The 54,881-nt window shown below is 60.3% G+C and carries 59 protein-coding genes, 1 tRNA gene and 1 pseudogene (1 of these 61 running past the window's edge); 42 read left to right on the forward strand and 19 right to left on the reverse strand.

Annotated elements, in window-relative coordinates; translation table 11 throughout:
- The 4 genes and pseudogenes from L6D74_RS26525 to L6D74_RS26535 all read left to right on the forward strand — a co-directional run.
- Positions 1–246, forward strand: a 246-nt coding sequence (locus tag L6D74_RS26525; RefSeq protein WP_236191073.1) for a DUF6124 family protein, incomplete at its 5' end; no start/stop codon positions are given.
- A gap of 134 nt (positions 247–380) precedes the next feature.
- On the forward strand, positions 381–608 hold the full coding sequence (locus tag L6D74_RS26530) for a hypothetical protein (RefSeq protein ID WP_236191075.1): 228 nt from the start codon (positions 381–383) through the stop codon (positions 606–608).
- A 147-nt stretch (positions 609–755) separates the two neighbouring features.
- Positions 756–1,037: pseudogene (locus L6D74_RS30245) on the forward strand (PAS domain-containing protein); the annotation flags it as partial.
- Positions 1,038–1,280: 243 nt separating this feature from the next.
- The gene (locus L6D74_RS26535) at positions 1,281–2,345 is read left to right on the forward strand and encodes a methyl-accepting chemotaxis protein (RefSeq protein WP_373874492.1); all 1,065 of its coding nucleotides are present in this window, start codon (positions 1,281–1,283) and stop codon (positions 2,343–2,345) included.
- On the opposite strand, the gene L6D74_RS26540 is transcribed toward L6D74_RS26535, so the two are convergent.
- The 5 genes from L6D74_RS26540 to norR form a co-directional block, all read right to left on the reverse strand.
- Positions 2,342–3,091, reverse strand: coding sequence for a YkgJ family cysteine cluster protein (locus L6D74_RS26540; RefSeq protein ID WP_236191078.1), 750 nt, complete (start codon positions 3,089–3,091; stop codon positions 2,342–2,344). The two genes, L6D74_RS26535 and L6D74_RS26540, sit on opposite strands and share 4 nt — an antisense overlap.
- A gap of 87 nt (positions 3,092–3,178) precedes the next feature.
- Positions 3,179–3,496: a hypothetical protein gene (locus L6D74_RS26545; protein ID WP_011335850.1), complete on the reverse strand. Its 318-nt coding sequence runs from the start codon at positions 3,494–3,496 to the stop codon at positions 3,179–3,181.
- Between the two features lie 61 nt (positions 3,497–3,557).
- Complete coding sequence (locus L6D74_RS26550; RefSeq protein WP_236191105.1) at positions 3,558–4,016, reverse strand: GNAT family N-acetyltransferase; 459 nt, start codon at positions 4,014–4,016, stop codon at positions 3,558–3,560.
- A 27-nt stretch (positions 4,017–4,043) separates the two neighbouring features.
- Entirely contained in the window at positions 4,044–4,946 is a 903-nt protein-coding gene (locus tag L6D74_RS26555; protein ID WP_011335848.1) for a chemotaxis protein CheV, read from the reverse strand.
- Between the two features lie 147 nt (positions 4,947–5,093).
- Positions 5,094–6,650, reverse strand: coding sequence for a nitric oxide reductase transcriptional regulator NorR (gene norR, locus L6D74_RS26560; RefSeq protein ID WP_236191079.1), 1,557 nt, complete (start codon positions 6,648–6,650; stop codon positions 5,094–5,096).
- A gap of 163 nt (positions 6,651–6,813) precedes the next feature.
- Between norR and hmpA the strand changes: the two genes are divergently transcribed.
- The 9 genes from hmpA to L6D74_RS26605 all read left to right on the forward strand — a co-directional run bounded on the left by hmpA (position 6,814) and on the right by L6D74_RS26605 (position 15,687).
- A complete protein-coding gene (gene hmpA / locus L6D74_RS26565) occupies positions 6,814–7,995 on the forward strand; it encodes an NO-inducible flavohemoprotein (RefSeq protein ID WP_236191080.1) in 1,182 nt (393 codons plus the stop codon).
- A 210-nt stretch (positions 7,996–8,205) separates the two neighbouring features.
- On the forward strand, positions 8,206–8,766 hold the full coding sequence (locus L6D74_RS26570) for an ester cyclase (RefSeq protein ID WP_236191081.1): 561 nt from the start codon (positions 8,206–8,208) through the stop codon (positions 8,764–8,766).
- 25 nt (positions 8,767–8,791) lie between these two features.
- The gene (locus L6D74_RS26575; RefSeq protein ID WP_007956723.1) at positions 8,792–9,301 is read left to right on the forward strand and encodes a disulfide bond formation protein B; all 510 of its coding nucleotides are present in this window, start codon (positions 8,792–8,794) and stop codon (positions 9,299–9,301) included.
- A gap of 825 nt (positions 9,302–10,126) precedes the next feature.
- Complete coding sequence (gene cyoA / locus L6D74_RS26580; RefSeq protein WP_011335843.1) at positions 10,127–11,068, forward strand: ubiquinol oxidase subunit II; 942 nt, start codon at positions 10,127–10,129, stop codon at positions 11,066–11,068.
- A gap of 3 nt (positions 11,069–11,071) precedes the next feature.
- Positions 11,072–13,102, forward strand: a complete 2,031-nt coding sequence (gene cyoB, locus L6D74_RS26585) for a cytochrome o ubiquinol oxidase subunit I (RefSeq protein WP_236191082.1) — start codon at positions 11,072–11,074, stop codon at positions 13,100–13,102.
- A 3-nt stretch (positions 13,103–13,105) separates the two neighbouring features.
- Complete coding sequence (locus L6D74_RS26590) at positions 13,106–13,732, forward strand: cytochrome o ubiquinol oxidase subunit III (RefSeq protein WP_007956720.1); 627 nt, start codon at positions 13,106–13,108, stop codon at positions 13,730–13,732.
- Positions 13,732–14,067: a cytochrome o ubiquinol oxidase subunit IV gene (gene cyoD, locus L6D74_RS26595; protein ID WP_007956718.1), complete on the forward strand. Its 336-nt coding sequence runs from the start codon at positions 13,732–13,734 to the stop codon at positions 14,065–14,067. The genes L6D74_RS26590 and cyoD overlap by 1 nt, the downstream gene beginning before the upstream one ends.
- A gap of 10 nt (positions 14,068–14,077) precedes the next feature.
- A complete protein-coding gene (gene cyoE / locus L6D74_RS26600; RefSeq protein ID WP_039765651.1) occupies positions 14,078–14,965 on the forward strand; it encodes a heme o synthase in 888 nt (295 codons plus the stop codon).
- Positions 14,966–15,195: 230 nt separating this feature from the next.
- Positions 15,196–15,687, forward strand: a complete 492-nt coding sequence (locus L6D74_RS26605) for a RidA family protein (RefSeq protein ID WP_064599271.1) — start codon at positions 15,196–15,198, stop codon at positions 15,685–15,687.
- Between the two features lie 70 nt (positions 15,688–15,757).
- On the opposite strand, the gene L6D74_RS26610 is transcribed toward L6D74_RS26605, so the two are convergent.
- From L6D74_RS26610 to L6D74_RS26625, 4 genes are all read right to left on the reverse strand, one after another.
- Positions 15,758–16,462, reverse strand: coding sequence for a hypothetical protein (locus L6D74_RS26610; RefSeq protein WP_039765656.1), 705 nt, complete (start codon positions 16,460–16,462; stop codon positions 15,758–15,760).
- A gap of 173 nt (positions 16,463–16,635) precedes the next feature.
- Positions 16,636–17,160 (reverse strand): hypothetical protein, encoded by a 525-nt coding sequence (locus L6D74_RS26615; protein ID WP_236191083.1) that lies wholly within the window; start codon positions 17,158–17,160, stop codon positions 16,636–16,638.
- Positions 17,161–17,223: 63 nt separating this feature from the next.
- Complete coding sequence (locus L6D74_RS26620) at positions 17,224–17,628, reverse strand: GNAT family N-acetyltransferase (protein WP_236191084.1); 405 nt, start codon at positions 17,626–17,628, stop codon at positions 17,224–17,226.
- A 45-nt stretch (positions 17,629–17,673) separates the two neighbouring features.
- A complete protein-coding gene (locus L6D74_RS26625; protein ID WP_064599264.1) occupies positions 17,674–18,579 on the reverse strand; it encodes a LysR family transcriptional regulator in 906 nt (301 codons plus the stop codon).
- Positions 18,580–18,681: 102 nt separating this feature from the next.
- Between L6D74_RS26625 and L6D74_RS26630 the strand changes: the two genes are divergently transcribed.
- Complete coding sequence (locus L6D74_RS26630; protein WP_236191085.1) at positions 18,682–19,854, forward strand: aspartate aminotransferase family protein; 1,173 nt, start codon at positions 18,682–18,684, stop codon at positions 19,852–19,854.
- A gap of 53 nt (positions 19,855–19,907) precedes the next feature.
- Here L6D74_RS26630 and L6D74_RS26635 read toward each other — a convergent pair whose 3' ends face one another.
- The 3 genes from L6D74_RS26635 to L6D74_RS26645 form a co-directional block, all read right to left on the reverse strand.
- Positions 19,908–21,827, reverse strand: coding sequence for an alkaline phosphatase D family protein (locus tag L6D74_RS26635; RefSeq protein ID WP_236191087.1), 1,920 nt, complete (start codon positions 21,825–21,827; stop codon positions 19,908–19,910).
- A gap of 71 nt (positions 21,828–21,898) precedes the next feature.
- Positions 21,899–22,645 (reverse strand): hypothetical protein, encoded by a 747-nt coding sequence (locus tag L6D74_RS26640; RefSeq protein ID WP_236191088.1) that lies wholly within the window; start codon positions 22,643–22,645, stop codon positions 21,899–21,901.
- 120 nt (positions 22,646–22,765) lie between these two features.
- Complete coding sequence (locus tag L6D74_RS26645; RefSeq protein WP_236191089.1) at positions 22,766–23,119, reverse strand: hypothetical protein; 354 nt, start codon at positions 23,117–23,119, stop codon at positions 22,766–22,768.
- A gap of 119 nt (positions 23,120–23,238) precedes the next feature.
- On the opposite strand from L6D74_RS26645, the gene L6D74_RS26650 reads away from it, so the two are divergent.
- Positions 23,239–23,985, forward strand: coding sequence for a hypothetical protein (locus L6D74_RS26650; protein WP_064599255.1), 747 nt, complete (start codon positions 23,239–23,241; stop codon positions 23,983–23,985).
- 24 nt (positions 23,986–24,009) lie between these two features.
- On the opposite strand, the gene L6D74_RS26655 is transcribed toward L6D74_RS26650, so the two are convergent.
- The 3 genes from L6D74_RS26655 to L6D74_RS26665 form a co-directional block, all read right to left on the reverse strand.
- Positions 24,010–24,375 carry a hypothetical protein gene (locus L6D74_RS26655; protein WP_236191090.1) on the reverse strand — a complete coding sequence of 122 codons (366 nt, stop codon included), beginning with the start codon at positions 24,373–24,375 and terminating at the stop codon, positions 24,010–24,012.
- Positions 24,376–24,485: 110 nt separating this feature from the next.
- Positions 24,486–24,815 carry a hypothetical protein gene (locus tag L6D74_RS26660; RefSeq protein WP_236191091.1) on the reverse strand — a complete coding sequence of 110 codons (330 nt, stop codon included), beginning with the start codon at positions 24,813–24,815 and terminating at the stop codon, positions 24,486–24,488.
- A 93-nt stretch (positions 24,816–24,908) separates the two neighbouring features.
- Positions 24,909–24,993, reverse strand: a tRNA-Leu gene (locus L6D74_RS26665).
- 108 nt (positions 24,994–25,101) lie between these two features.
- On the opposite strand from L6D74_RS26665, the gene queA reads away from it, so the two are divergent.
- The 6 genes from queA to L6D74_RS26695 all read left to right on the forward strand — a co-directional run bounded on the left by queA (position 25,102) and on the right by L6D74_RS26695 (position 31,186).
- A complete protein-coding gene (gene queA, locus L6D74_RS26670; RefSeq protein WP_236191092.1) occupies positions 25,102–26,151 on the forward strand; it encodes a tRNA preQ1(34) S-adenosylmethionine ribosyltransferase-isomerase QueA in 1,050 nt (349 codons plus the stop codon).
- Between the two features lie 14 nt (positions 26,152–26,165).
- Positions 26,166–27,281 carry a tRNA guanosine(34) transglycosylase Tgt gene (gene tgt / locus L6D74_RS26675; protein ID WP_161794909.1) on the forward strand — a complete coding sequence of 372 codons (1,116 nt, stop codon included), beginning with the start codon at positions 26,166–26,168 and terminating at the stop codon, positions 27,279–27,281.
- 43 nt (positions 27,282–27,324) lie between these two features.
- Positions 27,325–27,660 carry a preprotein translocase subunit YajC gene (yajC, locus tag L6D74_RS26680; RefSeq protein ID WP_007956696.1) on the forward strand — a complete coding sequence of 112 codons (336 nt, stop codon included), beginning with the start codon at positions 27,325–27,327 and terminating at the stop codon, positions 27,658–27,660.
- Between the two features lie 64 nt (positions 27,661–27,724).
- Positions 27,725–29,593, forward strand: a complete 1,869-nt coding sequence (secD, locus tag L6D74_RS26685; protein WP_039765691.1) for a protein translocase subunit SecD — start codon at positions 27,725–27,727, stop codon at positions 29,591–29,593.
- 9 nt (positions 29,594–29,602) lie between these two features.
- Positions 29,603–30,517, forward strand: coding sequence for a protein translocase subunit SecF (gene secF, locus L6D74_RS26690; RefSeq protein WP_007956694.1), 915 nt, complete (start codon positions 29,603–29,605; stop codon positions 30,515–30,517).
- A 120-nt stretch (positions 30,518–30,637) separates the two neighbouring features.
- Entirely contained in the window at positions 30,638–31,186 is a 549-nt protein-coding gene (locus tag L6D74_RS26695; protein WP_007956693.1) for a glycine zipper 2TM domain-containing protein, read from the forward strand.
- Positions 31,187–31,283: 97 nt separating this feature from the next.
- On the opposite strand, the gene suhB is transcribed toward L6D74_RS26695, so the two are convergent.
- Positions 31,284–32,102 (reverse strand): type III secretion system regulator SuhB, encoded by an 819-nt coding sequence (gene suhB / locus L6D74_RS26700; protein ID WP_007941397.1) that lies wholly within the window; start codon positions 32,100–32,102, stop codon positions 31,284–31,286.
- A 145-nt stretch (positions 32,103–32,247) separates the two neighbouring features.
- Between suhB and trmJ the strand changes: the two genes are divergently transcribed.
- The 21 genes from trmJ to L6D74_RS26805 all read left to right on the forward strand — a co-directional run bounded on the left by trmJ (position 32,248) and on the right by L6D74_RS26805 (position 51,002).
- Positions 32,248–33,018: a tRNA (cytosine(32)/uridine(32)-2'-O)-methyltransferase TrmJ gene (gene trmJ / locus L6D74_RS26705; RefSeq protein WP_007956692.1), complete on the forward strand. Its 771-nt coding sequence runs from the start codon at positions 32,248–32,250 to the stop codon at positions 33,016–33,018.
- A gap of 2 nt (positions 33,019–33,020) precedes the next feature.
- Positions 33,021–33,797, forward strand: a complete 777-nt coding sequence (gene cysE / locus L6D74_RS26710) for a serine O-acetyltransferase (protein ID WP_007956691.1) — start codon at positions 33,021–33,023, stop codon at positions 33,795–33,797.
- Positions 33,798–33,965: 168 nt separating this feature from the next.
- On the forward strand, positions 33,966–34,457 hold the full coding sequence (iscR, locus tag L6D74_RS26715) for a Fe-S cluster assembly transcriptional regulator IscR (RefSeq protein ID WP_007956690.1): 492 nt from the start codon (positions 33,966–33,968) through the stop codon (positions 34,455–34,457).
- Between the two features lie 50 nt (positions 34,458–34,507).
- Positions 34,508–35,722 carry an IscS subfamily cysteine desulfurase gene (locus L6D74_RS26720; RefSeq protein ID WP_064599246.1) on the forward strand — a complete coding sequence of 405 codons (1,215 nt, stop codon included), beginning with the start codon at positions 34,508–34,510 and terminating at the stop codon, positions 35,720–35,722.
- A 101-nt stretch (positions 35,723–35,823) separates the two neighbouring features.
- A complete protein-coding gene (gene iscU, locus L6D74_RS26725) occupies positions 35,824–36,210 on the forward strand; it encodes a Fe-S cluster assembly scaffold IscU (protein ID WP_003227907.1) in 387 nt (128 codons plus the stop codon).
- Positions 36,211–36,244: 34 nt separating this feature from the next.
- Positions 36,245–36,568, forward strand: coding sequence for an iron-sulfur cluster assembly protein IscA (gene iscA / locus L6D74_RS26730; protein WP_003227904.1), 324 nt, complete (start codon positions 36,245–36,247; stop codon positions 36,566–36,568).
- Between the two features lie 8 nt (positions 36,569–36,576).
- Positions 36,577–37,098 carry a co-chaperone HscB gene (hscB, locus tag L6D74_RS26735; protein WP_011335815.1) on the forward strand — a complete coding sequence of 174 codons (522 nt, stop codon included), beginning with the start codon at positions 36,577–36,579 and terminating at the stop codon, positions 37,096–37,098.
- Between the two features lie 51 nt (positions 37,099–37,149).
- Entirely contained in the window at positions 37,150–39,015 is a 1,866-nt protein-coding gene (gene hscA / locus L6D74_RS26740) for a Fe-S protein assembly chaperone HscA (RefSeq protein ID WP_085649335.1), read from the forward strand.
- Positions 39,015–39,356 carry an ISC system 2Fe-2S type ferredoxin gene (fdx, locus tag L6D74_RS26745; RefSeq protein WP_007956685.1) on the forward strand — a complete coding sequence of 114 codons (342 nt, stop codon included), beginning with the start codon at positions 39,015–39,017 and terminating at the stop codon, positions 39,354–39,356. Before hscA ends, fdx begins: the two co-directional genes overlap by 1 nt.
- Before the next feature lie 14 nt (positions 39,357–39,370).
- Positions 39,371–39,571 (forward strand): Fe-S cluster assembly protein IscX, encoded by a 201-nt coding sequence (gene iscX, locus L6D74_RS26750; protein WP_008084655.1) that lies wholly within the window; start codon positions 39,371–39,373, stop codon positions 39,569–39,571.
- An 88-nt stretch (positions 39,572–39,659) separates the two neighbouring features.
- Positions 39,660–40,085, forward strand: a complete 426-nt coding sequence (ndk, locus tag L6D74_RS26755; RefSeq protein WP_039765715.1) for a nucleoside-diphosphate kinase — start codon at positions 39,660–39,662, stop codon at positions 40,083–40,085.
- 29 nt (positions 40,086–40,114) lie between these two features.
- Positions 40,115–41,263 carry a dual-specificity RNA methyltransferase RlmN gene (gene rlmN, locus L6D74_RS26760; RefSeq protein ID WP_007964428.1) on the forward strand — a complete coding sequence of 383 codons (1,149 nt, stop codon included), beginning with the start codon at positions 40,115–40,117 and terminating at the stop codon, positions 41,261–41,263.
- A 12-nt stretch (positions 41,264–41,275) separates the two neighbouring features.
- Positions 41,276–42,034, forward strand: a complete 759-nt coding sequence (gene pilW, locus L6D74_RS26765; RefSeq protein ID WP_007956682.1) for a type IV pilus biogenesis/stability protein PilW — start codon at positions 41,276–41,278, stop codon at positions 42,032–42,034.
- On the forward strand, positions 42,034–43,083 hold the full coding sequence (locus L6D74_RS26770) for a RodZ domain-containing protein (RefSeq protein ID WP_236191093.1): 1,050 nt from the start codon (positions 42,034–42,036) through the stop codon (positions 43,081–43,083). The genes pilW and L6D74_RS26770 overlap by 1 nt, the downstream gene beginning before the upstream one ends.
- Positions 43,084–43,086: 3 nt before the next feature.
- Positions 43,087–44,196, forward strand: a complete 1,110-nt coding sequence (gene ispG / locus L6D74_RS26775; protein ID WP_007956680.1) for a flavodoxin-dependent (E)-4-hydroxy-3-methylbut-2-enyl-diphosphate synthase — start codon at positions 43,087–43,089, stop codon at positions 44,194–44,196.
- A gap of 22 nt (positions 44,197–44,218) precedes the next feature.
- Positions 44,219–45,508, forward strand: coding sequence for a histidine--tRNA ligase (hisS, locus tag L6D74_RS26780; protein ID WP_064383908.1), 1,290 nt, complete (start codon positions 44,219–44,221; stop codon positions 45,506–45,508).
- Between the two features lie 41 nt (positions 45,509–45,549).
- The gene (locus L6D74_RS26785; protein ID WP_011335807.1) at positions 45,550–46,191 is read left to right on the forward strand and encodes a tetratricopeptide repeat protein; all 642 of its coding nucleotides are present in this window, start codon (positions 45,550–45,552) and stop codon (positions 46,189–46,191) included.
- Positions 46,184–47,335 (forward strand): outer membrane protein assembly factor BamB, encoded by a 1,152-nt coding sequence (gene bamB / locus L6D74_RS26790; RefSeq protein ID WP_041475426.1) that lies wholly within the window; start codon positions 46,184–46,186, stop codon positions 47,333–47,335. The genes L6D74_RS26785 and bamB overlap by 8 nt, the downstream gene beginning before the upstream one ends.
- A 141-nt stretch (positions 47,336–47,476) precedes the next feature.
- Complete coding sequence (gene der, locus L6D74_RS26795) at positions 47,477–48,949, forward strand: ribosome biogenesis GTPase Der (protein ID WP_007956675.1); 1,473 nt, start codon at positions 47,477–47,479, stop codon at positions 48,947–48,949.
- Positions 48,950–49,068: 119 nt separating this feature from the next.
- Positions 49,069–50,223 (forward strand): pyridoxal phosphate-dependent aminotransferase, encoded by a 1,155-nt coding sequence (locus tag L6D74_RS26800; protein WP_236191094.1) that lies wholly within the window; start codon positions 49,069–49,071, stop codon positions 50,221–50,223.
- Positions 50,211–51,002 carry an amidohydrolase gene (locus tag L6D74_RS26805; protein ID WP_236191095.1) on the forward strand — a complete coding sequence of 264 codons (792 nt, stop codon included), beginning with the start codon at positions 50,211–50,213 and terminating at the stop codon, positions 51,000–51,002. Before L6D74_RS26800 ends, L6D74_RS26805 begins: the two co-directional genes overlap by 13 nt.
- 202 nt (positions 51,003–51,204) lie before the next feature.
- On the opposite strand, the gene leuA is transcribed toward L6D74_RS26805, so the two are convergent.
- The 3 genes from leuA to xseA all read right to left on the reverse strand — a co-directional run.
- Complete coding sequence (gene leuA / locus L6D74_RS26810) at positions 51,205–52,884, reverse strand: 2-isopropylmalate synthase (protein WP_064599237.1); 1,680 nt, start codon at positions 52,882–52,884, stop codon at positions 51,205–51,207.
- A 367-nt stretch (positions 52,885–53,251) separates the two neighbouring features.
- Positions 53,252–54,073: a peptidoglycan DD-metalloendopeptidase family protein gene (locus tag L6D74_RS26815; protein WP_169431770.1), complete on the reverse strand. Its 822-nt coding sequence runs from the start codon at positions 54,071–54,073 to the stop codon at positions 53,252–53,254.
- Positions 54,074–54,076: 3 nt separating this feature from the next.
- On the reverse strand, positions 54,077–54,881 hold the 3' portion of the coding sequence (gene xseA / locus L6D74_RS26820; protein ID WP_236191096.1) for an exodeoxyribonuclease VII large subunit. The gene runs 575 nt beyond the window's last position; the window shows 805 of its 1,380 coding nt (coding positions 576–1,380); its start codon lies beyond the right edge, outside the window — the gene reads right to left on this strand; the stop codon is at positions 54,077–54,079.

The raw sequence follows: 54,881 nt of genomic DNA on the forward strand, positions 1-54,881 counted from the left end.
TACCTCTGCCCCAACCCTGCCAAACCTCGCCCGAGCACGATGTACATGGTCACTCCTAACGTCGACACCGAAAGCCTGCTGGCCAATGCCTGCGAATCCCTGGCGTCGGCCAGTACCATTGCCAGCAACTTCGCCAATGAGCTTTCGGGCCCGCAGCGCAGTACGGCGCTGGGAATCCAGCAGATCATCATGCTGGCCGAGTTGGCGGTGAACAGGGCGCTGGATCGGGTTGATCCGCAAACGTGATCCGCTAGTCGAAGAGTCCCGAAAAGGCACCGGTCGTACCCTTTTGGGGACTCTTTAAACTCCGCATACGCAGGTATACTGCGCGCTTTCGCGGCTCGTCCACCGGGCCGGACTTTTTGCTTCGCGGAGCTTTCATGACTTCCCCAATCGACAACGCTGTGAGCGATGTCCCGGCAGAGCTGGCCGAGGCCGGCGAATCCAAGCCGACCATTCCTGCGTTCAAGTTTCCGTTCAAACCAGGTGAGCTGGCGGCGGCCAAAGCGGCCAAGCAGCCGCAGTTCAAGGGCAAGGACGGTGATCGTCACGCCAAGATGCCGGGTGTGGCGCCGTCGGGTACTCGCCGTTCGATGGGCAAGCGCTGATTCATTCCCGCCTCGGCCGTCGCTGTGATTTTCGGTCACAGTGATGGCTAATTGCTCAGTTCCTGAGCCAGATCAACGTTTAACCGATTAGTGCGCTTAGAGTCAGCAGCCCTGCCGACTCTTTCCAATAAAACGAGCGCGCTTTCCATGAAGATCAATCTCCCGGTGACCGGGCGCAACGTCGATGTTGCGCCGGATGCGAACATTCTCTCGACCACCGATCTGACCAGCGCGATCACCTACGCCAACGACGACTTCATCAGGATCAGCGGTTACAGCCGCGACGAGCTGCTGGGTGCGCCACACAATTTGCTGCGCCATCCGGACATGCCCGCGCAGGCGTTTGCCCATATGTGGCAGACGCTCAAGGGTGGGCGGTCGTGGATGGGGCTGGTCAAGAATCGTTGCAAGAACGGTGATCACTACTGGGTCAGTGCCTATGTCACGCCGGTCACGCAGAACGGTGCGGCGGTGGAGTATCAGTCGGTGCGCACGCGGCCGGATGCGCGGCAGATTGCGGCAGCGGAGCGGGCGTATGCGCAGTTGCGCGAGGGGCGGGTGGCGCGGTGGCCGCGGCTGCCGAGCCTGAGTTTGCGGGCGAAGATCATGGCGTTGACCAGTTCGGTGCTGGCGCTGGTGCTGGGGATGGAAGCCTGGCTGCGGCCGGAGTCCATGGGCATCGAAGCTGCTGCGCTGGTGGTCGGCAGCGGCGCGTGTGCCTTGGGCGTGGGTTGGCTATTGCGGCCGCTGGAGCGTCTGACCGAGCGGGCGCGAGGGATTGCCGACAACCCGTTGAGTCAGGGCATTTATACCGGGCGGCGGGATCAGTTCGGGCAGATCGAGTTTGCCTTGCAGATGCTTGAAGCGCAGGTCGGCGCGGTGGTGGGGCGGATCGGTGATGCATCGCAGCGGCTGGCCGGGCATGCGGCGCAATTGGTGGATCATCTGCACAGCAGTCACACCAGCACGTTGGCGCAGCAGGCGGAAACCGATCAGGTGGCGGCGGCGATTCATCAGATGGCGGCCAGTGTGGCCGAGGTGGCCAGCCATGCGCAGCAGGCGTCGGTGGCGGCGGACATGGCGGGTACGGAAACCCGTGAAGGTCATCTGCTGGTGGGCGAGAGTCGCAGTGCAGTGTTGCGGCTGGCCGAGGAGTTGGGGCGGGCGACCGAGGTGATTCATCAGCTCGAAGGCCACAGCAGCGAGATTTCCGGGGTGCTGGAGGTGATTCGCAGCATCGCCGAGCAAACCAATCTGCTGGCGCTCAACGCGGCGATCGAAGCGGCGCGGGCCGGGGATGCCGGGCGCGGGTTTGCGGTGGTGGCCGATGAGGTGCGTGGTCTGGCTCAGCGTACTCAGCAGTCGACCAACGAGATTCAACGGATGATCAGCACCCTGCAAAACGGCGCGCGGGATGCGGTGCTGGTGATGCAGCAGAGCAGTGAGCATGTGGATAACAGCGTCGAACAGGCCCAGCGTGCGGCCCGGGCACTGGACGGAATCAGCGGGCGGGTCGAGCAGATCACCGAGATGAGTCTGCAGATTGCCGCAGCGGTCGAGGAGCAGAGCGCGGTGAGCGAGGACATCAACCGCAACATCGTCAGTATTCGCACGGCGTGCGAGTTGACGGTGGATGAAGGGCGCCAGAGCCAGCTCAACTCACAGGATGTGGCGGGGCTGGCGGGGGATTTGCGTTCGCTGGCGCGGGAGTTCTGGGGGCGGCGGCAGGGCGCTTAGGCCGCTCGCAACGAAATGAATGCGTAAGTCTGCGGCGGCTCGGACACCACCTGTGCCCCGGCCGCCCGCACTTGCCCGGCAATGTTGTCGCCGGAGACATGGAACAGCCATTCGCTGGAAACTTCGCTCAATGGCTGCGCCGCGACCTGATCGATCACTGAGGCAAACGCGCCCATGTCCGGCAGGTACGCGGTGAACCCATCGCCCTTGAGCGCCGTGGTGCGGATGCCGAGCAAACCGCAGATCGCGTCCTTGATCCGGATGTCATCGCGATCCGCCTGACGCGAGCGCTGGATCAGCGTCACCAGTTCCTGATCCACCAGCTCACCGCCGACGATCAACTGCGGCCCTTGCTCCCACGATTCTGGCGGGCAGTCCTTGGCGGCAGGGTTCAGCGGGATGTGCGGATTGATTTCGGCGGGATAAATGCGACACACCAGCGGCCGACGCTCGTAGATGCGGCACAGCTTGTCTTCGTCAAGATTCCGGCAGGGGCCGACGTTGTAGGCGGCGAAAGTGATCGCCACATGGGCGTCGGACATTCCGCTGCGCACCACCGCCGAACGCCGTTGTGCATGCTCGCGCTGCTGTTCCGGCAGGCCCAGGCCGTTGGCAAGAAACGCCTCCACCAGCACGATCACCTGACCGCCGTCGGCCGCCCACATGCGGGCTTCGGCCAGGGTCAGGGGCACATGGTGATCGGTGCAGCATTTGCCGCAGCCTACGCAGGAAAAGGTCGTATTCATTGAGCGGGCAATCTTCAATCAGGGTGTGAATCGGCGACATAAAGCCGCCGTACAGGCCCGGAGTGAAGCAAGTTGTGCGCCATCCGCTCAGGGTTTGGCGGTGGGGCGGATCGAGTCCCATTCGGTGACGAACGCGGTTTTCGACTTTTTGTTGTAGAGACACAGCTCGGTGCCTTGCTGGCCCTTCATGTGTTTTTGCGGGTACTGACCTTGCAGCAACAGCGCGGTGTAGCCGACGCGGTCATCGAATTGCGCGGCGTTGCCGACCGGTTTGGCGTTTTTCAGGCCGCTGGCCTTGGTGCAGCTGGTGAGCACGGCTTTGTCGTAGGCCGCCCAGGCGTCGGGGCTGGAGGCGTGGGCCAACGGGGCGATGAGGCAAAGTACGGAGAGGGCGAGGCGTTTCATGGTTCGGGCATCCTTGGAAGTTGATCGCCAAGGTTGGAGTATGCCGCAGGATTTTAGTTTGTCAGTCCGGCACCAGTTCCCGGCGAACCACATACATTCCAGACATTTCGTACAAGCGCTGCGCTCGCTGATTGCTCTCCAGCACCTTCAGATCGACAAACCCTTCGCGTCGATCCCGAAACGCCTTGAACGCATGAAGCAGCAACGCCCGACCCAATCCCCGACCTTGCCCCCGAGGATGCACCACCAGATTTTTGATGTAGGAACTGGTCCAGCACTGCGCCAGGCCAATGACGCCTTCGGCATCGCTGGCGATGAAACACAGTGCCGGATCGTATTCCGGATCGGTTTCGAACCGCTGTTGCCAGACGTCCAGCGCCGGCACCCGGCCACCGCGTTCGCGGTAGCCGATCTGCATCAGTTCATGCACGGCGGTTGCGCGTTCGGCGCTGTAAGTCGTGAGTTCGATGCCGTTCGGCCATTCGATGGTCGGCACGTCCTGGCTCAGGTCGCGCCGCATCAGAAAACAGAACGTCTCGCTCAAGACTCAGTGACCCTGAGCAGCGACATGCTTGGCCGCTTCGATCAGGCAGTGGGTCAGCTCCGGCGAGGAGAACTTGGTCAGCACGCCGTTGGCTCCGGCGAGGCGGGCCTTTTCGCTGTTCATCGCGCTGTCCAGCGAGGTGTGCAGCAGCACGTAGAGGTGGGCGAAGTCCGGGGTTTCGCGCAGGGTACGGGTGAAGGCGTAACCGTCCATCTCGGACATTTCAATGTCGGAGACGATCAGGTTGATCTGCTGCGCCGTGCCTTGCAGGTCCAGCAGGCAGTCGATGGCTTCCTTGGCGCTGCGCGCAGTGTGGCATTGCAGGCCGAGGTTGCGCAGGGTGTGCACCGATTGCTGCAACGCCACCTGACTGTCGTCGACCACCAGGATCCGCGCGTTGCCCAGCACTTCGGCGTCTTCCATGCTCAGCTCGGTCGGGGCCATTTCGATCTGTGCCGGGGCGATGCCGTGGATGACTTTTTCAATGTCCAGCACCTGCACCAGCGTGCCGTCGACCGAAGTCACGCCGGTGATGTAGGCGCGCGAACCGCCGGAACCAAACGGCGGCGGTTTGATGTCGGTGGTCAGGCAATGCACGATCTTGCTCACCGCCTGCACATGCAGGCCCTGTTTCGAACGGCTGACGTCGGTGACGATCAGGCAGCCGCCGTTCGGGTCTTCCAGCGGCCGCTCGCCGATGGCGCGGCTCAGGTCGATCACCGACAGCGAAGCACCGCGCAGGGTGGCGATGCCTTTGACGTGCGGGTGCGACTCCGGCAGCTTGGTCAGCGGCGGGCAGGGGATGATTTCACTGACCTTCAGCAGGTTGATCGCCATCAGCTTGCCGCTGCGCAAGGTAAACAGCAGAAGCGAAAGTGAATCTGCGCGGGCTTTGTTGGAAGACATAAAAACCTTCTGTGGAGAAAGGTGGGTGGGCGAGGGTGGAAGTCGCCAGAAACTATTGATGCCGGGTTATCGGCGTCAAAAGGTTGGGCTTTAGGTTAGTTGTCGGGTGGCGTTCCGATGAAGGAGCTTTTGAACTTGAAGCACATTTCAGCCCTTCATCCCCAACCGCTTCGCCATCCGCCCCAGATTCGCCCGGTCCAGCCCCAGCTCCCGCGCCGCACTGGCCCAGTTGTCTCGATTGCGCTCAAGCGCTGCACTGATCAACTGCCGCTGATACTGCTCGGTGGCGGTGCGCAGGTCGCCGCTGATCAACGGCTGAATGGTGGCTGCTTCGGACGGCGCCGATGAGTTATCCACAACCTCGCGCGGCAGATCGAGATCCAGCGCACTGAGGCTGAGAATCTTCGGCCGCACCTTGCAGTTGCCCAGCGCTTTCAGTGCGCTGCGTCCGATCAGGTGTTCCAGTTCCCGCACGTTACCCGGCCAGCTGTAGGCCAGCAGCGCCTCCTGAGCGTCGCTGTTCAGACGCAGGCTGTTGAGGCCCATGCGCGAGCGGTTCTGTTCCAGGAAATAACCGCTGAGCAGCAACACATCGCGCCCCCGGTCACGCAGCGCCGGCACCCGCAACGGGTAGACGCTGAGGCGATGGTAGAAGTCGGCGCGGTAGCGGCCGCTGCGCACTTCTTCGGCCAGATCACGGTTGGTCGCAGCGATCAGGCGCACGTCGACCTGATGTTCCTTGTCCGAACCCAGGCGCTGCAACTGGCCGCTCTGCAACACCCGCAACAGCTTGGCCTGGACGGTCAGCGACAACTCGCCGACTTCATCGAGAAACAGCGTGCCGCCGTTGGCGAGTTCGAACTTGCCGCGCCGGTCGCTGGTGGCGCCGGTGAAGGCGCCGCGCACGTGGCCGAACAGTTCGCTTTCCACCAAGGTATCCGGCAGCGCTGCGCAGTTGAGGCTGATGATCGGTTTCTCGGCCCGCTTTGATGCGGCGTGAATGGCCTGGGCCACCAGCTCCTTGCCGACTCCGGTTTCGCCGGTGATCAGCACGGTCAGGTCGCTGCCGCCCACCAGATTGATCTCTTCCACCAGCCGTTTATGCGCCTTGCTCTGGCCGATCATTTCGCGGTTCTGCTGGCCGCTGGCCTGGCGATAGACCTCGGCGCGCTGGTGTTCGTCTTCGGCGCGGATCGCCAGACGTTCGATGCGTTCGGCGGCATTCACAGTGGCCGAGGCGAGGCTGGCGAAGGCTTGCAGAGCATCAAGTTCGATCGGTTCGAAACGCTCCGGATCGAGGGCGTCGAGGGTGATCAGGCCCCAGAGTTTTTCATCGACGAACAACGGGCAACCGAGGCAATCGTGAACTTCGAGGTGATCGTCGAGGCCGTCGACCAGCCCGTCATACGGATCGGGCAGATCGCTGTCGGCGGCGAAACGGGTCGGCCCTTGGCCGGCCAACAGCACTTCAAAGCGCGGGTGTTCGCTGACCTTGAAGCGCCGGCCGAGGGTGTCGGTGCTCAAACCGTCCACCGCCAGCGGCACCAGCCATTCTCCGTCGAGGCGCAACAATGCGGCGGCATCGCAGGGCAGCAGGGCGCGCATGGCTTCGAGCAGGCGCCGGTAGCGCTCACCCTCGGGCAGTTCGCGGGACAGGTCGGAAACCAGTGGGAGCAGGGCGGTGAGCAATGATTTGGCGGACATAGGCTTGTAGTCAAAGAGACACGTTGTAGTCGAAGCGACTATAGAGTGGCTTGTGTCGATCTGACTACATAATTTTCAAGCTATTGATTTATATAGAAAAAATAGTTGGCACGAATACTGGAATAGATAAGGCACTTTTAGAGAAAGCTCAGGAGTCACCCTTATGCTTAGCGTCCAGGATCGAGCCATCATCAAGTCCACCGTGCCTCTGCTGGAAAGCGGCGGTGAAGCGCTGATCACCCACTTTTACCGGATGATGCTCTCCGAGTACCCGGAAGTCCGCCCGCTGTTCAACCAGGCTCACCAGGTCAGCGGTGACCAGCCTCGCGCCCTGGCCAACGGTGTGTTGATGTACGCCCGCCACATCGATCAACTCGACCAGTTGGGCGATCTGGTTGCCAAGATCATCAACAAGCACGTTGCGCTGCAGATCCTGCCGGAACACTACCCGATCGTCGGCAGCTGCCTGCTGCGCGCCATCTCCGAAGTGCTCGGCGAAGAAATCGCCACCCCGGAGGTGATGAGCGCCTGGGGCGCGGCCTACGGGCAGTTGGCCGATATCCTGATCGGCGCCGAAACCGCCATCTATGACCAGAAAGAACAAGCCGTCGGCGGCTGGCGCGGGGCGCGGGAGTTCATTGTCGCGGCCAAGGTCGAGGAGAGCGCGGAAATCATTTCGTTTTACTTTGAACCGGCGGACAAAGGCCCGATCCTCGCAGCCGAACCTGGCCAGTACATCGGCATGAAGCTGGTGCTCGACGGTGAGGAAATCCGCCGCAACTATTCGCTGTCGGCCCTGGCCAACAAAGGTCAGTACCGCATCAGCGTCAAGCGTGAACCGGGTGGTCGAGCTTCCAATTATTTGCACGATCAGTTGCATGTCGGTTCCAGCATCCAACTGTTCCCGCCATCGGGCGAATTCACCCTGACCGCCAGTGATAAACCGCTGGTGCTAATCAGCGGCGGCGTCGGTATCACGCCGACGCTGGCGATGCTGGAAGCGGCACTGGAAACCGAGCGTCCGGTGTACTTCATTCACAGTGCGCGCAACGGCAGCGTGCATGCGTTTCGTGACTGGGTCGACGGGCTGGCCGCGCGCCATCCGCAGCTCAAGCGCTTCTATTGCTACGCCGAAGATGACGGCGTGAGCCCGGCGGCGGACAAGGTCGGGTTGTTGAGTGAAGAGCAACTGGGCGAGTGGTTGCCGTCGGAGCGTGATGTGGACGCTTACTTCCTTGGGCCGAAAGGCTTCATGGGGGCGATCAAGCGTCACCTGAAGGCGCTGGGCGTGCCTGAGAAGCAGAGCCGGTATGAGTTCTTCGGGCCGGCGGCTGCTTTGGAATAATTCGGAACCGAGTCGCCTTCATTCGCGAGCAAGCCCGCTCCCACATTGGAATGCATTTCAATGTGGGAGCGGGCTTGCCAGCGATTGGCCGTTACACGGCCCTGATTCTTAAATTCTGTTTAAAGGTTAATCGTTTCTTAACCGGTTTATCGTTTATTCCCCGATGCTGATGATAGGCGCTCGTTCGTTTACATGATCAGGATCGTCCCCATGTCGCACTTCGCCTCTTCCCGTCGTTTCAGCCTGGCCACTTTGGGCCTGTCGGTTGCCTTGCTGTCCAGTCCGTTCGCCTTCGCCGAATCCGCCTTGATCGAACCCCAGACCCTGATCGTCGATCAGAGCCTGCCCAAGGCGCAGCGAGATGCGATGGAGCTGGCGGCGCGGCGTTACGGCAGTTTCTGGAACACGGGCGAAGAGGCGTTGGCCACCGCCGCCCTGTCGCCGCAGTTCGTCGACAAGACCCCGCCGGAAGGCCGGGTGCAGGGGCCGATCGGGCCGCTGCTGGCGTCGAGGTTCTTTCGCACGGCGGTGCCGGACTTGAGCTGCGAGATTGAGCAAATGATCGTCGCCGGGGATCGCGTGGTGGTGCACCTGCACTTTCGCGGGCATTTCACCGGCACGTTCAAGGCTCTCAATGGGCAGGGCCAGCGTGTAGACTTCCGGGCAACCGATATCTATCAGATCGACAACGGTCGCATCGCGGCCAATTGGCATATCGAAGACAACATCAGCCTGATGGCGCAACTGCAAGCGCAGCCGCCGGCCAGCTGAACCATGGACTTGAAAGGGAAACGCGATGAGCGAGGAAACGATTCGATTGGGACGTGAACGGCGCTATCTGGTGTTGCTGGGCATCATCTGCCTGGCGCTGATCGGTGGCGCGCTGTACATGCAGATCGTGCTGGGCGAGGCGCCGTGCCCGCTGTGCATCCTGCAGCGTTATGCGTTACTGCTGATCGCGTTGTTCGCGTTCATCGGCGCGGCCATGCGCACCCGGCGCAGCATCACCGTGTTCGAGGTGCTGGTGGTGATTTGTGCCATCGCCGGGGCCGGCGTCGCCGGGCATCACGTATACACCCAGTTCTATCCGGCGGTGAGCTGCGGCATCGATGTGCTGCAGCCGATCGTCGATGACCTGCCGCTGGCGAAGATCTTCCCGCTGGGCTTCCAGGTTGACGGTTTCTGCTCGACGCCGTACCCGCCGATCCTCGGCCTGTCGCTGGCGCAATGGGCGCTCGTGGCCTTTGTGCTGGTGGTGATTCTGGTGCCGCTGCTGACCTCGCGTAACCGAAAAGCGTTGCGCTGAATCAACTTTTCGGCGCCTGCGCCGATAATACAAACGCCTCGATTTGCGGTGACGCAAATCGAGGCGTTTTGCATTTCAGGGTCTTGGTGAAAACACCGTGACGAACGGCAAGGAAGGGTGCGACAGGTGTGCGACATGTTGTCACACGCGCCCAGTCGCAGCGCGGTTCACAGGCCCGGATTGGAGTGCTGTTACAAAAAAGGATTGGTCTGTTTCAGCGTTTTTTGGTTTTTGCACGGGAGTGCCGGATCAGGCAGTTTTAACAGACTCTGACAGATGGCCAAAAGCCTTGGCATATCGGGCTTTGCGCGGATCGCGCCGTGGGAAAAAGCCCTCGGAGCTGTCTGAACTGAGGCCGATAGACCTACATTTTTTGGTGTTTTTGTTGAGAATCGATTTCGATAACATGGGTCACTTTTGCAAAAAAAACGATGGATTGTTGCTCTGAGCGATAAAAATTATTTCGGGATAAGACATGGTGTATAGGGCGCTACCTATCTACAATCGCCCGCACTGAATTCCCGGCACTGTTCAGCCTTTATTAAGGAGGCGAGCAGGAAGTCGGGTGTCGGGCAGCCGAGAGGCTTGCGAGACACCCAGGTGTCGGTGCCTTTCCAACTTTCCGCACCAAATGGAATTGGTCTGTAACAAGGCCTTTGACCACGAATTCGAATAAGAACTGACCGCTGTCCCAGGTTTTGTCGAGCGTCTGACGCGCGACGGGCGGCCCTTATTCAATCCAAAGAAAATGCCAACCCTTGGCAGGGTGAAGTGTTGGCGATCAAAACCCAACTGCATTGCGCAAGCTGCTTTAGAGGTCGTGAGATGAGTAAAAACAGGTACCCCAGATTACTAGGCCTAGTGCCGCTGCTCGGCACGTTGTTGCTGGGAGGCTGCAACATGACCTTGCTCAATCCAACGGGCCAGGTCGGCCTGGAACAGCGCAACCTGATCATCACCGCCACGCTGCTGATGCTGTTGGTCGTTGTGCCGGTCATCGTCATGACCTTCCTGTTCGCCTGGAAGTACCGCGCCTCCAACAAGAACGCCGTCTACACCCCGAAGTGGTCGCACTCGACCAAGATCGAAGTGGCAGTCTGGACCATCCCGGTCCTGATCATCATTGCCCTGGGTTACATCACCTACAAGTCGACCCACTCGCTGGATCCGTATCGTCCGATCGAATCCGACGTCAAGCCGGTGACCATCGAAGTGGTCGCGCTGGACTGGAAGTGGCTGTTCATCTACCCGGAACAGGGCATCGCCACGGTCAACAAGATCGTGTTCCCGGCGCACACCCCGGTTAACTTCCGGATCACTTCGGACGCGGTGATGAACTCGTTCTTCATCCCGGGCCTGGGCGGCCAGATCTACGCGATGGCGGGCATGACCACCAAGCTGCACCTGATCGCTGACCGCAACGCTGAAATGGACGGTATCTCCGCCAACTACAGCGGCGCTGGTTTCACCGGTATGAAATTCAAAGCGATCGCAACTTCTCAGGAAGATTTCGACGCCTGGGTAAGTGAAGTCAAAAAGGCACCTAAACAGCTTGAAGCCGCTGAATACGCAGCCCTTGCCAAGCCAAGCCAGAACAATCCAGTCGAGCTCTACTCCTCGGTCACGCCGAACCTGTTCCAGACCATCGTCGACAAGTACGAAGGCATGAAACCAGGCAAGCCGCTGAAGCACGAGAAGAAAGAGAAAGAAGTGGCGGCAACGGATATGGACTCGAATTCGCATTCAGCTGCCGGGGCAGAGGAGTAAACGATGTTTGGTAAATTAAGTTGGGAAGCGATCCCTTTCCACGAGCCGATCGTGATGGTCACCATCTCGATGATCGCGCTCGGTGGTCTGGCGTTGTTCGCTGCAATCACCTACTTCAAGAAGTGGACTTACCTGTGGACCGAGTGGCTGACGTCGGTCGACCACAAGAAAATCGGCGTGATGTACATCATCGTCGCCATGGTCATGCTGCTGCGCGGTTTTGCCGACGCCATCATGATGCGTACCCAGCTGGCCATGGCCACCGAGGGTTCGCCTGGCTACCTGCCACCTGAACACTATGACCAGATCTTCACCGCTCACGGTGTGATCATGATCATCTTCATGGCGATGCCATTCTTCACCGGCCTGATGAACCTTGCAGTGCCGCTGCAGATCGGCGCGCGTGACGTTGCGTTCCCGTTCCTGAACTCCCTGAGCTTCTGGCTGCTGGTGTCCGGCGTCGTGCTGATCAACCTGTCCCTGGGCGTCGGCGAATTCGCCAAGACCGGCTGGGTTGCCTATCCACCGCTGTCGGGTCTGCAATACAGCCCTGGCGTGGGGATGGACTACTACATCTGGGCGCTACAGCTATCGGGTCTGGGTACAACGTTAACCGGGGTTAACTTCCTCGCGACCGTGCTGAAAATGCGTACCCCTGGCATGAAGCTGATGGACATGCCGATCTTCACCTGGACCTGCACCTGGGCAAACGTTCTGATCGTGGCTTCGTTCCCGATCCTGACCGCTACCCTGGCACTGCTGACCCTTGACCGTTACATGGATTTCCACATTTTCACCAATGAACTTGGTGGCAATCCAATGATGTACGTCAACCTGTTCTGGGCATGGGGCCACCCTGAGGTTTACATCCTGATCCTGCCGGCGTTCGGCATTTTCTCGGAAGTCATCTCGGCCTTCACCGGCAAGAAACTGTTCGGCCACCACTCGATGATCTACGCCTCGGGCGCGATCTCGGTACTGGGCTTCATGGTTTGGCTGCACCACTTCTTCACCATGGGTTCGGGTGCCAGCGTCAACGCCTTCTTCGGTCTGGCGACGATGCTGATTTCCATCCCGACGGGTGTGAAGCTGTTCAACTGGCTGTTCACCATCTACCAGGGCCGTCTGCGCTTCACCAGCCAGGTGCTGTGGACCCTGGGCTTCATGGTGACCTTCGCCATCGGCGGCATGACCGGCGTACTGCTGGCCATCCCGGGTGCTGACTTCGTTCTGCACAACAGCCTGTTCGTGATCGCGCACTTCCACAACGTGATCATCGGCGGCGCGGTATTCGGCTACATCGCAGGTTTCGGCTTCTACTTCCCGAAAGCGTTCGGCTTCAAGCTGCATGAAGGCTGGGGTAAAGCAGCGTTCTGGTTCTGGATCTCGGGCTTCTTCGTCGCGTTCATGCCGCTCTACGCTCTGGGCTTCATGGGCATGACCCGTCGTCTGAACGCCACCACCAACCCTGAGTGGGTACCGTACCTGTACGTTGCCATGTTCGGTGCGGTGATGATTGCTGTGGGTATCGCCTGCCAGCTGATCCAGCTGTACGTGTCGGTGCGTGACCGCAAGAAACCGGAAAACATGTGCGAACACGGTGACCCGTGGAATGCCCATACCCTGGAATGGTCGACCTCGTCGCCACCTCCGTTCTACAACTTCGCTGTACTGCCAAAGGCAGACTGCATCGATCCGTTCACCGAGGCCAAGGAAAACGGTACCGCGTACAAGGCTCCGGCCAAGTACGAACCGATCCACATGCCGAACAACACCGCCACTGGCGTGGTGATGGGCGCACTGCTGACCGTGTTCGGTTTCGCGATGATCTGGCACATCTGGTGGTTGGCGATCGCCAGCCTGGCCGGCACTGTCATCTACTTCGTGATCCACGCAGCACGTGACGATCAGGGCTACATGGTGCCGGTTGAAACAATCGAGCGCATCGAAGCCGAGCAGCACAAGCGTCTGGTAGCGGCCGGGAAGATCCCTGCTTCCGCAACCCGTGTTGAAACCAAGTTGGAACAGGCTTAAACAATGTCGAACTTAGTGACCAATGCTGGACACGCCCATGGTCATGACCATGGGCACGATGACCATCACCACGACTCGGGCGAGATGACCGTATACGGTTTCTGGCTCTACCTGATGACCGACTGCATTCTGTTTGCGTCGATCTTCGCGGTGTACGCGGTACTGGTAAACAACGTCGCCGGTGGCCCGTCGGGCCACGACATCTTCGAACTGCCATACGTGCTGGGCGAAACCGCTCTGCTGTTGTTCAGTTCGATCACCTACGGCTTCGCCATGCTGGCGTTGTACAAGGGTAAAAAGCAGCAGGTTCTGGGCTGGTTGTTCATGACCTTCCTGCTCGGCGCAGGCTTCATCGCCATGGAGATCAACGAGTTCCACCTGCTGATCTCCGAGGGCTTCGGTCCTAGCCGTTCGGGCTTCCTGTCGGCGTTCTTCACGCTGGTCGGTACCCACGGTCTGCACGTGTCCGCCGGTCTGATCTGGATGGGCATCATGATGTACCAGGTCAACAAGCACGGCCTGACGGCGACCAACAAGACCCGTCTTAGCTGCCTGAGCCTGTTCTGGCACTTCCTGGACGTGGTGTGGATCTGCGTATTCACCGTTGTTTACCTGATGGGGACTCTGTAATGGCTAATGCACACTCCCATGACAGCCATGATGCTGGCCACGGCAGCGTAAAGTCGTACGCCATTGGCTTCATCCTGTCGGTAATCCTGACCGTCATCCCGTTCGGCCTGGTGATGTTCCCGACCCTGCCGAAGTCGACGACGCTGGCAATCGTCCTGCTGTTCGCCGTGATCCAGGTGATCGTTCACCTGTATTACTTCCTGCACCTGGACCGTTCCATCGCTCAACGTAACAACGTGATTGCGTTCGTCTTTACGGCCATCGTGATCGTGCTGCTGGTCGGTCTGTCGCTGTGGATCATGTTCAGCATCCACACCTACATGATGGCGAAGTGAGGTAAACCCGATGTCGCTCAAGCACTTTATCCAAATCACCAAACCGGGGATCATTTTCGGTAACGTGCTTTCTGTGGCAGGCGGGTTCTTCCTGGCCTCGAAAGGGCATGTCGATCTGGCCGTGTTTCTTGCAGCCATGATCGGCACTTCCCTGGTTGTGGCCTCCGGTTGCGTGTTCAACAACTGCATCGACCGCGACATCGACCTGAAGATGGAGCGCACCAAGAACCGGGTGCTGGTTCAGGGCTTGATCTCCCTGAAACTGGCCCTGGTCTATGCGACCGTCCTGGGTGTCGCCGGCGTTGCGTTGCTGTACAAGGTGGCCAACCCGTTGGCTGCCCTGTTCGCCGTGATCGGCTTCATCATCTACGTCGGCTTCTACAGCCTGTACCTCAAGCGCAAGTCGGTTCACGGCACGCTGGTGGGCAGTCTGTCGGGCGCCATGCCTCCGGTGATCGGTTACGTGGCCGTGACCAACAGCTTCGACATGGCCGCGCTGACCCTGCTGGTGATGTTCAGCCTGTGGCAGATGCCGCATTCCTACGCCATCGCGATCTTCCGCTTCAACGATTACCTGGCCGCATCGATTCCGGTGCTGCCAGTGAAGCGCGGGATCCAGGTGGCCAAGAAGCACATCCTGTTCTACATCCTGGCGTTCCTCGTGGCGACCTTGATGCTGACCTTCAGCGGTTACGCCGGCATGAGCTACCTCGCCGTCGCCGCGGCCATGGGCATGTACTGGCTGTACATGGCCTGGACCGGCTACAAGGCGGTGGATGACACGGTCTGGGCACGCAAGCTGTTCGTGTTCTCGATCTTCACCATCACCGCGCTGAGCGTGATGATGTCCCTGGACTTCAAGGTGCCGACCGAGCTGCTGCTGACGTACGCGCCGTAAGGTTCGAACGTTGTACGAGAAACCCCGTTCATCGAGAGATGAGCGGGGTTTTTTGTTGCTCGGATGATCGAGAAACGACGTCCTTTGTCGTGAACAGCCTCGCTACCAAAGGGGTGCGGTAATCAGCCATTCCCTCGAAACGACTAGCTAGAAATCGACAGGTTGCGATCAACAGGCAAAAGCCCTAGATTCGGATCCAACTTCATGCATCGATCAAGAGGCTGGGCGAAATGACTGAGAGGATGACCTGCGACGAGCGATTCATTGCCCTGGCAAAAGAGCTGAACTACGACATCAATGGCGAGAACACGGTGGGTGGCAATTACGCGCCGTTGATCCGTCATCGCGATGAGATCTACATCAGCGGCATGGTGCCGCGCACCGAGGGCAGGATTCAGTATCCAGGGCGAGTGGGGCAGGAGTTGACGCTCAAGGATGCGCAGGCGGCGGCAAGCATCAGTGCGATGCGCTGTCTGGCCTTTATCGTCGATGCGGTCGGTTCGCTGGACAAGGTCAGGTCGTTGTTGCGGGTCACGGTGTACGTGAAGTCCACGCCGGATTTCGTTGACCTCAGCGAAGTCGCCAATGGCGCGTCGGATGTGTTCAGTTATGTGTTGGGCGATGTCGGGCGACACACCCGCACCACCGTCGGCGTCTATCAGTTGCCGAAAAACGCAGCCATCGAAGTCGATATGATCGCCGCAGTGCATCCTTCGGCGTAATCGCTGAAAGCCGCACAACAAAAAGCCCCGCCTGAATTTCAGTGCGGGGCTTTTTTGTCAGCGCCCGGTATTACTGGGCGGCGATGCTGTAGCCATCAAACGCGGTCTGCTGCTGCAGAGCGGTGATGATGTTCTTGCGGTTGATCGCGTGTTCGGTGCCGGCGTTGTCGACGAAGGTTTCGCCTTCGATTTCCGCCTCATCGCCTTCGCCGACGAAGGTGAAGCCGAGGAATTCCAGCGCCTCGCGATCCACGCTCAGGCGCGAACGCGGTGTGCGCATTGGCAGGGTCACGCTGATGCCGTCCTTGCTGATGCTGAACACTTCGACGTCTTTCTTGGCGCGTGCAGCCTTGCTCTTACCGCCGCTCGGGTTGCTGATCGCCTGATGGGTCTGGTTCAGAACCTTGAGGGCCAGGCCATAGACGATTTCCTGGAACGCCGGATCGTCCTTGAAGCTGGACAGGATGCGGCTGATCGGGAATTTGCTGCTCAGATCTTCGAGGGCGGCGATGTCGGCGGCTTCGGCGTCCTTCAGGCGCTTGAGTTCGCCCATCAGCTCATAGGCCTGGTCGTCATCGAAGCGGTCGTGGGCCTGACGGATCGCGGCGCGCAGTTCGCGGATCTGATCGCTTTCGCGGCTCGACTGGAACGCGTCCAGCACCATCTCGCTGATGATCTTCGCCTGTGGGATGTGTTGTGAAAGATTGATGGAGTTTTCGTATTCCGCTTTGGACGACAGAGTGACTACGGATTCAGCGGTGTTGAAATCGGACATTGAAATTTCACTACTTTTTTAACTTGAGATGAGACGAGAAAGCGCTGGGGGCTTTTTCAGGCCGACTAATTTAGGGGAGCGCGGCAGCGTTGTCACGGAGCAAGGGGCCGGCGGTGCCGATTATTTATCCGGATGATTTGTGTTGAGTAATCCGGCACCGCGAGCGCTGTGCCTTATTCATTGGCGACGACATTCCTCGGCAACCGCCGGGACGCCAGAGCACGCAGTGTCCAGTAGAGCTTCAACGAACGGGTGCTGATCAGGCCGCCCAGGAACCCCGAAATAATCGACTTGAGCAACAGCAGGTCCGGGGACGCGGAACGCTCCGGATGCACGTCATGCTGATAATTGAAGTAGTAGTTCGCAGAAAAGAACATCAGGTACATGATCAGGATTTTTACCGTGCCCGGCATGATCAGGCCTGTCGCGGAGTCGTCGAGCACCACGCCCCGGCGGGAGAACACCAGCCAGGCCGACAGGCTGCCCAGCAACAGCGCGGCGAACCAGGTGCTGAAAAACAGGCCGGGGTTGATCGTCAGGTTCAGTGAGTACAGCGACCATGCCAAAAACGCCGGGGGCGTTATCAGCATCGAGACACGACTCTCGCGTCGGGGAGAAAACGACTTGATGCCGAAATAAACCACCAGCAGAAAAATCAGGTAAACCCGTATCGGAGTGTTTTGCAGAATCGTGAGCATTGCGCAGCATCCATGCTGAAAAGGAGGAGGGTGGAGCATAGTCGGGGTCACGGTAATCGTCGGCTATTTCAGTCGCAAACGCTCCATCGCGATCACCGAGGTTTCAAACCCCAGACTGGCAAAAAACGCTTCCGCACCTTCGCGGCCGGCACGCAGAACCCAGGTAATATCGGTGTCGTCGCCCATCACATGTTCGACCAGCGCCCGCCCGATTCCCGCGCGCCGGTGTTGCCCGTCGACCACGACCATCGACAGGTAACCGTTGGACAAACCATCGGTGATGCCACGGGCGAAACCGACAACCTGCTGGCTGCTCAATGCAACGGCAGTGCGTTGGGAGTTCTGGATGAGTTGTGCGAAATGTTCGGCGGTGCCGGTGCGATGAGCCCAGCCGTGCCGCTCGAGAAACTGCCTTGCTGCCTCCACTTCCGTGGGCATGAGGTCGCGTATTGAAATGTCTTTGTTCATTTGTTCATCCCGTCCCTGGTGTATTTCCAACAGTAGTCGCGTTGCTTACGGCCTGCCCCACATCTGCATGGCGAACTCGACGAAGCGACGCAGTTTCGGCAGCCGATAGCGATCCGGCGCGTAAAGCAGATGCATCGGGCGGTTCGGCGGCTGGTAGTCCGGCATCACGACGACCAGTCGGCCGTCGCGCAGGTCCTGTTCCACCAGTGCATCCGGCAGCATCACGATGCCCATGCCGGTGCGCGCGGCCTGATGCAGGCCGGCGGAGCTGTTGATCAGCATCGGGCCTTTGACGTCGACCATGATGTCCCCGTCCGGGCCGCTGAGGCGCCACTGCTTTTCCACCGATTGCCAGTCATCGCCGGCGGGGTAGGCGAAGGACAGACAGTCGTGCTGGCGCAGTTCTTCAGGCGTGAGCGGCATGCCGCGTCGGGCAACGTATTCCGGGGAGGCGCAGACGGTCAGGGTGTAGTCGATCAGCGGGCGGGCGATCAGGTTGGACTGGTCGAAGTGGCCCAGTCGGAAGGCCACGTCGAGACCGCTTTCCAACAGATCCGGGCGACGGTTGGTCAGGATCACGTCGAGTTTGACCTGCGGACATTGCAGGGAAAACTCGCTGAGCGCCGGGGCCAGGCGTTCGACGCCAAAGGTCAGCGGCGCGGTCACCCGCAGGATGCCGCGCGGTTCATCCAGCGTCTGTTCGGCGAGCCGTTCGGAGTCGGCGACCAGACCTAATACCTCCAGGCAGCGCTGGTAGTAAACGCTGCCGAACTCGGTCAGTCGCTGGCGGCGGGTGGTGCGTTGCAGCAATTGCACACCGAGCCGTTGCTCCAGTGCCCGCAGGTGATTGCCCACCATGGTCGTGGACATTTCGCACTGCAGCGCGGCCGCCGTCATGCTGCCGGACTCCACAACCTTGACGTACACGCTCATCGACTGGAACAGATCCATTATCAAGTCCGGCTTTTAAATGATTGAAGTTTTGCCGAGTTTATCCAGTTCAGGTGGATAACCATACTGCCAGCACCTCTCACCTCGCTGGAGTTTGCCGACATGACCGCCGCCCTGATGAACACCTATCAACCGCTGGACCTGAGCTTCATCAAGGGCCTGGGCACCCGACTCTGGGATCAGGCGGGCCGCGAGTATCTGGACGCGGTGGCGGGCGTGGCGGTGACCAATGTCGGTCACTCGCACCCGCGCATTGTGTCGGCGATCAGCGAGCAGGCGGGATTGCTGCTGCACACCTCCAACCTCTACAGCATCGACTGGCAACAGTCGCTGGCGCAGAAGCTGACGCGGCTGGCGGGGATGGAGCGGGCGTTCTTCAACAACTCCGGTGCCGAGGCCAATGAAACCGCACTGAAACTGGCGCGCCTTTACGGCTGGCGCAAAGGCATCGAGCAGCCGCTGGTGGTGGTGATGGCCAACGCGTTTCATGGGCGTACCCTCGGCACCTTGTCCGCCAGCGATGGCCCGGCGGTGCGCCTGGGCTTCAATGAGTTGCCCGGGGATTTCGTCAAGGTTCCGTTCGGCGATCTTGAGGCGCTGGAGCAGGTACAGCGCAAGCATGGCCAGCGGATCGTGGCGATTCTGGTCGAGCCGATTCAGGGTGAAAGCGGCGTGCAACTGGCGCCGCCCGGCTACCTCAAGGCCCTGCGCGAGCTGTGCAACCGTCACGCCTGGCTGCTGATGCTCGACGAAATCCAGACCGGCATCGGCCGCACCGGCCGCTGGTTCGCGTTCCAGCACGAAGGTATCATTCCCGACGTCATGACCCTCGCCAAGGGCCTGGGCAACGGCGTGCCGATCGGCGCCTGCCTGGCACGGGGCCGAGCGGCGGATCTGTTCACCCCCGGCAGCCACGGCAGCACCTTCGGCGGCAATCCATTGGCGTGTCGGGTGGGCTGCACCGTGCTCGAGATCATCGAGGAACAAGGCCTGCTGGAAAATGCCAGGGTCCAGGGTGAGCGCCTGCTGACCCGCTTGCGTGCAGAGCTGGCAGACAATCCGAATGTGCTGGCGATTCGTGGACAAGGGCTGATGATCGGCATCGAACTCAAACAGCCGATCCGCGACCTGACATTGATTGCCGCGCGGGATCATGGACTGCTGATCAACGTCACTCGCGGCAAGACGATCCGGCTGCTGCCGCCGCTGACGATTGATGAGCGGGAGGTGGGGATGATTGCCAGAGGGGTGGCGCGAGCGCTGGGCGAGAGCTGATTTTCCCGCTTGCGTCTGAAATGGCTGCCGTTTTTTCGGCAGCCATTTTTTGCTTAATCAGGATAATCCGACAAATCCGGCGCCAGCATCCGGGTCTTCGGTGCGCCATTCGAGTTGTGCTGGATGATGTCGCTCGGCTGTCCCTGATGATTGAAAAATACCTGACCGATCCCCGCCGAATTCCACAACCGTTCACCCGCTTCGGCGTGCTCCGGCACGTACGGGACGATGCGCATGCGGCGGCGTTTGGTCAACCAGTTGAGTGGCGAGCGCGGTGAGTAGAGCCAGCGGTTGAGACGGTCGAACCATTCCAGCAGGGTCGGGGGAAATTCGTTCTTGATGCCGCTGCTGGTGATCTGCCAGATGCGCGGCCGGGCCTTGCGGTGTCGGATCAGGACTTCGTAGACGAAGGAATAATGCACGTCGCCTGACAGCACCACGTAACTGCCCGGTGTACGCGAGTGTCGGAAAATGTTCAGGATCACCTGGGCGGCGCCGCGATGGGCCATCCAGTTTTCTGCGTCCACCAGCAGTGGATAACCGCACCAGCTGAATACTCGCTGCACGGTTTCGATCAGCTTCACGCCGAAGATCGGCGCCGGCGAAACGATGATCGCCGAAGGATGGTCGAGCAGTTCCTGCTGCAGTTCGCTCAAGGCTTCCCAGTCCAGCAAACCCGACGGTTGCTTGAGCGCCATTTCGCTGCGCCAGCGTCGGGTTCGGGTGTCGAGCACCACCAGCGCCGGGCTGGTTGGCATTACGAAATGCCATTGCTGAAAGCGCAGCAGTTCCTCAATCAATTCGTCCTGCACGGGAGCGTCGAGATAGCGGTCTTCACCGCTGGCGCTCAGGCCGCGGGTTTTCTCCAGTACAGCGCTGAATGCATCCGGATTGTTGCCCCAGCCCTGACACAACATGTAGGCGATCAGCGCGTTGCCGATGATGCGTTTGGAGAACGGGTGGCCGTAGGCCGTTTCCTCCCATTGCGCGGACAGATTCCAGTCATCGGTGATGTCGTGGTCATCGAAAATCATCAGGCTCGGCAAGTGCGCCAGTGCCCGGGCCACCTGGCCGAGGCCGGCCTTGAAACCGTCGATGCGGGTCTGTTCGAGGGCGTAGCGCTTGAGGCGTTCCGGCGTCAGCGCTGGCGGCTGCGGATTGACCAGCGTCCAAGGCGTTGGCGACCACACCAGCAAATACATGGCCATGACTTCGGCGAACGTCACAAGGTGATTGTCGGCGCTGCTGCTGGTGAAAATCGGTTTGCGCGCACCGCCGAAGAAACGCTCGCGCAATGTCTCGTTGCTTTCCAGTGCCGGCAGCAAATCCGCGCGATGGTAGTAGCTGGCCGGGTGTTCGTAGAGTTTCGCGCTGTCACTGACCACCGCGCCTTCGAGGTGTTCACCGAACAGACCGAGGCGCTCGATCAAGGCATGAATCGCCCGCAACATCGGACCGGCCACGTCGTCGGCGTAAACCTGATCACCGCTCATCATCAACAGGGCGGGGCGTTGCTGCGGATCGGTTTCGGCGGCCAGCAACCGGTCAACACAGAGCAGGCCGTCGGCGGCCGGGTGATGGGGCTTGCGGCAGGAGCCGTGGAGCAACTGGTCGATGCGCGAGCGCAGGACGAAGTTCGGGCAGGTGGCGTCGTCGTAGAGCAGGTGTGGCGCCCATTCGGCGATGGGCTGCAAGCCATCGATCAACAGGTCGTAGTCGATGCGGGTGTCGCAGGGCAGGGCGGTTTCCAGCGGAACGTCGATCAGGTGAACAAACGCCCGGGTGCCTACCGGAATGACCGTGCATTTCCCGGCATCCAGTGGAATGTCTCCTACGCCTTGCAGGCGCAAGGTCAACGACAGCTCGCGGCTGCCCACCAGCCAAAACACTAAGCGCGTCGGTTCCAGTCGGCGCAGCAGTGGCCCGGCCAGAACAGCAGGCAACAGGTTCAGGTCATCAGGTGTCGGAGGCATCGGGGGACAAGCTCAAGGCGCACAGGCTGGCGATGATAGCGCAGCCGGCGCCTCGAACCCTTAAACCAGACTTAAGAGCCTGTTTTTTCCAGCTTCAGCGCCAACAGGCGCCATTCGGCAGGTGTCGCATCGACTCTTTGCTGTTCCTGTACGGAGCAGTCGAAGCGGTACGTCACGTCGTCGCCATTCATGTTCCGCGCGGTGACGGTGTTGCTGAAGGTGTAAACCTGATCCTTGAAGCGCTGCGGTGTCAGGCTTTTGCTGTCGGCAAAACGGGCAGATGCGGGGAAGCGCAAGGTGCTGGTCACGAACGGGCTGCACATGACATACGCGAGCATCGACTTGTCGCCCTGCGCGTCGGCGCGCAGTTTTTTGCTCAGCGCCGTCAGGGCCTTGCGCCCCTGATCGTCACTCTGGTCGATCACGGTTTGCACCGACATCGTCTTCGGCGCCCGACTGGCGTAGTTCGGCAGCAACGCGGAATCCGCTGGAGAGGGCTTGTTGTCCGGCTCGATAGCGGCAAACACCGGCGCATCTTTCAGCGCAGCAGGGCTTGCAACCGCCTCGGCTTCCGGCAGCAACGAGGTCGGCTCGGCTTCCTGCTGTGCCACGACGTTTTCAGTCTGCGCGGCTTCGTAATGATGCGCCGACGGGAGCAGTGAAAAGCTGATCGCCAACACCACCATCGCCACAATGAAACCGCCTGCCGCACCGACCAGGTGGCCGTAGAACAAGTGCCAGCTGCCGCGGTTTTTCACTACCCAGCGCCACATGAAACCCCAGGCCGCGACAAATGCCAGAAAACGCAGAAACTCCATTCGATCCTTTCCTTAAACCTGCAAAACCTGAATTCAGCGCTCGCAGTGCTGAGATGGGCGGCAAGATAGCAAAATAGACATCCGCTGCTACAGCAACCATCGCATTCAACGCCGGTAAAATTATTTGAGTGCAAAAAACATGAATGTTGTCAGGCCGGCCACGGTGCCGCAAAGGCCTGCCAGTAGCTGACGCGCAACAGGATGTTCGACCTGCGTTCGATGGGATACCAGCATCCATACACCCACCAGCGCCGCAGCGGTTGTCAGCATCTGCAGCACTGTGCCCATGAGCCCGGGTATGGGCGGCCGGTCCGCCCCGAACAAGCGAATGTAAAACTCCGAGACCACCACGCCTACCATCATGCCGCTGGCGGCACCGAGCATATTGGCGAGGATCAGATTCCAGGCACCACGCTGCCTGACAACCCATACCCACATGGCCGCCCAGGCAAAAAACATAACGGCTATTTCCATCGCATTCTTCCTTCGGAATCGGTGTTGATCAGGCCCTTGGCACCTTGGTCGACAGTGGACGGCAAGATAGCAAAATAGTAGCGTCGCGCCACTGACTTCATCTCCGTAATGGACTACTCATGCCTGCTCTCAAAACCTGCCGTCTGTTTTGTGTGTTCGTCTTTGCTACCACGCTGACCCCGGCATTCGCCGCCTGGAAAGAGCACCCGGAAAACAGCTGGAAGTATTACCTCGCCAACTGTCAGCGCATGCAGGAAAAAATGGCCGACGTCCAAAGCGGTCGCGTGCCCGGTGCCTTTGAGGTGATGGGCGATCTGGAGAACAGTCAGGGGAGCATGAATGAACACCGCCCAAACCTGCCTCCCCAATACCTCGCCTCCGGGGAATTCGCTCAATGCGAAAACGTGGCGGCCGAGGCCGATGCGATGATTGCCCGTGGCAAAGCCGAGTTCGCCGACAGAATGAACCAGGCCGCCGAGCAAGGCCGCATCGCCCACCAGAACTCCCCCGAATACCAACGCGCCCGTTCACTCGGCTACAGCGATGTCGGCGAAATCTCCTTCCTCAAACTTCACGAAGACATGGACGGCGAAGCCCGCCTGAAAACCATGCTGATTACCGTCGATCAAGTCTGCGGCCAATACTTTCGCGCCACGCAGTATGTGAAGCCGTATGTGATCTACACCGTGCGGCCGTCGGATGGCGGGTGTGGCGAGGAAAAGCGCGTGGCGATCGTCGGCGGCAGATCGGTGGAGAAGGGCGATTACATCGATGAGCGGGGCGAGTTTCAGTATGTGGGCTGGAAGAAGATTGTCGGTGCGGATGGGTTTGCGACGGATATTCGTGTGTTGAAGGCTCGGCGCTGACTGCAAAACAGTCACGCCGTCCTGTCACGAGTGGGGGAAATAATTCACCGCCAGAAACATCAGGGTCGCCATGCCCGCGGCCAAGCCACACACCGCGCCGAGCAACTGACGTGCGACCGGGTGTTCGGGTTGACGGCGATTGGCAATCCACAGCCATACCCCCGCCAGAACACCCGCGCTGGTGAGGAACACCACCAGACTGCGATTCAGGTTGGGTGTCGCCATCGACGTACCAATGACTGCGTCGTAAATCAGCGTGAACACAATGCCGGTAACCACGCCACTTCCGGCGCCGGCAAGGTTGGCCAGCAACAGGTTCCACTCACCCCGTTGCTTCACTACCCACAGCCAGGTTCCAGCCATCACCAGCAAGCACAACACAGCATCCATTTTGGTTTATTCCCGAGTGCGCGATAACAGAGGCGGTTGACAGGCCTCTAGCGAGTGGGCGGCAAGATATCAAAATAGAAGCTTCGCGCCACTTTCTTCATCTGCGTAGCTTAAAGAATGTCCTTCAAATAACCCTTGAGCGCGAGGAGCGGCTGATTCAGCTGCTCCAGCGACTGCGCCTGACTGAAGTCGGTCGACAACTTGTGCAGTTCCCGCCCCAACGGTTTCTCGACGCCACCCAACGCATCCATCGCCAGCGCCAGACACTCGTTCATTTTGAACTGGATCGTCTCGACATCACCCCGGCGCACCAGCAGTTCGAACACATCCTTCTGATAGTCGCCCATGACCATGTCATCGCGCAGAATCGGGCTCAGGCCTTCTTCCTCGTACGCGAGTTTGAGGGAGAACAGGGCGACGGTTTCCAGTGACGTTTCCATGGGGTGAACCTGTGTGGGATCTCGCCGGAGGGCCGGCGGCACTTTCCGACAGACGAAAAAAAAGGCCTTGCTAAGCAAGACCTTTTCTAATTTTGGTGCCCCGAGGGAGACTCGAACTCCCACTCCTTTCGAAAACGGATTTTGAATCCGCCGCGTCTACCAATTCCGCCATCAGGGCTCAATGGCGGCGAAGTATAGAGAGGTGCCTACCGTTGGTCAATCACGTTTCATGGTCAATTTTCGATATTTCCGCTAGACTTTCCGGCCCTGCTAGACGAACCCCATCATGCGCGTTGCTGACTTTACCTTCGAGCTTCCTGATTCGCTGATTGCCCGCCATCCTTTGGCCGAGCGTCGCGGTAGTCGCCTGTTGACCCTGGATGGGGTCAGCGGCGCCCTGGCACACCGTCAATTCACTGATCTGCTGGAGCATTTGCGCCCCGGCGATCTGATGGTGTTCAACAATACCCGGGTGATTCCGGCGCGCCTGTTCGGGCAGAAGGAGTCCGGCGGCAAGCTGGAAATCCTTATCGAACGCGTGCTTGATACCCACCGCGTGCTGGCCCATGTGCGCTCCAGCAAGTCGCCGAAGCCGGGTTCGAAGATCCTGATCGACGGCGGCGGTGAAGCCGAGATGCTGGCGCGTCACGATGCGCTGTTCGAGCTGGGGTTTGCTGAAGAAGTGCTGCCGCTGCTCGATCGCGTCGGGCACATGCCGTTGCCTCCTTATATAGACCGCCCGGACGAAGGTTCGGATCGCGAGCGCTATCAGACCGTGTATGCCGAGAAGCTCGGCGCGGTGGCGGCACCGACCGCCGGGCTGCATTTCGATCAGACGCTGATGGAAGCGATCGCCGCCAAGGGTGTCGAGACGGCGTTCGTCACGCTGCACGTCGGCGCCGGCACGTTCCAGCCGGTGCGCGTCGAGAAGATCGAAGATCACCACATGCACAGCGAGTGGCTGGAAGTCGGTCAGGATGTGGTCGATGCCGTCGCCGCTTGCCGTGAGCGCGGCGGTCGAGTCATCGCTGTCGGCACCACCAGCGTGCGTTCGCTGGAAAGCGCCGCCCGCGATGGCGTACTCAAGCCGTTCAGCGGCGACACCGACATCTTTATTTACCCGGGCCGGCCGTTCCATGTGGTCGATGCCCTGGTCACCAATTTCCATTTGCCCGAATCCACGCTGTTGATGCTGGTTTCGGCATTCGCCGGTTATCCGGAAACCATGGCTGCCTACAAAGCCGCGGTCGATAACGGATACCGCTTTTTCAGCTACGGTGATGCGATGTTCATCACCCGTAATCCCGCTCCCCGCGGCCCAGAGGAATCCGTATGAGTCGCACCTGTCGTATGTCGTTCGAGCTGCTTGCCACCGATGGCAAGGCCCGTCGTGGTCGTCTGACCTTCCCTCGTGGCACCGTCGAGACCCCGGCCTTCATGCCGGTGGGCACCTACGGCACGGTTAAGGGCATGTTGCCGCGTGACATCGTCGCCACCGGCGCGGAGATCATTCTGGGCAACACTTTCCACCTGTGGCTGCGCCCGGGTACGGAAGTGATCAAGGAGCACGGCGACCTGCACGATTTCATGCAGTGGAAAGGCCCGATCCTGACCGACTCCGGCGGTTTCCAGGTGTTCAGCCTCGGCGCCATGCGCAAGATCAAGGAGGAGGGCGTGACCTTCGCCTCCCCGGTCGACGGTTCGAAAGTGTTCATGGGCCCGGAAGAATCGATGCAGGTTCAGCGCGACCTGGGCTCCGACATCGTGATGATCTTCGACGAATGCACCCCGTACCCGGCTGACGAAGACGTCGCCCGTGTGTCCATGGAGCTGTCGCTGCGCTGGGCCCAGCGTTCGAAGAATGCCCATGGCGACAACACGGCGGCACTGTTCGGCATCGTTCAGGGCGGCATGCACCAGGACCTGCGCATGCGCTCGCTGGAAGGCCTGGACAAGATCGGTTTCGACGGCCTGGCCATCGGCGGTCTGTCGGTGGGCGAGCCCAAGCACGAAATGATCAAGGTGCTGGACTACCTGCCGGGCATGATGCCGGCTGACAAACCTCGTTACCTTATGGGCGTTGGCAAACCGGAAGATCTGGTTGAGGGTGTGCGCCGCGGTGTGGACATGTTCGATTGCGTGATGCCAACCCGTAATGCCCGCAATGGGCATCTGTTCATTGATACAGGCGTGCTGAAGATCCGTAACGCGTTCCATCGCCATGATGATTCGCCGCTGGATCCGACCTGCGATTGCTATACCTGCCAGAACTTCTCCCGCGCTTATCTGCATCATCTGGACAAGTGCGGCGAAATGCTCGGCAGCATGCTCAATACCATCCACAATTTGCGCCATTATCAGGTGCTGATGGCTGGTTTGCGCGAGGCTATTCAACAGGGTACATTGGCCGCCTTTGTCGATGCCTTCTACGCCAAACGCGGGCTTCCCGTTCCGCCTTTGGACTGAGTTTTCTGACCCCAAGATTCAACATTTGCAACTGGAGTGCTAAATGAGCTTTTTTATCTCTAATGCCATGGCTGACGCGGCTGCACCGGCTGCAGCGCCTATGGGCGGCGGCTTCGAGTGGATTTTCCTGGTCGGCTTCCTGGTCATCTTCTACCTGATGATCTGGCGTCCACAGGCCAAGCGCGCCAAAGAGCAGAAGAACCTGCTGAGCAGCCTGCAGAAGGGCGACGAAGTGGTCACCACCGGCGGCATCGCCGGCAAGATCACCAAAGTGGCCGATGACTTCGTGGTTCTGGAAGTTTCCGACACCGTGGAAATGAAGTTCCAGAAGGGCGCCATCGCCGCCACGCTGCCAAAAGGCACGCTGAAAGCGATCTAAGGTTCCAACTTCTACTCAATCGACGGGGCGCGCAAGGCGCCCCGCGTTCATAACGGGCGGCGTGATGCTGAACAAATATCCTCTGTGGAAATACATTCTGATCCTGGCGGTGCTGGCGATCGGTCTGATTTATTCCGCTCCGAATCTATACCCCGATGACCCGGCCATTCAGATCAGCGGCGCCAGCACGGCCCTGCAGGTCAACCAGGCCGATCTGGATCGCGTAAGCACCGCGCTCAAGGAGTCCGGGATCAACGTCAAGGCCTCGAGCCTGGCTGCGAACGGCAAGGGTGGTCTGATCCGTCTGACCAAGGCTGAAGACCAGCTGCCGGCCAAGGACGTTGTCCGCAAGGCATTGGGTGATGACTACGTCGTCGCGCTGAACCTGGCACAAACCACCCCGCAGTGGCTGCGCAGCGTGGCCGCGCACCCGATGAAACTGGGTCTGGACTTGTCCGGTGGTGTGCACTTCCTGCTGGAAGTGGACATGGACAAAGCCCTCGACGCCCGCCTGAAAGTCTACGAAGGCGACGTCAAGAGCCTGTTGCGCAAAGAGAAACTGCGTTATCGCAGCCTGCCGCAACTCAATGGCGCCATTCAGCTGGGCTTCAGCGATGCCGATTCCCGCGAACAGGCCCGCGCGCTGATCCGCAAGAATTTCAACGATTTCGACATTGTTCCGGCCGACCTCAACGGTCAACCGGTGCTGCGTCTGGCGATGACCCCGGCCAAGCTGGCGGAAATCCGTGAATACTCCATCAAGCAGAACTTGACCACGGTACGTAACCGCGTCAACGAGCTGGGTGTTGCCGAACCGATCGTCCAGCGTCAGGGCGCCAACCGTATCGTGGTTGAGCTGCCGGGCGTGCAGGACACTGCCGAAGCCAAGCGTATCCTCGGCAAGACGGCTAACCTGGAGTTCCGTCTGGCGGCAGAGCCGGGCGCTTCGAAAGCCACTTCCGAAACTTTCGAGTTCCGCGAAGGCAACCGTCCTCCGGCGCAGATCGAGCGTGGCCTGATCATCACTGGTGACCAGGTGACTGACGCCAAGGCCGGTTTCGGTGAGCACGGCACGCCTGAAGTGAACATCCGTCTGGATGGCCATGGTGGCGAGCTGATGAGCCGTGCGACCCGCAGCAACGTCGGTCGCAGCATGGCGGTGATCTTCATCGAGCAGCGCCCGGTCACCACTTACACCAAGCAAGTGGTCGACGGCGTCGAGAAAGACGTCGCGGTGCAGACCTTCAAGGAAGAGAAGAAGATCATCAGCCTGGCGACCATTCAGTCGCCGCTGGGTGCGCAGTTCCGTATCACCGGCCTGAACGGCCAGGGCGAGTCGTCCGAACTGGCGCTGCTGCTGCGTGCCGGTGGTCTGGCTGCTCCGATGTACTTCGCTGAAGAACGCACCATCGGCCCGAGCCTGGGTGCGGACAACATCACCAAGGGTATCGATGCATCGCTGTGGGGCATGCTGTTCGTCTCGCTGTTCATCATCGCCATCTACCGTTTCTTCGGCCTGATCGCCACCGTTGCACTGGCGGTGAACATGGTGCTGCTGCTGGCGCTGATGTCGCTGCTGGGCGCCACGCTGACCCTGCCGGGTATCGCCGGTATCGTGTTGACCATGGGTATGGCAGTCGACGCCAACGTACTGATCTTCTCGCGGATTCGTGAAGAGATCGCCGCCGGCATGACCGTGCAGCGTGCAATCAACGAAGGCTTCGGTCGGGCATTCACTGCGATTCTCGACGCCAACCTGACCACCTTGCTGGTCGGCGGTATTCTCTTTGCCATGGGCACCGGCCCGGTGAAGGGCTTCGCAGTCACCATGTCCCTCGGGGTTCTGACTTCGATGTTCACGGCCATCATGGTCACCCGCGCGATGGTCAATCTGATCTTCGGCGGTCGTGACTTCAAGAAGTTGTGGATTTAAGGGGCTGCCATGTTACGTACAATCAACTTCATGGGCGTCCGCAACTTTGCGTTCGGCGTCACCGTATTCCTGACCTTGCTGGCAATCTTCAGTGTGTTCCACAAGGGCATGAACTGGGGTCTGGACTTCACCGGCGGTACGCTCATCGAGCTGACCTACGAGCGTCCGGCCGATGTCACCAAGGTGCGCGAGCAACTGGTTTCTTCCGGTTATCACGAAGCCGTGGTGCAGAACTTCGGCGCGACCACCGATCTGCTGGTGCGCATGCCGGGTGAAGATCCGCAGCTGGGCCATCAGGTGGCGGAAGCGCTGCAGAAGGTCGGCGGCGACAACCCGGCGACCGTCAAGCGCGTCGAGTTCGTCGGCCCGCAGGTCGGTGAAGAGCTGCGCGACCAGGGCGGCATGGGCATGCTGCTGGCGCTCGGCGGCATCCTGATCTACCTGGCTTTCCGCTTTCAGTGGAAGTTTGCGGTCGGCGCCATCGTGTCGCTGATTCACGACGTGATCGTGACTGTGGGTATCCTGTCGTTCTTCCAGATCACCTTCGACCTGACGGTGCTGGCGGCGGTACTGGCGATCATCGGTTACTCGCTCAACGACACCATCGTCGTGTTCGACCGGGTGCGTGAGAACTTCCGTGTTCTGCGCAAGGCCACGCTGATCGAGAACATCAACATCTCGACCACGCAGACCTTGCTGCGGACCATCGCGACCTCGGTTTCGACCTTGCTGGCGATCGCGGCACTGCTGTTCTTCGGCGGTGACAACCTGTACGGCTTCTCCCTGGCGCTGCTGGTGGGTGTTCTGGCGGGTACCTACTCGTCGATCTACATCGCCAACGTGGTGCTGATCTGGCTGAACCTGTCGACCGAAGATCTGATTCCGCCGGTCAACACCGAGAAGGAAGTCGACGACCGTCCATAACGGCCATCGTTTTCCCGGTTGTCAGTCAAAAAAGACGCGAGTTGAACTCGCGTCTTTTTTTTTGCTCCAAGGCTGGGAGAAGCGCGGGCGCGTCCCGCATGTGATGGTCAGGAGGTTCATGTGAACAAGTCGTTGCTGGTTGGTGCGGTATTGGGTGCTGTCGGTGTGACTGCCGGGGGTGCTGTTGCCACCTACAGCCTGGTTAAAAGCGGCCCTGAGTATGCGCAAGTGCTGGCCGTAGAACCGGTCAAAACACAGATCAAGACTCCACGTGAAGTGTGCAAGGATGTGACAGTGACCCGGCAGGCGCCGGTGAAAGATCAACACCAGATTGCCGGCACCGTGGTCGGTGCGCTGGCAGGTGGTCTGCTGGGTAACCAGATCGGCGGCGGCACCGGCAAGAAGATTGCCACGGTGGCCGGTGCGGTCGGTGGTGGTTACGCCGGTAACAAGGTTCAGGAGGGTATGCAGGAGCGTGATACCTACACCACGACCCAGACTCGCTGTAACACGGTGAATGACATCAGCGACAAGGTTGTGGGCTATGACGTCCGGTATTCGCTGGACGGCAAGGAAGGCAAGGTGCGGATGGATCGTGATCCGGGCAACCAGATTCCGGTCGACAAGGAAGGCAAGCTGATCCTGTCGCAGAACGAGCCGGGCCAGTGACCGGTTGACGGCTTATAAAAAAAGCACCCTTCGGGGTGCTTTTTCATGCCCATAAAAAAACACCCCGAAGGGTGTTTTTTTTGGTTTCGCGAAACGCTTAGCGCTTCAGCGAGGCCGGCAGGTGCGGCTGGATCGCCGTCAGAACTGCCTTGAAGCATTTGGTGTTGCCGGCAACGACGTGGCCCTTCTCAAGGAAATCGTGACCGCCGGTGAAGTCGCTCACCAGGCCGCCTGCTTCCTGAATCAGCAGGGCGCCAGCAGCCATGTCCCACTCGGACAGGCCCGACTCCCAGAACGCGTCGAAACGGCCGGCGGCCACGTAAGCCAGGTCCAGGCTCGCCGAACCGGCGCGGCGAATGCCGGCAGTCTGGCCAACCAGAGCGCGGAACATGCCCAGGTAGTTGTCGAGGTTGTCCATCTGGTCGTCACGGAACGGGAAACCGGTACCGAGCAGGGCGCCGTCCAGGCTGGTGCGACCGCTGACGCGCAGGCGACGACCGTTCAGTTGAGCGCCGCGACCACGGCTGGCGGTGAATTCTTCCTGGCGAACCGGGTCCAGAACAACGGCGTGTTCCAGGCGACCACGGTATTTGCAGGCAATGCTGACAGCGAAGTGAGGAATGCCGCGCAGGAAGTTGGTGGTGCCATCCAGCGGATCGATGATCCACAGGTATTCTTCGCCTTCGATGCCGGTGCCGGCGTGCAGGCCGGTCTCTTCACCCATGATCGAGTGATTCGGGTAAGCCTTGCGCAGGGCGTCGATGATTTTCTGTTCGGCGGCGCGATCGACCTCGGATACGTAATCCTTGGCGTCTTTTTCGTCGACCTTGATGGTATCCAGGCGCTCGATGGAGCGGAAGATCAGTTCACTGGCGCTGCGGGCGGCGCGCAGCGCGATATTCAGCATGGGCTGCATGGATGTGTCACCTAAGGTTGTTAAAGAAAGCCGCGCATTCTATCAGAACTTTTCTTCAGGTGAAGGTCGCTGTTCGCTTTCATAGCTTAACGGTAGGCTGTTCTGTAAGATTTGCACCCCTTTGCCGAGTCCGAGAGCGCCCGCCGTGCTGCAAAATATTCGTGTCGTCCTGGTCAACACCAGCCATCCGGGAAACATCGGCGGGACCGCGCGCGCCATGAAAAACATGGGCCTGTCGCGTCTGGTGCTGGTTGATCCGCGCGTCTTTCCGCATCACGAAGCCGATGCCCGCGCTTCCGGTGCCGGTGACATCCTTGAAAACGCGCAAGTCGTCGCCACCTTGGAAGACGCCCTGGTCGGTTGCAATCTGGTGCTCGGCACCAGTGCCCGTGACCGGCGCATTCCCTGGCCATTGCTGGACCCGCGCGAGTGCGGGACCAAAGTGGTCGAGGAGGCCGGGCAGGGCGCGGAAATCGCGCTGGTGTTCGGTCGTGAAGATTCCGGCCTGACCAATGACGAGCTACAGCGATGTCACTATCACGTGCACATCCCCTCCGATCCTGAATTCAGCTCGCTGAACCTCGGGGCGGCGGTGCAGGTGTTGAGCTATGAAGTGCGCATGGCGTGGCTGGCTGCACAAGGTCAGCCGACCAAGATCGAGAAGGAAGAAGTGGCCTCCGTGAAAAGCGCAGAGCTTGCGACCATGGATGAGTTGGAGCGGTTCTATGAACACCTGGAGCAGACCCTGGTGGCCATCGAATTTCTCGATCCGGAAAAGCCTCGGCACTTGATGGCGCGCCTGCGCCGGTTGTACGGACGCAGCTCGGTCAGCCGGGCGGAAATGAATATTTTGCGTGGCATCCTCACGGAAACCCAGAAAGCGGCCCGTGGCGAGCTCCTTAAGCGGAAGGATTAATGATGTTCGAGCGTTTGCGTGAAGATATCCAGAGCGTATTCCACCGAGACCCGGCGGCGCGTAACGCTTTTGAAGTCCTGACCTGCTACCCCGGCATGCATGCGATCTGGATTCATCGACTGGCCGGCATGCTCTGGCGCAATGATTTGAAATGGCTGGCGCGGCTGGTGTCGAACTTCGGTCGCTGGCTGACCGGGATCGAGATCCATCCGGGTGCCAAGGTCGGTCGACGCTTCTTCATCGACCACGGCATGGGCATTGTGATCGGCGAAACCGCTGAAATCGGCGATGACGTGACGATCTATCAGGGCGTGACGCTCGGCGGTACCAGCTGGAACAAGGGCAAGCGTCACCCGACCCTCGGCGATGGCGTGGTGGTGGGAGCGGGCGCGAAGGTGCTCGGTCCGTTCACTGTGGGTGCCGGCGCCAAGGTCGGTTCCAATGCCGTGGTCACCAAGGAAGTGCCTCCGGGTGCTACCGTGGTGGGGATTCCGGGGCGGATCATCGTCAAGTCCGATGACGAGGCCGACGCCAAGCGCAAAGCGATGGCCGAGAAGATCGGCTTCGATGCCTATGGCGTCAGCGAAGACATGCCCGACCCGGTGGCGCGCGCCATCGGCCAGTTGCTCGATCACCTGCAAGCGGTGGATGGGCGTCTGGAGGGGATGTGCGGTGCGCTGAAGGATCTGGGCAGTAATTACTGTGCGAAAGATCTGCCCGAGCTGCGTGAAGAAGACTTCGCCTGCGTCAAGGGTAAGGACGAATCCAAGCTCCACTGACGCACTTGCAGGGCTGCTGCCAACCGGTGTGCCATTAGGCCGCAGACCCTGCTATCATTCGCGCGCTCTTTTGCGGGTAAACCCGACTAAAGCACTAGGTCTTATAGTTGACTTAAATGCTCGGGAATTGCATACTCCCGCCCATTCCGAACTCCGTGGTAATTGTCCATGCGACTGACTACAAAAGGCCGATACGCCGTGACCGCCATGCTTGACCTGGCGTTGCACGCGCAACACGGGCCGGTGTCCCTGGCCGATATCTCCGAGCGCCAAGGCATCTCCCTGTCCTATCTCGAACAGCTTTTCGCCAAGCTGCGCCGCAGTAACCTGGTTTCCAGTGTTCGCGGTCCGGGCGGTGGCTACCAGTTGTCCCGCGACATGCAGGGCATCCAGGTGGCTCAGGTGATCGATGCGGTGAACGAATCGGTCGATGCAACAAAATGCCAGGGCCAGGGCGATTGCCACTCCGGTGACACCTGCCTGACCCATCACCTGTGGTGCGACCTGAGCCTGCAGATTCACGAATTTCTCAGCGGTATCAGCTTGGCCGACCTCGTAACTCGCCGTGAGGTGCAGGAAGTGGCCCAGCGTCAGGATCAGCGTCGTTGCAATGGCAAGGCGCCGCGCCTGGACAAGATTGAAGCGTCCGCCGTCGAATGACAGCCAGAGAGCTAGCGGCACGCCAGCCAGCCTGATTTAGGAGATAGTCCATGAAATTGCCGATTTACCTTGATTACTCTGCGACCACCCCGGTCGATCCGCGCGTTGCGCAAAAAATGAGTGAATGCCTGCTGGTCGACGGAAACTTCGGTAACCCGGCGTCCCGTTCCCACGTGTTCGGCTGGAAAGCCGAAGAGTCCGTCGAAAACGCCCGTCGTCAGGTTGCCGATCTGGTCAACGCCGACCCGCGTGAAATCGTCTGGACCTCCGGTGCCACCGAGTCCGACAACCTGGCAATCAAGGGTGCGGCACATTTCTACGCCTCCAAGGGCAAGCACCTGATCACCTCCAAGATCGAACACAAGGCTGTCCTCGACACCATGCGCCAACTGGAGCGTGAAGGTTTCGAAGTCACCTACCTCGATCCGACCGAAGATGGCCTGATCACGCCGGCCATGATCGAAGCCGCGCTGCGCGAAGACACCATCCTGGTGTCGGTGATGCACGTGAACAACGAAATCGGTACCGTCAACGACATCGCCGCCATCGGCGAGCTGACTCGCTCCAAGGGCATCCTGTTCCATGTCGATGCCGCTCAGTCCACTGGCAAGGTCGAGATCGACCTGCAGAAACTGAAAGTCGACATGATGTCGTTCTCCGCTCACAAAACCTACGGCCCTAAAGGCATCGGCGCGCTGTACGTCAGCCGCAAGCCGCGTGTGCGCATCGAAGCGACCATGCACGGCGGCGGTCACGAGCGCGGCATGCGTTCCGGTACCCTGGCGACCCACCAGATCGTCGGCATGGGTGAAGCGTTCCGTGTGGCCAAGGAAGACATGGCTGCCGAAAACGTCCGTATCAAGGCGTTGAGCGACCGTTTCTACAAGCAGGTCGAGCACCTGGAAGAGCTGTACGTCAACGGCAGCCTGACCGCTCGCGTTCCGCACAACCTGAACCTGAGCTTCAACTACGTTGAAGGCGAGTCGCTGATCATGGCGCTCAAGGATCTGGCGGTTTCGTCCGGTTCGGCCTGCACCTCGGCGTCGCTTGAGCCTTCGTACGTACTGCGCGCCCTGGGCCGCAACGACGAACTGGCACACAGCTCGATCCGTTTCACCTTCGGCCGCTTCACCACCGAAGAAGAAATCGATTACGCCGCGCAGAAAGTCTGCGAGGCCGTTACCAAGCTGCGCGCTCTGTCGCCGCTGTGGGACATGTACAAAGACGGCGTCGATATCTCGAAGATCGAGTGGGCGGCACACTAAATATAGAAGCCGCCGGATACAGATCCTGTAGCGACGCGGCGGTTTACGCAGCGCAGTTGCAGGGTCTCAAGAGCGGCCCTGATGAGTGAGGATTGAGAATCATGGCTTACAGCGAAAAGGTCATCGACCACTACGAAAACCCGCGCAACGTCGGCAAGATGAACGCGGAAGATCCTGATGTCGGCACCGGCATGGTCGGCGCTCCGGCGTGCGGCGACGTGATGCGTCTGCAAATCAAGGTCAACGATCAGGGCGTTATCGAAGACGCCAAGTTCAAGACCTACGGCTGCGGTTCGGCTATCGCCTCCAGCTCCCTCGCTACCGAGTGGATGAAGGGCAAGACCCTGGACGAAGCTGAAACCATCAAGAACACTCAGCTGGCCGAAGAACTGGCCCTGCCGCCAGTGAAAATCCACTGCTCGGTTCTCGCTGAAGACGCCATCAAGGCGGCCGTTCGCGATTACAAGCAGAAGAAAGGCTTGATCTGACTTTCAAGATTTGGCGACGAGTAAGGAGTCAACGATGGCTATCAGCATGACAGAAGCGGCTGCTCGACACGTGCGGCGCTCCCTCGACGGGCGCGGCAAGGGTGAAGGGATTCGTCTGGGTGTTCGCACCACGGGCTGTTCCGGCCTTGCCTACGTGCTGGAGTTTGTCGATGAGGTGGTTGCAGAAGATCAGGTGTTCGAGAGTCACGGCGAAAAAGTGATCATCGACCCGAAGAGCCTGGCCTACCTCGACGGCACCGAGCTCGATTTCGTCAAGGAAGGGTTGAACGAAGGCTTCAAGTTCAACAACCCCAACGTACGCGGTGAGTGTGGCTGCGGCGAAAGCTTCAACATCTGAGGCTTGTCGTGGGTATTCCTTGTCATTTCGCTTTATTCGAGCTGCAGCCGGGCTTTCGTCTGGATCTCGAGCAGTTGGCCACGCGCTATCGCGAGTTGGCGCGCGGCGTTCATCCTGACCGCTTTGCCGATGCTTCCGAGCGCGAGCAGCGGTCGGCGCTCGAGCAGTCTGCGCGGCTCAATGATGCCTACCAGACGCTCAAGAGTCCGGCCCAGCGCGCACGCTACCTGCTGACCATCAGCGGGCATGAAGTGCCGATGGAAGTCACCGTCCACGATCCCGAGTTTCTTCTGCAGCAGATGCAATGGCGCGAAGAGCTCGAAGATCTGCAGGACAGTGCCGACCTGGCCGGTGTCGCGGCGTTCAAGCGTCGCCTGAAAACCGCCCAGGAAGAGCTCAACGAAAGCTTCGCAGCCTGTTGGGATGATGCAGCGCAGCGCGAACAGGCCGAACGCCTGATGCGGCGCATGCAGTTCCTCGACAAGCTCACCTACGAAGTGCGCCAGTTAGAAGAGCGCCTCGACGATTAACCCAGTGCCGCTCCGGTCGCACGCCTGATATACAGATAAGTCCTGATCACGATGGCCCTACTGCAGATCGCCGAACCCGGCCAAAGTCCTCAACCGCACCAGCGTCGTCTGGCTGTGGGGATCGACTTGGGCACTACCAATTCGCTGGTCGCTGCGTTGCGCAGTGGTCTTTCCGAGCCGCTGGCCGACGCCGAAGGGCGGGTCATCCTGCCTTCCGCCGTGCGTTATCACGCCGATCGCGTCGAAGTCGGCGAGTCAGCCAAGCTGGCCGCATCCTCCGATCCCCTGAATACCGTGCTGTCGGTCAAGCGCCTGATGGGTCGTGGTCTGTCCGACGTCAAGCAATTGGGCGATCAACTGCCGTACCGCTTTGTCGGCGGCGAATCGCACATGCCGTTCATCGACACCGTGCAGGGCCCGAAAAGCCCGGTCGAAGTTTCCGCCGATATCCTGAAAGTATTGCGTCAGCGCGCCGAAGCCACCCTTGGCGGTGAGCTGGTGGGCGCGGTGATCACCGTTCCGGCGTACTTCGACGATGCTCAGCGCCAGGCCACGAAGGACGCGGCGAAACTTGCCGGTCTGAACGTGTTGCGTCTGCTCAACGAGCCGACCGCTGCGGCGGTGGCATACGGTCTGGATCAGCATGCCGAAGGCCTAGTCGCCATTTACGATCTGGGCGGCGGCACCTTCGACATTTCGATTCTGCGCCTGACCGGCGGTGTCTTCGAAGTCCTCGCTACTGGCGGCGACAGCGCGCTGGGCGGCGATGACTTCGATCATGCGATTGCCGGCTGGATCATCGAGAGCGCCGGTTTGTCCGCCGACCTCGATCCGGGTGCGCAACGCAGTCTGCTGCAAACCGCTTGCGCAGCCAAAGAAGCCCTTACTGATGCCGACAGTGTTGAAGTTGCCTACGGCGACTGGACAGCACAGCTGACCCGTGAAGCCTTCGATGCGCTGATCGAGCCAATGGTCGCTCGCAGCCTGAAAGCCTGCCGCCGCGCCGTGCGCGATTCCGGCGTCGAGCTGGAAGACGTGCACGCCGTGGTCATGGTCGGTGGCTCGACCCGCGTTCCACGTGTTCGCGAAGCCGTCGCCGAAGCCTTCGGTCGTCAGCCGCTGACCGAAATCGACCCGGATCAAGTGGTGGCCATCGGTGCCGCGATCCAGGCCGATACGCTGGCCGGCAACAAGCGTGATGGCGGCGAACTGCTGCTGCTCGACGTGATTCCGCTGTCCTTGGGGCTGGAAACCATGGGCGGCCTGATGGAGAAGGTGATTCCACGCAACACCACCATCCCCGTCGCTCGTGCCCAGGACTTCACCACTTATAAAGACGGCCAGTCGGCGATGGCGATCCACGTGTTGCAGGGCGAGCGTGAGTTGATCTCCGATTGTCGCTCCCTGGCTCGCTTCGAATTGCGCGGCATCCCGGCGATGGTAGCTGGTGCGGCAAAAATTCGTGTGACCTTCCAGGTCGATGCCGATGGTCTGCTCAGCGTCTCTGCCCGTGAGCTGGGTTCGGGCGTTGAAGCGAGCATCCAGGTCAAACCGTCCTACGGCCTGACCGACGGCGAAATCGCCAAGATGCTGAAAGATTCGTTCCAGCACGCCAATGACGACAAAGTCGCCCGCGTTCTTCGCGAGCAGCAGGTCGATGCCCAGCGCCTGATCGAAGCGGTGCAGGGCGCTCTGGAGGCGGATGGCGAGCGTTTGCTCGACGCTGAAGAGCGCATGGTCATCGAGTTGCAAGTGCAGGAACTGACCGAACTGATGAAAGGTACCGATGGGTACGCCATCGAGCAGCAGACCAAGCGTCTGTCGCAAGTGACCGATGCTTTTGCAGCCCGTCGTATGGATCAGACGGTGAAAGCCGCTCTGTCCGGGCGCAATCTGAATGAAATCGAGGATATCTGATGCCGCAGGTCATTTTTCTGCCCCACGAGAAGTTCTGCCCTGAAGGCATGGTCGTTGACGCTGCGCCCGGCACGTCGATCCTCGAACTGGCTCACGAGCACCACATCGAGATGGAAAGCGCCTGCGGCGGCGTCTGCGCCTGCACCACTTGTCACTGCATCATCCGCGAGGGTTTTGACTCGCTGGAAGAAGCCGACGAGTTGGAGGAAGATTTCCTTGATCGTGCCTGGGGCCTGGAAGCCCAGTCGCGCCTGGCCTGTCAGGCGATCGTCGGTGAAGAAGACATCACCGTCGAAATTCCGAAATATTCGCTTAACCATGCGGCCGAAGCGCCGCACTGACTGGTAAGACTGTCATGAGCTACGGTTGGAATGATGTTCAACGTATTGCAGAAGAGCTGGCGGAAGCCAAACCGGGTGTAGACCCGTTTTCTGTCAATTTCGTCGACCTGCAGCAATGGATCAAAGAGCTGCCGGATTTCGACAATACCTCTGGTCGTGTTGGCGAGAAGGTGTTGGAGGCGGTTCAGACTCTCTGGGCCGAAGAATTGGACTGATCGTCCTCGCAGGTTAGGCAATACCCAAGAACCCGCGTATAATTCGCGGGTTTAATTTTTCGCAAATTACCGTTTCTGGAGTTACACCATGGCTGTTCAACGTACTTTCTCCATCATCAAGCCTGACGCCGTTGCTAAAAACGTGATCGGCAAGATCACCACTCGCTTCGAAGACGCTGGCCTGCGCGTTGTAGCTTCGAAACTGAAGCAACTGTCCAAAGCCGAAGCCGAAGGCTTCTACGCTGAGCACAGCGCTCGTGGTTTCTTCGGCGACCTGGTTGCCTTCATGACTTCGGGTCCAGTTGTCGTTCAGGTTCTGGAAGGCGAAAACGCCATCGCTCGCAACCGTGAGCTGATGGGCGCTACCAACCCTAAAGAAGCTGCTCCAGGCACCATCCGTGCTGACTTCGCTGAATCGATCGACGCCAACGCTGTTCACGGTTCGGACTCCGAAGCCGCTGCTGCTCGCGAAATCGCTTACTTCTTCGCAGCTACTGAAGTAACCACTCGCTAAGCATTGGCTTAAAGAGTGAAGGTGAATCCATGACGACATCGACTGTTAAAACCAACCTGCTGGGTCTGACCCAGCCGGAAATGGAAAAATTCTTCGACTCAATCGGGGAGAAGCGTTTCCGTGCCGGTCAGGTAATGAAATGGATTCACCACTTTGGCGTCGATGATTTCGACGCCATGACGAACGTCAGCAAGGCCTTGCGCGAAAAGCTCAAGGCTGTTGCTGAGGTCCGTGGTCCCGAAGTGGTCAGCGAGGACATTTCCAGCGACGGCACCCGTAAGTGGGTGGTGCGCGTGGCGTCCGGCAGCTGTGTCGAGACCGTTTACATTCCCCAGGGCAAGCGCGGCACTCTGTGCGTTTCGTCCCAGGCAGGCTGTGCCCTGGACTGCAGTTTCTGCTCCACCGGCAAGCAAGGCTTCAACAGCAACCTCACCGCCGCCGAAGTCATCGGTCAGGTGTGGATTGCCAACAAATCCTTCGGCAGTGTTCCGGCTACCATCGACCGCGCCATCACCAACGTGGTGATGATGGGCATGGGCGAACCGCTGCTGAACTTCGATAACGTCGTGGCCGCCATGCATCTGATGATGGATGACCTGGGCTACGGGATCTCCAAGCGCCGCGTGACCCTGTCCACATCGGGCGTGGTGCCGATGATCGATGAGCTGGCCAAGCACATCGACGTATCCCTGGCGTTGTCCCTGCACGCACCGAATGACGCATTGCGTAACCAATTGGTGCCGATCAACAAGAAATATCCGCTTAAGATGCTGCTCGAGTCGTGCCAGCGCTACATGTCCGCCCTTGGCGAGAAACGTGTGCTGACCATCGAGTACACCTTGCTCAAGGACGTCAACGACAAGCTTGAGCACGCCGTGGAAATGATCGAGCTGCTCAAAGATATTCCATGCAAGATCAACCTGATTCCGTTCAACCCGTTCCCGCATTCCGGGTACGAGCGGCCGAGCAACAACGCCATCCGCCGGTTCCAGGATCAGCTTCACCAGGCCGGTTTCAACGTCACCGTGCGCACCACCCGTGGTGAAGACATCGACGCGGCTTGTGGTCAATTGGTAGGGCAGGTGCTGGATCGCACCCGTCGCAGCGAACGTTACATCGCCGTGCGTGAATTGAGCGCCGACAGCGATCTGGCACAGAACGCCGCGAACACTAACTAAGAGAGGATCTCTATGTCCCTGCGCTTTGCGCTGCTGTTGCTGTTGGCCAGCCTGTGTGCTGGTTGTGTCCTGTCGGGCGATTACAACCCGATGAAGACCAGCAAGGGCCGTGACGAAGCGCGGGCTGCCTACGTGCAGCTGGGGCTGGGATACTTGCAGCAGGGCATGACCGAACGGGCCAAGGTTCCACTGAAGAAAGCCCTGGAGCTGGACGGTTCGGATCCCGACGCCAATGCCGCGCTGGGGCTGGTGTTCCAGGCCGAAATGGAACCTGCGCTTGCTGACGAACACTTCCGCAAAGCCTTGTCCTCCCGTCCCGCCGATGCGCGCATCCTCAACAACTACGGCAGTTTTCTCTACGAAGAACAGCGTTACAAGGAAGCCTACGAGCGTTTTGAACAGGCGGCCGCCGATACCCTGTATCCTGAGCGTTCGCGGGTGTTCGAGAACCTCGGCATGACGGCGGCGAAGCTCGGGCAGCGTGATCTGGCGCAGCAGCAGCTGGAAAAAGCGCTGCGTTTGAACCGCCAGCAGCCACGGGCATTGCTGGAAATGGCTGAGTTGTCATTCGAAGACAGGCATTATGTGCCCGCGCGTGACTATTACGACCGTTTCAGCCAGCTCTCCGAGCAAAATGCACGTAGTCTGTTGCTCGCCGTTCGGTTGGCAAAAGTATTTGAAGATCGCGACAAGGCCGCCAGTGCGGGCCTGCAATTAAAACGACTCTATCCCGGTACGCCGGAATATCAGCAATACCTGTCGGAGCAATGATGAAAGCGGCGCATCCCGAAGTTGTAGCAGCGAATCGCGTTAACCCCGGTGAGACCCTGCGCCAGGCCCGCGAAAGCAATGGCTGGTCGCTGGCCGAAGTGGCCCTCAAGCTCAACCTCACCGTGACTTCCCTGAGCAATCTTGAAGCCGGCGCATTCGACAAGTTGCCCGGGCATACCTTCGCTCGCGGCTACATTCGCGCCTACGCCAAATTGCTCGGCATGGACCAGACCGTTCTGGTCCAGCAATTCGACCAGTCCACCGGCACCGATTCCCAGGGCAGCAACGTCCACGCCCTGGGCCGTATCGAAGAGCCAGTGCGGGTTTCCCACACCATTTTGCGTATCGTCAGCCTGTTGCTGCTGATCGCGGTCATCGGCGGCGGTTTCGTCTGGTGGCAGGATCAGACCTCGCTGCGTACCAAGGACCTGATCGGCCTGGCGCCGGAGCACGTCGAAGTCGAAGGCGCCGACGGCACCACCCAGATTCATCCGCTGGACGAGCCGGAAGACCAGGCCGTCGCGGAAGGCGAGGCCGAGGGCTCGACCGCTCTGGCGCTGCCTCAATCGGAAACCACGGCTGAATCGACCGGAGCCGAGACCGAGGCCGCAGCTCCAGCCACTGCACCGGTTGCTCCGGCACCCGCTGCGCCAGCCGCTACTCCGGCTACACCGGCTCATACGCCAGCGCCTGTGGTTGCTGCTCCAGCAACTCCTGCGCCTGCTGTTCCGGCCACGCCTGCACCGACCGTCACTGCTCCGGCCGTCACCGCGCCCGCGCCGACAGCGCCTGTTGCTCCGGTGGCAGGTCAGGGCCAGGTTCAGGTGCAATTCATCGCCGATTGCTGGACGCAGGTGACCGATGGCAGCGGCAAGGTTCTGTACAGCGGCCTCAAGCGCAAGGGCGACAGCCTGTCTGTCGTCGGCAAGCCTCCGTTTGCCGTGCGTCTGGGCGTTGCCCGTGGCGCGCAGGTCAGCTACAACGGCCAGCCGGTCGATGTCGCTCCGTTCACCAGTGGCGAGACCGCTCGCCTGAAATTGGGTCAATAAGTCATGCACGGCGAATCTCCAATCAAACGTCGCGAATCGCGCAAGATCTGGGTAGGTAACGTGCCCGTGGGCGGCGATGCCCCTATCGCTGTGCAGAGCATGACCAACAGCGACACCAATGACGTCGCTGCCACCGTCGCGCAGATCAACCGTCTGGAAGCCGCCGGCGTCGACATCGTCCGTGTTTCGGTACCGGACATGGACGCCGCCGAGGCGTTCGGCAAGATCAAGCAACTGGTCAAGGTGCCGTTGGTTGCCGATATCCATTTCGACTACAAGATCGCTCTGCGCGTGGCCGAACTGGGTGTGGACTGCCTGCGCATCAACCCGGGCAACATCGGTCGCGAAGACCGCGTGCGTGCGGTGGTCGATGCCGCCCGTGACCGCGGGATCCCGATCCGCATCGGCGTCAACGCCGGTTCCCTGGAAAAAGACCTGCAAAAGAAATACGGCGAGCCGACGCCGGCCGCGCTGGTCGAGTCCGCCCTGCGCCACGTCGAACACCTCGAGCGCCTGAATTTCCAGGACTTCAAGGTCAGCGTGAAGGCCTCTGACGTGTTCATGGCCGTTGAAGCCTACCGTCTGCTGGCCAAGGAAATCGTCCAGCCGCTGCACCTGGGCATCACCGAAGCCGGTGGATTGCGCTCCGGTACAGTGAAATCCGCCGTGGGCCTAGGTATGCTGCTCGCCGAGGGGATTGGCGATACTATCCGCATCTCGCTGGCGGCCGACCCGGTCGAGGAAGTGAAGGTCGGTTACGACATTCTCAAGTCTTTGCATCTGCGTTCCCGTGGCATCAACTTCATCGCCTGCCCGAGCTGCTCGCGGCAGAACTTCGATGTGGTCAAGACCATGAACGAGCTGGAAGGGCGCCTTGAAGACCTGCTGGTGCCGCTGGATGTCGCGGTGATCGGTTGCGTGGTCAACGGCCCCGGCGAAGCCAAGGAAGCCCATATCGGCTTGACCGGCGGCACGCCAAACCTGATTTACATCGACGGCAAGCCGTCGCAGAAACTGACGAATGACAATCTGGTGGACGAGCTGGAAAAGCTGATCCGCGAGAAAGCGGCCGAGAAGGTCGAAGCTGACGCAGCGGTTATTGCGCGCGGCTGATCGAACGAACTAAGGAATTTCTGTGAGCAAGTCTCTGCAAGCCATTCGTGGCATGAACGACATCCTGCCGGAACAGACGCCGGTATGGCGCTATTTTGAAGGCACCGTTTCGCGCCTGCTGGATAACTACGGTTACAAGCAGATCCGCATGCCGATCGTCGAGTTCACCGAGCTGTTCAAGCGCTCGATCGGTGAAGTGACCGACATCGTCGAAAAAGAGATGTACACCTTCGAAGACCGCAACGGCGACTCGCTGACCCTGCGTCCGGAAGGCACGGCCGCGTGCGTGCGTGCGGTGCTCGAGCACGGCATCACTGGCGGTGGCCAGGTGCAGAAACTCTGGTACATCGGCCCGATGTTCCGTCACGAGCGTCCGCAGAAAGGCCGTTATCGCCAGTTCCACCAGATCGGTCTGGAGGTGTTCAACCTCGACGGTCCGGACATCGACGCCGAGCTGATCATCATGACCTGGCGCCTGTGGGGCGAGCTGGGCATCCGCGATGCGGTCAAGCTCGAGCTCAACAGCCTCGGCACCAGCGAGTCCCGCGGCCGTTATCGTGAAGCGCTGGTCGAGTACCTCTCGGCGCACCACGACAAACTGGACGAAGACAGCCAGCGTCGCCTGAAGACCAACCCGCTGCGCGTGCTCGACACCAAAAATGCCGACACTCAAGCGGTGCTGGTCGATGCGCCGAAAATGGCGGATTACCTGGATGACGAATCCCGTGCCCACTTCGAAGGCCTGAAGGCCCGTCTGGATGCCGTCGGCATTCCTTACGTGCTCAACCCGAAGCTGGTGCGTGGTCTGGATTACTACAGCAAAACCGTATTCGAATGGGTCACCGACAAGCTCGGCGCCCAGGGCACCGTCTGCGCGGGTGGGCGCTATGACGGTCTGGTCGAGCAGATGGGCGGCAAGCCGACCCCGGGCGTCGGTTTCGCCATGGGCATCGAGCGTCTGGTGCTGCTGCTGGAAACCCTGGAGCAGATCCCGGAAGAAATCTCCCGTCAGGTCGACGTCTATCTCTGCGCCTTCGGCGAAGAAGCAGAGCTGGCCGGTCTGGCCCTGGCCGAGCGGGTACGCGACCAACTGCCCAACCTGCGCCTGCAAGTCAATGCCGGCGCTGGCAGCTTCAAGAGCCAGTTCAAGAAAGCCGACAAGAGCGGTGCGCTGTACGCACTGATCCTCGGTGACGACGAAATGGCCCAGCAAGTGGTAGGTTTCAAACCCCTGCGTGGCCAGGGCGAACAACAAAGCATTGCCTGGGATGCGCTCGCTGCACACCTGGCCACCTGCGTCGTGCAGGGTTGAAGCTGTCCAAACAGCCGATTTAGCGATTAAGGAGTATTGGGGTGTCGAGTACCGAAGACGAACAGTTGGCGGATTTGAAGGACTGGTGGACACGCAACGGCAAACCTCTGGTCACCGGCGGCCTGTTGGCGCTGGTCATCGTGTTCGGCTGGCAGGCATATCACAAGTATCAGAGCAACCAGTCGCAAGGCGCCTCGGTGCTCTATCAGCAATTGCTGGAAACCACGCTGACCCCGGATGGCAAGCCTGACGCCGCGCGCGTTGCGGATCTGGCCGGCAAGCTCAACAGCGAATTCGGCGGTTCTGCCTACGCGCAGTACGGCAGCCTGTTCGTGGCCAAGGTCGCGGTCGACAGCGGCAAGCTGGACGACGCGGCGACCGAACTCAAGGCCATCGTTGCCAAACCGGCCAACCCGGCGCTGGGCGAAATCGCCCGTCAGCGTCTGGCGCAGGTACTGGGCGCACAGAACAAGGCCGATGAAGCCCTGAAACTGCTCGAAGGCGATGCCGACAAGTCGTTCCTGGCCACTCGCGAAGAACTCAAGGGCGACCTGCTGGTACAGCTGGGCCGCACCGACGAAGCGAACGCGGCGTATCAAAAAGCCAAGGCGGCACTGTCGGATGAAGCGGCGGTCGGTGGCCTTCAAATCAAGCTGGACGACCTGGCCAAAGGGGATGCGTGACGTGATCCGTTGGAAGCATGCAGCATTGCTGGCTCTGGCCATTCTGGCCGCGGGTTGCAGCAGCAACAGCAAAAAAGAACTGCCACCGGCCGAGCTGACCGACTTCAAAGAAGAAGTGGTCCTGCACAAGCAGTGGAGCCGCTCGATCGGTGACGGTCAGGGCGAAACGTACAACATGCTGGTGCCGGCGATCGACGGTGACACCATCTACGCGGCCGATGTGACCGGTATCGTGATGGGCCTGGATCGCGGCAACGGCGACGTGAAATGGAAGAAAGACCTCGAACTGCCTGTGTCCGGCGCCGTTGGCGTGGGTTACGGTCTGGTCATGGTCGGCACCCTGCGCGGTGAAGTCGTTGCCCTCGACGCCATCAACGGTGAAGAAAAGTGGCGCTCGCGCGTCAACAGCGAAGTCCTCGCGCCACCGGCCAGCAACGGTGACGTGGTGGTGGTACAGACCCAGGACGATCGTCTGATCGGTCTGGACGCGTCCACCGGCAATCAGCGTTGGGTGTATGACAGCACTCCGGCCGTACTGACCCTGCGCGGTACCAGCGCACCGATCGTCACCAACCGCCTCGCGGTGGCTGGCCTGTCGACCGGTAAAGTGGTCGCGCTCGACATTTCCAACGGCGTGCCGGTCTGGGAACAGCGGATCGCGATTCCACAAGGTCGTTCGGAACTGGAGCGCGTGGTCGACATCGACGGCGGTCTGCTGCTGTCCGGCGGTACCCTGTACGTTGCCAGCTATCAGGGTCGCGTTGCGGCACTGGATCTGGAAAGCGGTCGTCAACTCTGGCAGCGCGACGCGTCGAGCTACGCCGGTGTTGCCCAGGGTTTCGGCAACGTCTACGTAAGCCTGTCGTCGGGTACCGTTGAAGGCGTCGACGAGCGTTCCACCACAGCCCTGTGGAGCAACGACTCGCTGGCCCGTCGTCAACTGTCGGCGCCGGAAGTGTTCTCCAGCTACGTTGCAGTCGGTGACCTGGAAGGTTACCTGCACCTGCTGAGTCAGGTGGACGGTCGTTTCGTCGGCCGCGAGCGTATCGACAGCGACGGCCTGCGTGCCCGTCCGCTGGTGGTGGGTGACACGATTTATGTGTATGGCAACAGCGGCAAACTGGAAGCCCTGACCATCAAGTAATGGTTTGACTATGCTTGGGGTTAATTCCCCAGGCGGCCCTGCTTCTGCAGGGTTTGCAGCACCCACGGGTGTTGCCCCGAGCACCAGCCGCTGCCTCGCAGCGGCTTTTGTATTTTCTGAAATAACGAAGTGGAGAGCCGCATGGTTCCCGTAATCGCCCTGGTGGGCCGACCGAACGTCGGCAAGTCCACCTTGTTCAACCGCCTGACCAGGACTCGCGACGCCATCGTCGGCGACTTGTCCGGTCTGACCCGTGATCGCCAGTACGGTGAGGCCAAGTGGCAAGGGCGTTCCTACATTCTGATCGACACCGGCGGTATCTCCGGTGACGAGCATGGTATGGACGAAAAAATGGCCGAGCAGTCGCTGCTGGCCATCGAAGAAGCGGACGTCGTTCTGTTCCTGGTAGATGCCAAGGCCGGTTTCACTGCCGCCGACCAGATGATCGCCGAACACTTGCGCAAACGTAACAAGCGTTCTCACGTGGTGGCCAACAAGGTCGACAACATCGATCCGGAAATGGCCCGCGCCGAATTCGCCCCGCTGGGCATGGGCCACGCCATCCCGATCGCCGGCGCCCACGGTCGCGGCATCACGCAATTGCTGGAAGCCGCCCTGAGCGACTTCCCGCGCGATGATGACGAGCCGGCCGAAGGTGAAGAGGAAGAAGTGGTCGCTGAAGGCGAGGAAGCCAAGCGCATTCCTGGCCCGAGCGAAAAAGACGGGATCAAGATTGCCATCATCGGCCGTCCGAACGTCGGCAAGTCGACTCTGGTCAACCGCATGCTCGGTGAAGACCGGGTAATCGTCTATGACCAGCCCGGCACCACCCGCGACAGTATCTACATCCCGTTCGAGCGTAACGACGAGAAGTACACGCTGATCGACACCGCCGGCGTGCGCAAGCGCGGCAAGATCCACGAAGAAGTCGAAAAATTCTCCGTGGTCAAAACCCTGCAGGCGATCAAAGACGCCAACGTGGTGATCTTCGTGATGGACGCCCGCGAAGGCGTGGTCGATCACGACCTCAACCTGCTGGGCTTCGCCCTTGAAGCAGGTCGTGCGCTGGTGATCGCGATCAACAAATGGGACGGCATGACGCCAAGCGAGCGCGACTTCGTGAAGGTCGAGTTGCAGCGTCGGTTGTTCTTCGTTGACTTCGCCGATATCCACTTCATCTCGGCACTGCACGGCACTGGCGTGGGCAACCTCTACGCCTCGGTGCAGAACTCGTTCAAGTCCGCGGTCACCCGCTGGCCGACCAGCCGCCTGACGCAGATTCTCGAAGACGCGGTCAGCGAGCACCAACCGCCGATGGTCAACAGCCGCCGGATCAAACTGCGTTACGCTCACCTGGGTGGTGCGAACCCGCCGATCATCGTGATCCACGGCAACCAGATCGAGAAAGTGCCGAAGTCGTACGTACGCTATCTGGAAAACACTTACCGCCGTGTGCTCAAACTGGTCGGTACGCCGATCCGTATCGAGTTCAAGGGTGGCGAGAACCCGTACGAAGGCAACAAGAACACGCTGACCGACCGCCAGGTCAACAAGAAGCGTCGCTTGATGTCGCACAACAAGAAAGCCAGCAAGAAGCGCCGCGACAAGAAGTAAGGTCGTTGCGAACAGATAGAAGGGGCGCCGTTTGGCGCCCTTTTTTTATGGGCGCCGGATGGGCTATCCTCGGGCTCTCCCGCGCCGTCGTCAGAGCCGGGGCAGAGCAGGGAACCCCGATGATCACCAGCAAGTTGCCGAATGTCGGCATCACTATTTTCACGCAGATGTCTCAGCTCGCGGCGCAGACCGGAGCGATCAACCTTTCCCAGGGTTTTCCCGATTTCGACGGCCCGCAGGCACTGCGTGACGCGGTCGGTCGACACATCGCCAGTGGCCATAACCAGTATTCGCCCATGACCGGCCTGCCGGCGCTGCGCCAGCAGATTGCGGCAAAGATCGCCCGCAGTTATGGCGCCAACGTCGATGCCGATGCCGATACCGAAGTCACCGTGACCCCTGGCGCGACCCAGGCAATCTTCTGTGCGATCCAGGCGGTTATCCACAGCGGTGACGAAGTCATCGTGTTCGACCCAGCTTACGACAGCTATGAGCCCGCAGTAGAGCTGGCCGGCGGACGCTGCGTGCATGTGCAACTTGGGCTGAAAGATTTCTCCATCGATTTCGACAAACTCAGCGCAGCCCTGAGCCCGCGCACGCGGATGATCATCCTCAACACCCCGCACAACCCGAGCGGTGCGCTGATCAGCCGTGCCGAGCTGGATCAACTGGCAGCGTTGATCCGTGATCGCGACATCTACGTGATCAGCGACGAAGTCTACGAACACCTGGTGTTCGACGGCGTCCCGCATGTCAGCGTGCTGGCCCATGAAGAGCTGTATCAGCGCGCCTTCGTGGTCAGCTCGTTCGGCAAGACTTATCACGTCACCGGCTGGAAAACCGGCTACGTCGTGGCGCCGCCGGCCCTGAGTGCGGAGCTGCGCAAGGTGCACCAGTACGTCAGCTTCTGTGGCGTGACACCGTTGCAGTACGCCCTGGCCGATTACATGGCCGAGCATCCGGAACACGTCGAAGAGCTGCCGGGCTTCTATCAGGCCAAGCGCGATCTGTTCTGTGATCTGCTGGCGCCGTCGCGATTCAGTTTCACTCGGGTCACCGGCACCTATTTTCAGTTGGTCGATTACTCGCAGATTCGCCCTGACCTGAACGATGTCGAGATGGCGATGTGGATGACCCGCGAGCACGGCGTTGCGAGTATTCCGGTGTCGGTGTTCTACCAGAGTCCACCCGAAGGCCAGCGCCTGGTGCGCCTGTGCTTTGCCAAACGTGAGGAGACGCTGCGGGAAGCGGCGGCCAAACTATGCGTGATCTGAGTGCGTTGCCCGATCTGAATCTGGCGCTGATCCAGACCAGCCTGGCCTGGCATGATCGTCAGGCCAATCTCGAGCATTTCGACGTTTTGCTCGAACAGGCGCGGGGTGCGGATCTGATCATCCTGCCGGAGATGTTCACTACCGGATTCTCCATGGAATCCGAAACCCTGGCCGAAGCCGAAAACGGCCCGACCAGCAAATGGCTGCGTTCCCAGGCAGCGAAGCTGAACGCCGTCGTCACGGGCAGCGTGATTATCCAGGCGGCCGACGGCAGCCACCGCAACCGCTTGCTGTGGGCGCGGCCGGACGGCGAAGTGCTGCATTACGACAAACGCCACCTGTTCCGCATGGCCGGCGAGCACAATCATTACACGCCCGGCGAGCGCCAAGTGCAGTTCGAACTCAAGGGCTGGCGGGTGCGTCCGCTGATTTGCTACGACTTGCGCTTCCCGGTGTGGAGTCGCGACGCTCAGGACACCGACCTGCTGCTGTACACCGCCAACTGGCCGGGCGCACGGCGTCAGCACTGGAACCGGTTGCTGCCGGCTCGCGCCATTGAAAACCTGTGCTATGTGGCGGCAGTCAACCGGGTTGGCACCGATGGCAAGGGTTTCGCGTATACCGGCGACAGTCAGGTGCTGGATTTCCAGGGCGAGACGTTGCTGGCGGCGGGAGAGGCTGACGGGGTGTTCAAGGTGGTTCTGGAAGCGGCTTCGCTGGCGGCTTACCGCGAGCGGTTCCCCGCGAATCTGGATGCCGACACCTTCGAGTTCACCTGACATTTGCAGCGTCTGCAAAAGCCTTTTCGCGGGCAAGCCCGCTCCCACAGTGTTCTATGGTGTGCATGAGTCTGGGGTGCACCGGCGTCCCCTGTGGGAGCGGGCTTGCCCGCGAAGGGGTAATTACAGACAGCACTAAAACGGCAGGCAAAAAAAGGCCCCGGAGTTCGCACTCCGGGGTCTTTCGTATTGCAGCGGTCAGTTACGCCGCTTTCGCTTCCGGCTGGCTCAGCGAGCGGTTCAGCGCGCTGAACAGGGCCTTGAAGCTGGCGGTGGTGATGTTTTCATCGATGCCCACGCCGTGCACCGCACGTTCGCCGTTCACACGCAGTTCGATGTAGGCCGCCGCCTTGGCGTTGGTGCCCGCGCCGATGGCGTGTTCGTTGTAGTCCATGATCTCCACCGGAATCGGCAGACCGGCCACCAGCGCTTCCAGCGCGCCGTTGCCCTTGCCGCGCCAGTGCAGATTGGTTTCGCCCTGACCCTTGCTCGCCACTTCCACTTCGACGGCGCTGTTGCCGTTTTCTTCCTGCAGGCGATGGCTGACCAGCGCGTACGGGGTGTTGGCTTGCAGGTATTCGCTGTGCAACAGCGCGTGGATTTGTTGGGCAGTCATCTCCAGACCCAGACGGTCGGTTTCACGCTGCACGACCTGGCTGAATTCGATCTGCATGCGACGTGGCAGGCTGATGCCGTATTCCTGTTCCAGCAAGTAGGCGATGCCGCCCTTGCCCGACTGGCTGTTGACGCGGATCACCGCCTCGTAGCTGCGGCCGATGTCGGCCGGGTCGATCGGCAGGTACGGTACTTCCCACAGTGCGTCGGATTTCTGCTGGGCGAAGCCCTTGCGGATCGCGTCCTGGTGGGAGCCGGAGAACGCGGTGTGCACCAGGTCACCGACGTATGGGTGGCGCGGGTGAACCTGGATCTGGTTGCACTCTTCAACGACTTTGCGCACCCCGTCGATGTCGGAGAAGTCCAGTTGCGGGTCGAGGCCCTGGGTGTACATGTTCAGTGCCACGGTCACGAGGTCGACGTTGCCGGTGCGCTCGCCGTTGCCGAACAGGCAGCCTTCGACGCGGTCGGCGCCGGCCATCAGGCCCAACTCGGTGGCGGCCACGCCGGTGCCACGGTCGTTGTGGGTGTGCAGGCTGATGATCACACTGTCACGACGGTTGATGTTGCGGTGGAACCACTCGATCTGGTCGGCGTAGACGTTTGGGGTCGCGCATTCAACGGTGGCCGGCAGGTTGAGGATGATCTTGTGCTCAGGCGTCGGGTTCCAGACCTCGATCACCGCGTCACAGACTTCCTTGGCGAATTCCAGCTCGGTGGCGCTGAAGGTTTCCGGCGAGTACTCGAAGGTCCACTCGGTGTCCGGCTGCATGGCGGCGTATTTGACGAACAGCTTGGCAGCGTTCACGGCGATGGCCTTGATCCCGTCCTTGTCCTGGTTGAAGACGATGCGACGGAAAGAAGGGGAGGTGGCGTTGTACAGGTGAACGATGGCTTTTTTCGCCCCGCGCAGGGATTCGAAAGTGCGCTCGATCAGGTCTTCACGGCCTTGGGTCAGCACTTGAATAGTGGTGTCGTCCGGGATGTGGCCGTCTTCGATCAAAGTGCGCACGAAGTCGAAGTCGGTTTGCGAAGCGGCCGGGAACGACGCCTCGATCTCCTTCACACCCACCTGCACCAGGGTTTTCCAGAAGCGCAGTTTTTTCACCGCGTCCATTGGCTCGATCAACGACTGGTTGCCGTCACGCAGGTCGGAGCTGCACCAGATCGGCGCGGCATTGATGGTTTTCGACGGCCAGGTGCGGTCCGGCAGGTTGATCACAGGAAACGCGCGGTATTTCGAAGACGGGTCTTTGAGCATGCTCATCGGGAAATTCCTTATTGTCTGGGCCGAAAAGAGGCGGCCTGCCGGTGTAACGAACGTTCTTGGAAAAGCGTGGGACGAGGCGCAGCGATTCAGCCCGGCAGTCGTGCGCTGACGAGGCACAGGCTGCGGTGCTGGCGAAGCTGAATGAGGGTGTGAGAGGTTTTCATGCCCTCAACCCTAACCGCGAGGGATGAGGATGGCAAGCAGTCGGAAAAAATTGAGAGGAATACCCGGAAAGTGGTTTTTTCCGAGATTTTATTCTCTGAATCAAAGTGAATGTTTGCAGAGATTGCGCAGTCCGTTCGTCGTGCGCAATCCCTGTGGTAGCGAGCTTGCTCGCGATGGGGCCAGTCGCTTCACCCACAAATCAAGGCTGGAATGCCCCAATGAAAATCGCCGGATCGACCCGCGCATCGTTCAGGCTGACGTTCCAGTGCATGTGCGGCCCGGTCGCCCGACCTGTAGCGCCAACCTTACCCACCACCGCACCGCGCGCCAGTTGCTGGCCGTTCTGCACATCTATCTTCGACATATGGCAGAACATGCTGATGAAGCCCTGGCCGTGGTCGACGAACACGGTGTTGCCATTGAAGAAGTAGTTGCCGATCAGGATCACCTTGCCCGCCGCCGGGGTCTTGATCGGTGTGCCCGCCGGCACCGCGAAGTCCAGACCTGCGTGCGGATTGCGTTCTTCACCGTTGAAGAAACGGCGCACGCCGAACTTGCTCGACAGCGGCCCGTTGACCGGTTTGTCCAGCAGCAGATTGCTCGGGGTATTCGGGCTGAAGCTGCGATAGGCCTTGATCTGCTCGGCCAGTTCGCCCTCGATGCGCTTGAGGTTGGCCGGGTTTGGATTGACCTGTTGAGTGTTCTTCAGGGTGATGTGCTGTTCCGGGTATTTCTTGTTGCCGACACTGAAGCTGAGGTTACGGCCGCCACTGCTGATCTGCTGAGCGCCAGGTTTGACGGTCAACGGAACGCCGACAATCGCCAGCCAGTTGTTCTGCTCCTTGACCACCAGCACCGGTTTGCCCTGATACGTGGCTTTCGGCGCTTGCGCAGCGGTCCCCAGATCGACGACCGCCACGCCGCCCGGCACCGGTTTGTTCAGCAGGCGGGTGATGTAACTGTCGGCGTGGGCGTTGAAGGTCAGGCACAGCAACAGCAGCGGAGCGAGAAAACGCGGCATGGATCAGTCCAGTAAAGAAAGGGTGACAGGCGTCAGGTGATTGTCCTCGACGCGCACTTGCAGTTCGCCTTCGCCCAGTCTGGCCTTGAGGCGCTGGCCGGTGTGGGTCTGCGCGGCGTTACGAATCGCGTTGCCGCGCTCATCCAGCAGAATGCTGTAGCCACGACCGAGGGTCGCCAGCGGGCTGACCACGTGCAGGGTCTGCATCTGGCTTTGCAACTGTAGGCGACGACGTTTCAGGCCTTCGTTCATGGCGCGTGGCAGACGTTCGGCGAGGCTGTCGAGACGCTGGCGCAACAGGGCCAGCTGGCGTCCCGGATGCTGCCCGGCGAGGCGGGTTTCCAGACGGATCAGGCGTTCACGACGGGTATTGAGCTGGCGCTCGAACGCCCGACGCATGCGCATGTCCAGATCATCCAGCCGCTGTGCCTGTTGACGCAGACGCTCGCCAGGATGGCGCAAGCGGCGGGTCATGCCTTCAAGGCGCAGGCGATCGCGCATCAAGCGGTCACGCATGCGCATCACCAACCGGCGATGCAGGCTTTCGACCTGACGGATCAGATGGCTGGAATCCGGGGCAAGCAGTTCAGCAGCAGCGGACGGCGTCGGCGCACGCACATCCGCCACGAAGTCACTGATCGACACATCGGTTTCATGGCCGACTGCGCTGACGATCGGCGTGACGCAGGCATCCACCGCCCGGGCCACCGCCTCTTCGTTGAAGCACCAGAGGTCTTCCAGCGAGCCGCCGCCACGGGCCAGGATCAGCGCGTCGAACCCACGGGCATCCGCCAGTTTTAGGGCGCGG

The organism is Pseudomonas pharyngis, assembly GCF_021602345.1.
GTDB lineage: Bacteria > Pseudomonadota > Gammaproteobacteria > Pseudomonadales > Pseudomonadaceae > Aquipseudomonas > Aquipseudomonas pharyngis.

What these genes read in the sequence shown, in the direction of transcription:
- L6D74_RS26530 (WP_236191075.1), top strand. Translation starts at nt 381, where the DNA reads ATGACTTCCCCAATCGACAACGCTGTGAGCGATGTCCCGGCAGAGCTG.
- L6D74_RS26535 (WP_373874492.1), top strand. Translation starts at nt 1,281, where the DNA reads ATGGGCATCGAAGCTGCTGCGCTGGTGGTCGGCAGCGGCGCGTGTGCC.
- L6D74_RS26540 (WP_236191078.1), bottom strand. Translation starts at nt 3,091, where the DNA reads ATGAATACGACCTTTTCCTGCGTAGGCTGCGGCAAATGCTGCACCGAT.
- L6D74_RS26545 (WP_011335850.1), bottom strand. Translation starts at nt 3,496, where the DNA reads ATGAAACGCCTCGCCCTCTCCGTACTTTGCCTCATCGCCCCGTTGGCC.
- L6D74_RS26550 (WP_236191105.1), bottom strand. Translation starts at nt 4,016, where the DNA reads ATGCGGCGCGACCTGAGCCAGGACGTGCCGACCATCGAATGGCCGAAC.
- L6D74_RS26555 (WP_011335848.1), bottom strand. Translation starts at nt 4,946, where the DNA reads ATGTCTTCCAACAAAGCCCGCGCAGATTCACTTTCGCTTCTGCTGTTT.
- norR (WP_236191079.1), bottom strand. Translation starts at nt 6,650, where the DNA reads ATGTCCGCCAAATCATTGCTCACCGCCCTGCTCCCACTGGTTTCCGAC.
- hmpA (WP_236191080.1), top strand. Translation starts at nt 6,814, where the DNA reads ATGCTTAGCGTCCAGGATCGAGCCATCATCAAGTCCACCGTGCCTCTG.
- L6D74_RS26570 (WP_236191081.1), top strand. Translation starts at nt 8,206, where the DNA reads ATGTCGCACTTCGCCTCTTCCCGTCGTTTCAGCCTGGCCACTTTGGGC.
- L6D74_RS26575 (WP_007956723.1), top strand. Translation starts at nt 8,792, where the DNA reads ATGAGCGAGGAAACGATTCGATTGGGACGTGAACGGCGCTATCTGGTG.
- cyoA (WP_011335843.1), top strand. Translation starts at nt 10,127, where the DNA reads ATGAGTAAAAACAGGTACCCCAGATTACTAGGCCTAGTGCCGCTGCTC.
- cyoB (WP_236191082.1), top strand. Translation starts at nt 11,072, where the DNA reads ATGTTTGGTAAATTAAGTTGGGAAGCGATCCCTTTCCACGAGCCGATC.
- L6D74_RS26590 (WP_007956720.1), top strand. Translation starts at nt 13,106, where the DNA reads ATGTCGAACTTAGTGACCAATGCTGGACACGCCCATGGTCATGACCAT.
- cyoD (WP_007956718.1), top strand. Translation starts at nt 13,732, where the DNA reads ATGGCTAATGCACACTCCCATGACAGCCATGATGCTGGCCACGGCAGC.
- cyoE (WP_039765651.1), top strand. Translation starts at nt 14,078, where the DNA reads ATGTCGCTCAAGCACTTTATCCAAATCACCAAACCGGGGATCATTTTC.
- L6D74_RS26605 (WP_064599271.1), top strand. Translation starts at nt 15,196, where the DNA reads ATGACTGAGAGGATGACCTGCGACGAGCGATTCATTGCCCTGGCAAAA.
- L6D74_RS26610 (WP_039765656.1), bottom strand. Translation starts at nt 16,462, where the DNA reads ATGTCCGATTTCAACACCGCTGAATCCGTAGTCACTCTGTCGTCCAAA.
- L6D74_RS26615 (WP_236191083.1), bottom strand. Translation starts at nt 17,160, where the DNA reads ATGCTCACGATTCTGCAAAACACTCCGATACGGGTTTACCTGATTTTT.
- L6D74_RS26620 (WP_236191084.1), bottom strand. Translation starts at nt 17,628, where the DNA reads ATGAACAAAGACATTTCAATACGCGACCTCATGCCCACGGAAGTGGAG.
- L6D74_RS26625 (WP_064599264.1), bottom strand. Translation starts at nt 18,579, where the DNA reads ATGGATCTGTTCCAGTCGATGAGCGTGTACGTCAAGGTTGTGGAGTCC.
- L6D74_RS26630 (WP_236191085.1), top strand. Translation starts at nt 18,682, where the DNA reads ATGACCGCCGCCCTGATGAACACCTATCAACCGCTGGACCTGAGCTTC.
- L6D74_RS26635 (WP_236191087.1), bottom strand. Translation starts at nt 21,827, where the DNA reads ATGCCTCCGACACCTGATGACCTGAACCTGTTGCCTGCTGTTCTGGCC.
- L6D74_RS26640 (WP_236191088.1), bottom strand. Translation starts at nt 22,645, where the DNA reads ATGGAGTTTCTGCGTTTTCTGGCATTTGTCGCGGCCTGGGGTTTCATG.
- L6D74_RS26645 (WP_236191089.1), bottom strand. Translation starts at nt 23,119, where the DNA reads ATGGAAATAGCCGTTATGTTTTTTGCCTGGGCGGCCATGTGGGTATGG.
- L6D74_RS26650 (WP_064599255.1), top strand. Translation starts at nt 23,239, where the DNA reads ATGCCTGCTCTCAAAACCTGCCGTCTGTTTTGTGTGTTCGTCTTTGCT.
- L6D74_RS26655 (WP_236191090.1), bottom strand. Translation starts at nt 24,375, where the DNA reads ATGGATGCTGTGTTGTGCTTGCTGGTGATGGCTGGAACCTGGCTGTGG.
- L6D74_RS26660 (WP_236191091.1), bottom strand. Translation starts at nt 24,815, where the DNA reads ATGGAAACGTCACTGGAAACCGTCGCCCTGTTCTCCCTCAAACTCGCG.
- queA (WP_236191092.1), top strand. Translation starts at nt 25,102, where the DNA reads ATGCGCGTTGCTGACTTTACCTTCGAGCTTCCTGATTCGCTGATTGCC.
- tgt (WP_161794909.1), top strand. Translation starts at nt 26,166, where the DNA reads ATGTCGTTCGAGCTGCTTGCCACCGATGGCAAGGCCCGTCGTGGTCGT.
- yajC (WP_007956696.1), top strand. Translation starts at nt 27,325, where the DNA reads ATGAGCTTTTTTATCTCTAATGCCATGGCTGACGCGGCTGCACCGGCT.
- secD (WP_039765691.1), top strand. Translation starts at nt 27,725, where the DNA reads ATGCTGAACAAATATCCTCTGTGGAAATACATTCTGATCCTGGCGGTG.
- secF (WP_007956694.1), top strand. Translation starts at nt 29,603, where the DNA reads ATGTTACGTACAATCAACTTCATGGGCGTCCGCAACTTTGCGTTCGGC.
- suhB (WP_007941397.1), bottom strand. Translation starts at nt 32,102, where the DNA reads ATGCAGCCCATGCTGAATATCGCGCTGCGCGCCGCCCGCAGCGCCAGT.
- cysE (WP_007956691.1), top strand. Translation starts at nt 33,021, where the DNA reads ATGTTCGAGCGTTTGCGTGAAGATATCCAGAGCGTATTCCACCGAGAC.
- iscR (WP_007956690.1), top strand. Translation starts at nt 33,966, where the DNA reads ATGCGACTGACTACAAAAGGCCGATACGCCGTGACCGCCATGCTTGAC.
- L6D74_RS26720 (WP_064599246.1), top strand. Translation starts at nt 34,508, where the DNA reads ATGAAATTGCCGATTTACCTTGATTACTCTGCGACCACCCCGGTCGAT.
- iscU (WP_003227907.1), top strand. Translation starts at nt 35,824, where the DNA reads ATGGCTTACAGCGAAAAGGTCATCGACCACTACGAAAACCCGCGCAAC.
- iscA (WP_003227904.1), top strand. Translation starts at nt 36,245, where the DNA reads ATGGCTATCAGCATGACAGAAGCGGCTGCTCGACACGTGCGGCGCTCC.
- hscA (WP_085649335.1), top strand. Translation starts at nt 37,150, where the DNA reads ATGGCCCTACTGCAGATCGCCGAACCCGGCCAAAGTCCTCAACCGCAC.
- fdx (WP_007956685.1), top strand. Translation starts at nt 39,015, where the DNA reads ATGCCGCAGGTCATTTTTCTGCCCCACGAGAAGTTCTGCCCTGAAGGC.
- iscX (WP_008084655.1), top strand. Translation starts at nt 39,371, where the DNA reads ATGAGCTACGGTTGGAATGATGTTCAACGTATTGCAGAAGAGCTGGCG.
- ndk (WP_039765715.1), top strand. Translation starts at nt 39,660, where the DNA reads ATGGCTGTTCAACGTACTTTCTCCATCATCAAGCCTGACGCCGTTGCT.
- rlmN (WP_007964428.1), top strand. Translation starts at nt 40,115, where the DNA reads ATGACGACATCGACTGTTAAAACCAACCTGCTGGGTCTGACCCAGCCG.
- pilW (WP_007956682.1), top strand. Translation starts at nt 41,276, where the DNA reads ATGTCCCTGCGCTTTGCGCTGCTGTTGCTGTTGGCCAGCCTGTGTGCT.
- L6D74_RS26770 (WP_236191093.1), top strand. Translation starts at nt 42,034, where the DNA reads ATGAAAGCGGCGCATCCCGAAGTTGTAGCAGCGAATCGCGTTAACCCC.
- ispG (WP_007956680.1), top strand. Translation starts at nt 43,087, where the DNA reads ATGCACGGCGAATCTCCAATCAAACGTCGCGAATCGCGCAAGATCTGG.
- bamB (WP_041475426.1), top strand. Translation starts at nt 46,184, where the DNA reads ATGCGTGACGTGATCCGTTGGAAGCATGCAGCATTGCTGGCTCTGGCC.
- der (WP_007956675.1), top strand. Translation starts at nt 47,477, where the DNA reads ATGGTTCCCGTAATCGCCCTGGTGGGCCGACCGAACGTCGGCAAGTCC.
- L6D74_RS26800 (WP_236191094.1), top strand. Translation starts at nt 49,069, where the DNA reads ATGATCACCAGCAAGTTGCCGAATGTCGGCATCACTATTTTCACGCAG.
- L6D74_RS26805 (WP_236191095.1), top strand. Translation starts at nt 50,211, where the DNA reads ATGCGTGATCTGAGTGCGTTGCCCGATCTGAATCTGGCGCTGATCCAG.
- leuA (WP_064599237.1), bottom strand. Translation starts at nt 52,884, where the DNA reads ATGAGCATGCTCAAAGACCCGTCTTCGAAATACCGCGCGTTTCCTGTG.
- L6D74_RS26815 (WP_169431770.1), bottom strand. Translation starts at nt 54,073, where the DNA reads ATGCCGCGTTTTCTCGCTCCGCTGCTGTTGCTGTGCCTGACCTTCAAC.